Below are 57,671 nucleotides of genomic sequence, written 5' to 3'. Positions count from 1 at the left end.
CGGTGCTCTTGATGCTAATTATCACGACACTGCAATAGTATTTGGTGATAAGGATTATATGTTATTAATCTATACGAATAATCTAAGTAATTCTGGACAAAGTATAAAGAATATCGCTAAGAAAATTGATGAGATTACTAATAAAAATATGTAATAAAAGAAAATAGGTGGGAGTGACTCAACAAAATTGTAATTTTGGAAATAGATTTTGGTGAGTTACTCCTATAACTATAAATTATATACGCGTATTTCTTTATTATTTTCAATTTTCATGCTATAATTAACAGGTTATATAAATAAGACAGTATATAAAATTGATATTAAGGAGAAATAAATGACAACATTTGAAGAATTAGGGGTTAGTCAAGAAACTGTTCAATCACTAACCAATATGAATTTCATATCTCCAACTGGTATTCAAGTAGAGACGATTCCGTATGTATTATCTGGAATTGATGTTTTGGCTCAAGCACAAACAGGATCAGGAAAAACAGGTGCTTTTGGAATACCGTTAGTAGATACAGTAAGGCGAAATGACCAATTACAATCACTAATCCTTGCTCCAACAAGAGAGTTAGCTCAACAAGTAGGTGAACAACTTCGCCTAATGTCAAGAGCAAAAGGATTAAAGGTTAGTATTGTATTTGGTGGGACGAGCATAGAAAGACAAATTCAAGACTTAAAAAAACGTCCACAAATAATAGTAGGAACACCTGGGCGTGTAATTGACCATATTAACAGAAGAACAATTAAATTAGAAACTTTGACTCATTTAGTATTAGATGAAGCGGACGAAATGTTAAATATGGGATTCATAGAAGATGTAAGATTTATTTTATCAAAAATAACTACAAAACATCAGACATTGTTATTCTCAGCTACAATGCCAAAAACAATAATGGAATTATCTAAAGACTTCATGAAAGATTATAAACTAATAAAAACGATTAGTGATGAAGATCTTAAACCGGATATTACAGAATATGCAACAATTGCTAGAGAAAATGAAAAATTAGAAACATTAATAGGATTTTTAGATGTTCAAAATCCAAACTTAGCAATTGTATTTGGAAGAACTAAGCGTCGTGTTGATGAGTTATCGAGTGCATTAATAGCGAAAGGTTATTTAGCAGAAGGTCTTCATGGTGATATAACTCAGTCAAAACGTTTAGAAATTTTACGTAAGTTTAAAAATAACTCACTACAAATTCTTGTAGCAACTGATGTTGCTGCTCGCGGAATTGATATTAGTGATGTTACACATGTTTATAATTTTGATATACCTCAAGATGTAGAAAGTTATACACATAGAATAGGAAGAACTGGACGTGCAGGGAAATCAGGAGTTGCGATAACATTTTTAAATCCTGTAGAAATGCCGTATTTAAAAGATATCGAAAATTCTCGTGGTGAGAGAATGAGGATGTTACGCCCATACTCACAAGATGAAGTGAAAAAATCTCGTCACAATAGATTATTTGAAGAAGTTATTTCTGAAGTAGATAATAATCATGTTGAATTCAATAGTTTAGCTAATAAACTTATGTCTGAAGCTAATGCTGAAAAAATTATCACTATATTATTAAGTAAATTGATTAATGATAAAAAAGAAGTAGATGTAGAATTATCATTTGAAAAACCACTACCTCGTAAACAAGAAAAAAGTAGACGTTCTAATAGAGGGAATGATCGACGACGTCGTTCTGAAAGCCGTGATAAAAAAGGTCGCAATGAACGTCGTGGAACAGATAAAAAATTCTTCGACAAAAAAGGTCGTAGAATGCAAAACAAATAAAATATAATTGTTTTATAAATTAAACAGAAGTTTAATTGAAAATATAAAGACGTGCTAATTATTTAGAATTTGAAAAATTATTATAAGGCGGTTTAAAATTTCGTTTCTATAAAGAATCGAGATTTTAAACCGTTTATTATTTCTTGAAATAAATAATATTATTGTTGTTTTGTTAAAAATGTTCTGGAGTAATTCCTTATTTTAATGTATAATTATAATGAAACGTTTTAATAATTAAGATAGGGTTGACTTGGTAAAATCGATTTTTCCGAATTAATGATTTTTGAGTCACTCTTATTTTCATCTTATTAAAACTATTAGAAACTATGCACTAAATTATGAAGGGAATGAAGATAATGAAGAAATTTGGTATTTTTCTAGGGCTTTTATGTATAGCGATTTGTTCTTTTTTATTATTTTATGGAGATACTGCTTATCAGAAGTGGCAGGAATATAACTTTCAATCGCAGGTAAAAAAAACTGTTGAGGCGGCTGATAAGTTAGATTTAGCAAAAGATAGTAAGGCTAAAAGTGGTTGGATTGGAGATAAATATGTTAAAGTTTATTATCCAAATGCGAATACACCGGAGGCAAACGAAGTAAAATCTCGTTTAGATGAAGAAACTAAAGGCTTAGTTGAAGGAGAATTAAATTTCGGTAAAAATATTAAGGAAATAATATTCTATGGTAGTAAAGAGGAAGAGGCGAAATTTGCCAATGTGACTGAACTTAGTATTGAAAAAGTTTCTCACAATGTGACTGCCAATGAAGTAAATGCTGGTGTTGATAAAATTCTTTCTAGTATTTATCTAGAAAAAGATGGCAAAACCTTCACTTTATCAAGTCTTTTCAAATCTCCTGACGACGCTAAAAATAAATTCTTATTTAAGATTAAGCAACAGTTAGCGGTAAAGGGATTATCAGAAAATGACATTAAAACGGTAATAAATAAATTGAGAGATCAAGATATGGCAACTTGGAAGTTTGCATTTAATGATTCTAAGTTTAACATTATTACAGAACCAAAAGTTGGAGATGTTAATTCAGTAGAAGTTTCTATTAATGATTTTTATAAATATATAAATGAGGGTTATTTAAAAGGCGAAGATCTAGAAAAATATCAGACTTATATTAAAAAGAAAAATAGAAAAGCTGTGGCCTTAACATTCGATGATGGTCCTAATCCAAAAACAACTCCTGTTGCATTAGAACTGCTTAAAAAATATAATGCAAAAGGTACGTTCTTTATGGTTGGACATGCTGTTGAAGGTAACGAGGAGATAGTTAAACGAGTTGTGGCTGAAGGGCATCAAATAGGGAATCACTCTTGGGATCATCCAGTACTAACAAAAATAAGTTTAGAAAAAGCTAAAAGTCAGATTAATGATACAACAGCAGCGTTGAAAAAAGCGAGTGGATTAGATGTTCATATTATGAGACCACCATATGGAGCAATAAATGGTGCTATTCAGGCAGCGGTTGATCAATCATTTATTCTTTGGGATATAGACACATTAGACTGGAAAAATCGTAATACTGCTTCTATAATGAAAGAAATAAGAAAAGCGCAACCAGGGTCAGTTATCCTTATGCATGATATTCATCAGACAACTATTGATGCATTACCATCAATTTTACAGTATTTAACAGAACAAGGTTTTGAGATGGTTACTATTGAAGAGCTTATGGGGGATCAATTAGAACTACATCAAGCTTATACGAATAGAGAATAATATTTTAATAGAGTAAAATTCTATGAGAATTATAAATCTTGAGAATTTTACTCTATTTTTTTAGTATAATTTATGATGGGTGTTGTTTTAAGTATGCTTTATTTATTTTTTTGTAGATTTGATGTAGAATATAGTTAAAGTATAATAACTATTTTTGTGAGGTGTTTATTATGAAAGTTGAATTAGTTTCTGTGGGAACAGAGTTATTATTAGGAGATATTGTAAATACGAATACTGCCTATTTATCGAAAGAACTAGCTGCATTAGGGATAGGTGTATATAGGCAGACAACAGTAGGAGATAATAGGGAAAGATTACTTAAAACACTAGAAACAGTATTTTTAGAAAATGATACTGTTATTATTACAGGTGGATTAGGACCAACCGATGATGATATAACTAAGGAATGCGCAGCTGAATTTTTTGGTAGAGATTTTTATTTTCATGAATATTCTTGGGTGAAAATACTAGAGAGATTGACAAGAGCAGGAAGAACTGTTATTACAGAAAATAATAAAAAACAGGCTTTAATTCCGGATGGTGCAATAGTATTAGAGAATTTCTGTGGAACTGCTCCCGGAATAATTATCGAGGAAAATAACAAACGCATCATACTATTACCAGGACCCCCACGTGAAATGAGAGATATGTTTGAGAAAAGTGTAAAACCATATTTAGAGAAATTTAGTAACAAGAGATTTATTTCTAAATATGTAAGATTTTACGGAATAGGCGAATCGTTATTAGAAACGAAAATAAAAGACATAATGGATAGTCAAACTAATCCAACATTGGCATTATATGCAAAGACAGGAGAGGTATTATTACGTATAACTGCAAGCTCGGATGAAGAGAGCGAATGTGAAAAATTAATATTAGAACAACTAGACGTGATAGAAAGTAGAGTTGGTGAATATATTTATCTAGTAGGTGATGAGAATGTCTCTAGCTCCCAAACTGAAATGAATAGTGTAGTAGCAAACTTATTAGTTGAGAATAACTTTACTATTTCTATAGCTGAATCATTAACTGGTGGTAAAATAACTTCGATGTTAGTAGAAAAAAGTGGGATTTCAAATTCATTGCTTGAAGGAATAGTATGTTATTCAAATGAATCTAAAGTGAGAAGCTTAGGTGTTAAGGAAGAATTTTTAGAAAAATATGGTGCGGTTAGTGAAAAAGTGGCAGAAGAGATGGTACTAGGGGTTGCTAATAGGTTAGGAAGTGACTTTGCTATTGCAACAACTGGAATAGCAGGACCCAATAGTGATGAGAGTGGTAAACCTGTTGGATTAGTGTATATAGGAATTTATGCTTTTGGTGAAGTGAATGTAATAAAATGTATTTTCACAGGAGATAGGGAGCTAATCCGCTATAGATCAAGTATTGAAGCACTTAATGAAGTAAGAAAAATTATTTTGAAAAACTTATAGTTTTTACTTGTAAAATGTTATACTATTTTGTATAATGTATATTAATAAAAAAAGATATTAAGGAGATTTTTATGTATACAATGAACTTATCTAGTTTGGAGTCACCGGATCCCAGGTACGGGCAAGATGATGAATATTCCCAGGACTTCAATACTGAAATAGACTATGAAGATGAAATTTTATCAGATTATGCTGATGAAAGTTATAACGAAGTAGAGTTTTTAACTCCAGAGGAGGAGTTTTTAGATTACTCTAATGAGATGTTCCTATATAAGGAGTATTCGTACGATTTTGCAGATGATTACGAGTATGATGAAGTTAGTATATCTAATGATCAGATAATGTTAGAGAATATAAGTGAAGCTTAAAATAACATTTTAAAAAGAAAGATTGACCTATAAGTGAAGTAAAACACTTATAGGTCAATTTTATGATGTTTAGTCATTTAAAATATCAATTATATAATTCTTTACATTTTTAGTAGAATTATGTAAATTCAAATTGTAGTTTTTCAGATAATAATTGCATTATTTAATTTTATTTTAACAACATTTTGTATAACTGTTGTTATGAAATGTGGTATAATATAAAAAAGAAAGTGATAAGAAAGGAGGAGAAATATTGAAATATTGTAAGTTTATAACTTCAGGTTTATTGTGTTGCAGTTTTTTCTCAGCGATAGATTTAGAGGTTAAGGCAGATTATTTTACTGATTATAATACTACTGTAATGGATACGATTCTTAGAGATAATATTTTTAGTTTTGATATCTTTTCTAGTACTACTAGTTATTCTCTTCCTGTTATCAAAAATAACGTTATACATGCTAATATGGACGAGTTAGAGTATAATGCTGAATTACTTAGTTATAAAAAGAACGCCTATAATTATTTGATTTTTTATTCTCTTGATAGTCAAAATGTTCCTAATGAAATGTTTAGAATTCAGTTGAAAAAGAGTGGAACAGGTAAAATTGTCGATAGAACATTATTAAAACTCTTTACAGCAAATAGTAGAATAATCATGAATGTAATGAGTTATGACATAGACAAAAGTGGTAATATTGAAAATCTCCAGTATTCAAAATCTAGTAAAGTATATTTTACTAAAAAAAATATTAATTTAGTAGTTACTGAGGGGAAAAAAGAGGTAGTAAATAGAACTATCGAATTAAGAAATGTTCCCCAAGATGAGCGAGTTTCTATTCTTCCTTATGAAGTAGAGCAGTATTATCGCCCAGATAAATATTATAGTTATAATAAAGCGGCTATTCTAATAGATGGTAAAGAAATTAAATCTGAAAATATTGAGGTTCCATATTTAGCTAAAAAAATTGAGGTAAAACTGTCACAAGATAAAGATTACTGGAATAAAGTAACTTTAGAGTATCCATCGAAGTTTAAGGAAAATACAAAGGAGTATTTAATAAAACAAGGGGTAACATTTACAAATTTTATTAAAGATAATGAAATTAAAGAAGTTGTTTCTAAAAACTCTGATTATGAATTTTCTGGTTATTATCTTGATGAGAAAGAAGTGACGAATTCACAAGTTTTAGGAAATAATATAAAAATAAAAGCTAAATATAATACAAAAGTGATATTGGATAATGGAACAGCTAAGAAAGAGGTAACTTTACTAACAGATCAAAAATTAAGTGAGATAGATACTAAATTTTTTGATAAAGAAAAATATCATGTAGATTCATATACTATACTGAATGCAAGTGACAATACAAAAATTAAAGATATTAAAGATTTATCAGAAGTTAAAGTAGATGAAAGCATTATAGTTAAGGCGAATTATAAAGAAAATGCAAACACTATAAAAATTCGTCAAGATGATTATAATAAGCGCTTTGGTAAAGTAGATGATAGTATTAAGGATAAGGATTTAGAATGGCCTGAAACGAAGAAAATAGGAGAACTACTAGCTGAGTTACGTAAAAAGATTAAACCTAGTTCCGGCTACGAAGTATTGTTCAGATCTAATAAAAAGGTAGTAAATGATGATGAGTATATTACAACTGAAACTGTTTTAGAAATTTACTTTAAAAAAGTAGAAAGCGAATGGGTTAATGTTAAATTTGTAGGGAGAGGAATAGATAAATTCTTATCTGATGGTCAAGACGTATTAGTTGGTTCAAGAATAGATAGTATGATTAATTTACCAACTGCTACGGGAGTTACTGAACAAGAATTTTTAGGTTGGCAAGCTAATGGAGATTATTTAATCGCAGGAGAAAATTCAGAAAATACAAGAGTATCTAAGAACAGGTTGTTACAAACGAATGAGCTAGGTGCTGTTGTAACCGAAAAAGGGAAGAATATTGAATTTAGTGCAGTATATAGAAAATTATTTAATGTAGAATTTGAATATACATTTGCAGGGAATATTAATCTTTCAAAAAATGCATCGAATATTTTAAAAGTTGATGAATTTAATAGTATTAGGGATGCAACTAAAAATAATAAGATAATTGTTGAACCAAGAGCAGGGTATGCAATATCATATTTTTTAGCGAATAAAAATGTGAAAGTTAATCTTGAAAAAGGAACTAAAGAAATATTTATTGGACAAAAAATTGAGGAAAATGATTTATATAATATTGTTCCAACATCAGATTTAAAAATTACACCTATATTTAAATTGAGTATTGTTCCTTCATCATTAAAAGAGATGATAGAGAATAATAAGATAAGAACTGTAGATGATGCTCTGAATTTGGAGTTTGAATCAACAGAAAATATTAGGAAAATTTTAGGACCATTGTATTATTTAAGGTAAATAAAAAAGGGTTGTCACAAAATTCTAAATCTTAACAAAGTTTGTAAGTAAACTCATAAACGCAGTGATTTATTGATATCTAAATTCGCTTTCTAAAAATTTTTTAGATATCTAATAAACTTTGTGGGAGTGATTCAAAAATCTTAATTTCTTAAGAAATCGATTTTTGAATCACTCCCGTTTTTTGTACTATTAGATTTTCTCTAAAAATTGTTCTACTTCTTTTTGTGTTTTAGCAAGTCTTGAAACAAAACGACTAACTTCAACATTGTTTTTGTAACCTATAAAAGAAGGAATACCAAAAATATCAAGTGCTTGAGATATTTCTGGATAGTCATCACGATTAACGTAGATGAATTTAATTTCTGGAAACTTGTTCATTGTTTCTTCTAAATATCGATCAAGCATGATACAATCAGGGCACCACGTTGCAGAAAATACAAAAACAATTTTTTCATTTTCTTCTTTTAATATTTTAAATTGTTCTATAGAGTTTAATTTTTCTATATAGTTAAACATATTATCACCTCATTCATAGTTAAAATTATATCATAAATAAAAATTCTTGGCATTAACAATGCCTAATTGAAAAATATTCATAATTATTTTCAATTTCCGATTACAAATGTAAGCATATCTATTGAATTAAATTATTAAATGTAGCATAATATGAAATATAGAGATTAGTTTATTTCGAAAAAAATCTAGGTAAAATACTAATCTTTAGCTTATAAAAGCTATAAAATATTATAGAGGTGAAAACATGGCAAAACATTATGATTATATTGCGATTGGTGGAGGAAGCGGAGGAATAGCTTCAATTAACCGAGCTGCAATGTACGGTGTAAAAGGATTGTTAATCGAAGGTAATGAATTAGGAGGAACATGTGTAAATGTTGGATGTGTTCCTAAAAAAGTTATGTGGCATGCGTCACAAATATCAGAAAGTTTAAAATTATATGCTAATGATTATGGATTTAATTTTGGAGATGTAGAATTTGATTTTTCAAAATTAGTAGGTAATCGTTCAGCATACATTGATAGAATTCATGGTTCTTATGAACGTGGATTAAACAATAATAAAGTAGATTTAGTAAGAGGATACGCTAAATTTGTAAATAAAAATACAGTTGAAGTTAATGGTGAACAGTATACAGCTGATCACATTTTAATAGCAACTGGAGGGCAACCAACTATTCCTAATGTCGAAGGGGCTGAGTTTGGTGTTACTTCTAATGAAGTATTTGCACTGAAACAATTACCAAAACGTATCGCTGTAGTAGGTGCGGGATATATCGCTGTTGAACTTGCTGGTGTATTCAATGGATTAGGTGTTGATACTCACTTATTTGTACGTCGTGATCGTCCGCTAAGAACTTTTGACAAAGATATAGTAGACACTTTAGTGAAAGTAATTAATGAAGAAGGTCCAACTCTTCATACAAATGCTATTCCTAAAAAGGTTGTAAAAAATGATGATGATAGTGTTACTTTAGTACTTGAAGATGGACGTGAAACTACAGTTGACTTATTAATCTGGGCAATCGGTAGAAAACCATTATCTGAAAATCTTAACTTAGAAGCAGTAGGTGTGGAAGTAGATGAACGTGGATTTATTCCAACAGACAAATACCAAAACACTAATGTAGAAGGAATTTATGCAGTAGGTGATGTAACAGGTCGTCTTGCTCTGACTCCGGTTGCTGTTGCGGCAGGACGTAGATTATCAGAAAGATTATTTAATAATAAACCTGAAGAGCACTTAGATTACACTAATGTTGCTACAGTAGTATTCTCACACCCAGCGATTGGTTCTATTGGATACACAGAAGAACAGGCTATTAAAGAGTTCGGTGAAGAAAATATTAAAGTTTATAAATCATCATTTACTCCGATGTATTCTGCAATAACTAGTCATAGACAACCATGTTTTATGAAACTAGTAACTCTTGGTGAAGACGAGAAAGTTATTGGATTACATGGAATTGGATATGGTGTTGATGAAATGATTCAAGGTTTTGCTGTTGCAATTAAAATGGGAGCAACAAAACGTGATTTTGATAACACAGTAGCAATTCACCCAACAGGTTCTGAAGAATTTGTAACAATGAGATAATTATATAAAAATAGAAGCAGGAAAATCGTAAAAGGTTTGATTTCATGGGAATTAATCTTTTAGGGATATCCTGCTTATTTTATTTGACATTAATATTTAATAGGAGTATGCTGAACATAGGAGGGTATTACTATGAAAAAATTATTAAAAACAGTAATTGTTGGAATATTTATTGTATCAATAGCTACAGGTTGTGTAAGATATAGTAAAGAGGATACAGAAACAAAAGTTACAAAAGATTCTTCAAATAAAGTATTTAAAGAATGGATTGGAGAAAAAGGGATAGATAGTATTAAAATTAATACGATGAAAAATAATGTTAAAGTATATTATCACGATAATGAAACAATTTTAATAAAAGGGAATTTTAAGGGGAATTATAAGTATAATACTAATAATAACCTGCTAGATATTACTTCATTTGCAGAGGAATCAGATGATAATAGTTTAACAATATATCTTCCCAAAAAAGAATATAGAAATATTAGTATAGAAAATAAAGGTGCAACTTCGAAAATATTTGATGTGAATGTTAAGAATTTAGTTGTTAATAGTAATGATGAGATAGTTGTTGATGGGGCTGAAGTTGAAAATCTTAAATTATCTACTGATAATAAAAAGGTACAAATTACTAAGGATACTATTAAAAATGCAGTAATTGAAACCAAAAATAATGCAAAAATAATAGTAAATCAAGCAAAAGTAGACTCTATGGATTTGATTACAGAAGCTGGGGATATATTTGCTAAGATAATAGGGAATAAAGAAGATTATCAAATTAATTACAGCAAGAATACAACGATTTCTAAGAAAAGACAAATAACTGCAATCTCAAATAAAGGAAAAGTTGAAATTAGTTTTATGTAGCCTTAGCAAGATAATAAAAAAAGAAGAGATGGATTTTAATATGTCCATCTCTTATTTTATATTTAAAATTTCCCGTTTTTTATGAAATTTTCTAGTTTTCTTCTATCATTTTCACTCATTCGAATGTGCCTATTTTTTAATTCTCGAGAATTATGTTTTTTAGTTATTTTAGAAACATTTTGTTTCCTATCTTTTAACTCTTTGATAAACATATGGCAGTCACGCAAGATAGCTCCGTATCCTAGTGTAGTATCACGTTCGTCATGATCATCACTAACTACAATGATATCAATAAAGTGATCAATTCTCAGTTCACGAGTTTTTCTTTCAATCCATTGATCAGCACGTTCGCCAGTTTTCGTATAAACAATACTGATAGGTGGTTCTTCTTTTATATATTCTTTTGCACGAGTTAGATAGGCATCAAATACACAGTAGACGATGTAATTGTTTCCGCCTGCATATTCACGTAAAATATCAATTAAAACATCACGTTCAGTAGGGAAGGTAGAGCTTTTTATTAAGTTATATTCTTTCATACGAAAAAGTAAATTATAACCATCAATAAATAAATATTGTTTTTTCATAAAAAGTTCTCCTTTAATAATTTAATTAATTTTTTTTCCGCATATCTACATGCTCAATACCCGCATCTAAATATATTTTATCATTAACTCGGTTGTAACCTAATGATTCATAGAATTTTTCAGCTTGTATTTGAGCACTTAATTCTATAGTTACTTCTCTTTTTAAAATTTCTTTGGCAGTAGTTTCACAGCCGATAATAAGATCACGACCGATACCTTTACCACGATATTCTTTATCGATAGCGACACGTCCGATGTGAATAATGTCTTTATCCATATCGATAAGACGAGCGACTCCGATAAGATTATCATCACTAAAATATCCAATATGAACAGTGTTCTTACTGTGATCTTTTTCATCTAATTCTAGTTCCATTGGAACATTTTGTTCTTTAACGAATACTTCAATACGAAGAGCAAAACCAAGGTTAAGCGCTTCTTTAGATTCTAATATTTTAATCATTAGATTTTATTCTTTCATACATAATGATTCCAGCTGCAACAGAGGCATTTAAGCTTTGGATTTTTCCTAGCATTGGTAGGTGATATAAGAAGTCACATTCATTAGTAACAACTTTACTCATTCCTTCACCTTCGTTACCAATTACAATAGCTAAAGGTACATCTTTTGCAATTTTTGTGTAATCTTCAGAGCGCTCAGCCAATGTTGTTCCAGCAATCCAGAATCCTTTTTCTTTTAGTTTTTTAATAGCATCAGTTAAATTTGATACGCGAATAACAGGCATATGTTCAATTGCCCCAGCAGAAGCTTTAACCGCAGTTTGACTAACTACAGCAGCACGACGTTTAGGGATAATTATAGCTTTAACACCACTTGCTTCAGCAGTTCTAATAATCGCTCCAAGGTTATGTGGATCTTCAATATGATCTAAAATTAGAAGAGTAGTATCTTTATTAATTTCTAAGTTATTTACTACTTCGTCAAGTTCAAAGTAAGAATACGGTGCTACATAGGCGATAACACCTTGGTGACGTTCAGTAGTTGAGTTATCTAATTTACGTTTTGGAACTTCTTGACAAATGATTTTTTTCTCATTTGCGATGGCGAAAATAGATTTTAATCTTCCTTTTTCAATGCCTTCTTGGAATAAAATTTTATTAATTTCACGTCCTGATTTAATAGCTTCAAGTATAGCATTACGACCAGCAATTACTTCTTTGTCTAAATCAATTTCAGAAGATTGAACTTGTGATTTTTGTTCTTTATTTTTTAGTCTTAGTTCTTTATAGTGTTTATTGTTTTTCTTCATATAGTTTAATTATGTAGTTAAACATTTCCTCCAATCTTTCAAAGTTTTTTTCTAAATATAAATAGCCGAATACTGCCTCTAAACCTGTAGCAAGTTTGTACTCCATAATACTTGCATTCTTTGCTTTAGAGTTATTTTTTTGATTTTTTGCACGGTTATAAATTTTTTCTTCTTGTTCTGTTAATATACTATTATTTAGTATATTTTCCATAAAACTCGCTTGAGCTCTCGCTGATACGATAGTAGATACTGTTTTGTGAAGATCATTTATTTTTCCTAAGTGATTTTTCATAACGTATTCTCTACTCATAATATCATAGATGCTGTCTCCAATATAAGCAAGGGTTAAAGCTTGCATTTGATTAGGATTAGCGAAGTTTTTTTCAGTAAATTTAAAAGTTATATTTTTTTCCATCGTACACCTTGTTTTGTATCTTCTAGAATAATACCTTGTTCTTTTAAGTCATCACGGATTTTATCAGCTAAGGCGAAATCACGATTTTTACGAGCTTCCTCACGTTCAGCTATCAGACTTTCAATGTGTTCACTATCAAGTGTATTTTCTTCTTTTACATTTATTCCAAGAATCGAACTATAAGTTTCAAATGCAGCGTTTATTAGTTCTAAAGTTTCTTTATTAACAGCTTCTTTTGCTGTGTATGAATTAGAAATTCTTACGATTTCGTACCAAGAAGAAAGAGCATTTGCTGTATTGAAATCATCTTGCATATATTCTTCAAATTTATTTAGTTCTTCTGTAACTAATGCTACAATTTCTGCATCTAGTTTTTCTTCAATCATTTCATTATTCAATCTGAATTGTAGATTTTGATATGAAGTTTTAATTTTTTCGAAGTTTGTTTTTGCAAGTTCAATATTTTCTAATGTATAGTTAATCGGAGTTCTATAGTGAACTGTTAGCATGAATAGTCGAAGTACCATAGGATCTATTTCGGCGATAATATCTTTTACTAAGCGGAAATTACCTAAACTTTTACTCATTTTAACATTATCAATATTTATGAAAGCATTGTGCATCCAATAATTACTAAATGGTGCATGGTTGTGACACTCAGATTGTGCAATTTCATTTTCATGGTGAGGGAATGTTAAGTCTTGTCCACCAGCATGGATGTCGATTGTATCTCCTAGAGTTTCTTTTGCCATTACAGAACATTCGATATGCCAACCAGGGCGACCTTCTCCAAATGGGCTATCCCATTTAACTTCGCCAGGTTTAGCTTTTTTCCATAATGCGAAATCTAGTGGATCTTCCTTGTGTTCACCAACTTCAATACGAGCTCCACTTATTAAGTCATCGATTGATTGTTTACTTAATTTTCCGTAGTCTTCTTTTTTTCTTGTTCTAAAGTACACATCACCATCAGCTTCGTAGGCGAATCCTTCTTCAACAAGTTTGACTATAAAGTTGATTATTTCTTGTATATATTCAGTAACTCTAGGGTTTTTTGTTGCTCTTTTACATCCTAGGGCATCATAATCTTTAAAGAAGGCAGAAATGTACTTGTCAGTAAGTTCACTCGTAGAAATCCCTTCTTCGTTACTAGCTTTAATAATCTTATCATCTACATCGGTAAAGTTAGAAATGAAATCTACTTCGTAACCACTGTGTTCTAAATATTTGCGTACTACATCAAAGACAATAATAGGACGAGCATTTCCAATATGGATATAATTGTACACAGTAGGTCCACAAACATACATTCTTACTTTATTTTCTTCAATTGTTTTCAGTATTTCTTTTTGTTTTGTTAAAGTATTATAGAGTTTAATCATAAATAGCTCCTTTTATACGGGAGAATAAATTAAGAAATTAAAGTTCTTTACTTCTTAGGTTAATAGCTCCCAAAATTGTTCAATATCATAATAACTAAAAAAGTCTATTACTTAAATTTTAACACAAAACGCTAATAAAATGAATTATTTATTAAAGTTTTATAAAAGTTAGTTAACTTTTAATTGTTTTAAATATTGATTTGTATTAAAATATATAGAGGAAAATAAATAAAGGATAAAGTTATAATGAAATTATCAGATACAATTTATGCTACTGAAAAACATAAACAGGCTAAAGATGTTGTTCTTATTATAATTGGAACGATATTATTCTCTATTTATGCTGGTTTATTAATCCCTGTAAATAATATTGGTGCAGGTGGTGCATTAGGGTTAAGTTTAGTTGCAAATAAATTAACGGGAATAAAAATAGGAACAGTACAATTCTTATTAAATGTTCCATTATTTTATATAGGTTATAGATATATTGGTAGAAAGTTTGTAATACTTACAGGAGTTGTAATAAGCATATCGTCATTTTTAATTAATAATTTACCAAGGATAATACCCCCTGTACACTTAGGAGATTCACTTGTTGCAGCAATTTTTTGTGGAATTATATCTGGACTTGCGATGTGTTGTTTATTAGTTGCAGGAGCTTCAACTGGAGGAACCGATATTACAGGTAAATTCATCTCAAAAAAAATGGATTTTAATTTACCTACAGTATTTCTTATACAAGATATTACTATCTATACAATAGTTTGGATATTTTTTGATATAAAGTATGTAATGTATGCACTGGTTATGAGTTTTGTAAGAAATCAGACTATGAGAGGTGTTCAAAAATTCTTCTCTGCTTATATTCAATGTACAATTATTTGTAGAAATCCTGAAGTCATGGTAGAACTTATAAATAACACACTACATAGAGGATCAACTATAATGGATGTAGAAGGTGGATACTCTCATGAGAAAAAACGAATGATTATAGTAGTAATTCAACAAAATGAGATGTATCAATTACGTAAATTAGTAGCTAAAAATTGTCCTGACGCATTTATAACAGTAAGTGCAGTGAATACAATAGTAGGTAACTTTAAAGAACACTCATATAGATTATAGAATTTGTATTAGGGAGTGACTCAAAAATCACGATTTCGAAGAAACAAGATTTTAGGGTCACTCCCTAATAGTCTATTAGATATCTAAAATGCTTTTATAAAGCGAATTTAGATATCAATAAACCATTGTATCGATGAGTTTCAATATGAATTTTGTTAAATATTAGGGCTTTTGGGTCAGCATCATTTTTATTGAATTTATTATCGATTTTTATCTAAAAATCAGGATAATTTTATTACAAATAGAAAAATGTAGAAAGGGAAAAAAGTTGCTAATTGACCATTTTTGATATATAATATCTAGTGAAAAGAAAATTAGGAGGTAAGAAAATGAATTTAATTCCTACAGTAATTGAGCAAACTTCTCAAGGAGAAAGAGCTTACGATATTTATTCAAGATTATTAAAAGATAGAATCATTATTTTAGGTTCAGATGTAAATGATCAAGTAGCAAATTCTATAACAAGTCAGCTTTTATTTTTAGAAGCACAAGATAGTGAAAAAGATATCTATTTCTATATTAATTCACCAGGTGGTAGTGTGACTGCTGGATTTGCTATTTATGATACTATGCAACACATTAAATGTGATGTTGTAACTATTTGTATGGGTATGGCAGCTAGTATGGGGGCATTCTTACTGGCAGCTGGAACTATTGGTAAACGTTATGCACTTCCAAATGCGGAAGTGATGATTCACCAACCACTAGGTGGAGCGCAAGGTCAAGCAACTGAAATTGAAATTGCTGCAAAACACATACTAAGAACACGTGAAAAACTAAATAGGATTTTAGCTGATAGAACAGGACAAACTATTAAAGCTATTGAGCGTGACACAGAGCGTGATAACTATCTAACAGCAGAAGAGGCATGTGAATATGGATTAGTAGATAAAGTTATGTATCCAGAAAATAATAAACCTCAAAAAAAAGAAAAAACAAAAAAAACTACGAAAAAAGTTGCTAAAAAAGAAGATTAAATAAGAAAAAAGGAGTTGAGCGGGAGCTCAATTCCTTTTTATATTTTCCAAATTTTTCCGATAGCATTTCTGATTTCATAGTTATCCATAAAGTACTCAATATTTCCGTTGAAGTTGCGTTTAAACTGAAGAACTCCGTAATCTGATGCTTGTTCTGATTCAAAATCTTTTGAAGTACCGAAGAAATTGAAATATTTAAAGTTATTGTTGATTGCATATTTCATCATATGGAATAAGATTGCATATGGTCCTTCATAACGATGGAATTTTCTCATAGCTCCACTAGTGAAGTAAATTAAGTCTTGACCTGATTCAATAAAACTTGCACAAGATAAATTGATAATATTACCATTTTTAGATTTTAATTCTTTTATCTTATCAATTTTTTTATACCAAATTGCAATATTTTCATCAAATTCTTTTAGACGATTTGTCGCTTTTTTGGCGTTGACTTTTCCTTGTTCTAATTTTTCTTTTAAGTCATCACGTTCTTTTTCAAGATTTGCGATCGTGTTAGTTGTAGTTTCAATAAATTGATCGCAGTCAATATAGGAAATTAGATAGTGAGCTTTTTCCTTTATACTATTTTTTAATGTTTTGAAATAAGTGTTGTCACGAATTTCAAAGTTTATTCTATTTTCTGTATCACGGTTTATTTCATCGAAAATCTTAGCATCTTCTTCATTAAAGATATCTATTTCTCGAACTTGAACCCCTTCTTTCATAGTTCGGTTAATAGTATATCGAGCTATTTGAGAAACGTTTTTTAATAAGTTTGCTTCTGTGATATTTTCATCTAATGTTTTAGAGAAAATACAGCGTGAAGGAAGAGTTGGGTTTGTGAATAAATCTTCATTCATAGCACAATAGTTTAAATCGTTTAAAATTCTATTAACTTTGTTAGCCTCGTTATTTTCAGTTATATATTCAATATCATTGAAGTATTTTTCATTTATAAATGGATTTACTCTTACACAAAGAACTTTAAGATTTTTTGAATAGTAGTTTTTTAATTGTTCAAAGTAGAACGTAACTAATTCAGTATTAGAGTAGTCCATTATTGGTCCATATTGAGCGGTTACTTTGTAGAAGTATTTTTTATACTGAAAATATATAAATGTTCCATAAGCTAAGATCTCATTATTTTCTTTAACAGCTAAAATTTTAGTTTTTAAGTTATTATTATTATTATGTGTCATGACATTATATTCAGCTGATTGCGGAAAATAATAACGATGATTATTCTCTTTTTGAAACTTTAGTAGCTCTTCACTACTAATTTCAGTAAATATCATTTTGAAATCTCCTTTTTAGTTTGTTTATTTTCAAAATCACTTATAAAATTATATAACAAATTTTAGAAAAAAAAAAGTAATATACTAGGAGTTAATGATATAATTAAGTAAAGAAACTATTTTTAGGGGGAATAATTGTGCAAGAGTATACAATAAGAAATACTAACTATAAAATAAGGTATAATGATTTCTGTGGTGAAGGATTACCAATAGTATTTATTCATGGATTGGGTTGTGCTAGTTCGTTTGATTATGTAGAAATAGCCACTAGAAAAGAATTTTCTAATCACAGAAGGATTTTAATTGACTTGTTGGGAGCAGGATATAGTGACAAACCACTTGATTTCATTTATGAAGTGAAAAATCACGCTAAATATTTATCGGAATTTTTAGAAGATTTGGAGCTTGAACAAGTTATACTTTTCGGACATAGTTTAGGAGGAGCTATAGCTATAGAATTGTGTTCGTTATGTGAGGAAAGAATTGAAAGATTGATATTAACTGAACCTAACCTTGATCCTGCGACTAAAGGGCGTACTAGCTGGGCTGTAGCTCAATACACTGAAGAAAACTATAAAAAAAGTATAACAAGATTAATACAATACTGCGAAAGCGGGAAAAACACTATGTGGGCAGCAACATTAAAAAATTGGTTACCAGAGGCAGCTTATCAGATTTCTCGCGATGCGGTAGTAGTAAGAGAAAATTCTTGGCGTAGTTTATTGTATAGTTATAATGTACCTAGATACTTTATTTTCGGAGAAAAGACACTACCTAGCATGGATTTTGAAGAATTACCAAAACATAACATAACTGTAAAAGTAGTAAAAAATGCTGGACACTCGATGGCTTGGGAGAATCCAGAGGAACTAGTAGAGGTAATTAGTAGTTGTTTATAATAGTTTTAGCTAGTAGTGGATTTAAAGTAAGAGTAGTATAAATAAGATAAAAAGGCTGTATATTAGTAAATATATATCGGATTTCTGATATATATATTACAATATACAACCTTTTTTTATATTTTTTTTATTTTTAAGTTACTTATCATTAAATAAGAACTTAGTACTAATAAAATTAGCATTGCGATACTTGGTAGTTTAAATAGAGATAAAAAAGCAAGAACTGTTCCACAAGTAGTTATTGGAACACCTTGATAGTATCCATTTTTCATTTTTGTAACGTTAAATCTTGCTAAACGATAAGCTCCACAACATACATAGACTCCGCAAAGTATGGCCACTACTATCATTAAGAAAGTAGAAGGTTTATCATTAGTAATAAATATTTCAAAAATAAGTGTTGCTGGTGCAACTCCGAAACTAACTACGTCACATAATGAGTCTAAATCATGACCAATTTCAGAAACTACACCAAGTTTTCTTGCTACGATACCATCGTATCTATCTGCAAGCATAGCTAATATAATAAAGACAGTACCCCAAACGAAATATCCGTGAGCTGTAGTTAGAATCGACATAAACCCACAAAAAATATTACACAGGGTAAGATAATTTGGTATGAAGTTTTTATTCATTTTAAATTAACCTCCAATAGTGATATTATAATTATAGTACAAATTTCAAATAAAGTCTAAGAAAATATAAAATTTCTAGTAATTTAGGGTGAAAAATTATGAATTATTGGTGTTGTTAATCATGTTATAAACTGTTATAATTAGGATACGATTATTCTTAGGAGGTGTATTATGGGAAATAATATTAAAAATTTAAATTTTAGAAAAATACTAAAAGAATTGTTAATTATTTCATTAGGTTGTGCTATTTACTCATTTTCTATTATGCATTTTAACGTACCTAATAAACTTGCAGAAGGTGGAGGGACTGGTATAGCACTATTACTTTTATATGCTGTTGGATTACCTGTTTCTATCGGGACAATGTTAGTTAATATTCCTCTTTTAATAATTGGGTACAAGATGTTAGATAAAAAAACTATGATGTATACAATATATGGTATCTTTATGCTGACATTTTGGATTGGAATATTCGAGAAGTATAATATATCTATTGACTTAGGTGGAGATAGGTTATTAGCTGCTGTGTTTGGTGGGATAATAGCTGGAATAGGTCTAGGAATAGTATTTCTTGCTGGTGGTACTACAGGTGGTGTTGATATTGTTGCTAAAATTGTACAACTATATACTGGAAGTTCTATTGGTAGAATTATACAAATTCTAGATGGGGTAATTATTGCCTTAACATTTGTAGTAGTAAAAAGTTATCCTGCGATATTATATACTCTAATTTATATATTTATTTGTACAAAAATGATAGATTATGTTGTTGAAGGTGGAGTACCAGGTAAAGGAGTAATGATTGTTTCATCAGAAATTGAGACTATTACTAAAAGAATTCAAGAAGATATGAATCGTGGTCTTACTTATATTAAAGGACAGGGTAGCTATTCAAAAAAAGATTTGAATATAGGATATTGTGTTGTCTCTAGAAATGAGATTGGTAAAGTAAAATCAATAGTATATAAAATTGACCCACGTGCTTTTGTGACAATTACCGAAGTTCATGATATTATTGGTGAAGGATTTAGTTTTGATCAACCGAAGAAAACGAGATTATCTTTTAAGAAAAAATTATAAATAAGTTTGTAAGGGAGCGATTTTATAAAGTTGATTTTGTGAATCATAAAATTAAGTCGCTCCGTTGTTATTTTATACAAGGAGAAAATCAAAAATAATATGTTGAAAAATTATTATATAAGGCTTATAGGTTTAATTTTATTAATAGCAATTTGCTGTTCAGTATTTGGGCAGGTATTATTAAAACTTATAGAGTTAACTAGTGATTATTATAAATTCTTGATAATATTAACACCATTTATATTAGTTTTTACAAGATATAGTAACAAATATTTAAAAACAAATAAAATTGGAATGAAATATTTTATAGAAGCGGCAACTACGAAGAAAGAAAGAGTAACATGGACTTTTCCATTTATATTAACGTTGAATACTTTGTTGGCACATGGATTTGGAATAAGTGTTGGTCGTGAGGGTGTTGCTGTTCAATTAGGAGGAGCTATTGGCGGAAACATGGCAGCAGATGATTTTAGCAAAGAAAAGAAACAGTTTTTTGTTAAATTAGGGATGATCTGTGGTTTTGCTGGTTTATTTCAAACACCTTTAGCAGCGGTAGTATTTATTTTAGAAGTTGTTAGTGAGGAATTTAGATTTTCGCTTAGAAAATTTTATGAATATGTAACGTATGTAGTTGGAGCTTACATTAGTGCATTTGTATCTCATAAATTGGGATTAGAGAAGTTTTTTGTTGATGTAGATATAAGTAAAGTGAATATAGATGTAGTATTCATATTAAAATTAATTTTAATAGGAGTAATTTTTGTATTTGTAGGAATTTTATTTGTATTGCTTCAAAGAAAAATCAAAGAACTAGTTGCTTTTAGTAGTAAAATTAGTTGGATTCTTTTAGGTATTTTTATTATTGTTAGTATTATTTTTGAGTATAGATATGTCTCATTAGGAACGAATTTAATTGGTCTTTCTTTTACGCACTTTGAACAGATTAAAATTTATGATTTTATATTAAAAATAATCTTAACTGCTGTTTGTACGGGAATTGGTTATAGTGGAGGAGAGGTTACTCCGTTGTTCGCTATTGGGGCGACTTGTGGTGTAATATTAGGTACTTGGCTAGGACTTCCTATATTTGTAACCGCAGCTTTAGGATATTGTTTAGTATTTTCTGCGGCAACTAAAACGTATATCGCACCGATATTTTTAACTTTAGAAGTATTTGGCTATAAGTTGATGTTATTTGTGGTTATTCCTGCAATATTAATCTACTTGATTAATAAAAGATATAGTATTTATAAATAATTAAGATAATACACCCTAGTGTGATCAAATCGCACTAGGGTGTATTGTTATAATCCAAGTATTTTTAATATCTCTTTTTTATATTTTAATTTTTGTTCGTCTTGATCTTGTTTGTCAAAATTAATTCTTATTTCAGATACTATTTCACCAGGTTTATTTTTTATGATATAAATTCTGTCACTTAAATCGATAGCTTCATCGATATCATGAGTAATAAGTAAGGTTGTTAAATCTAGCTTATTCTTAATTTCTAGATACCATGAATGTAGTGAAATTTTCGTAATAGCATCAAGAGCACTAAATGGTTCATCTAGTAAGAATAGTTCTTCTTTGAACATGTATGTTCTAAGAAGTGCAACTCTTTGGCGCATACCTCCGCTTAGTTCACTTGGGTATTTATCTTTATAGTCATAAAGGTTAAATAGCTTTAGATTTTTTATCGCTTCTTCTTCAGCTTCTTTTTTGTTAACTTTTCTTATTAAAAGAGGGAGTATAATATTTTGAATAATAGTTTTATGTTCTAATAATAAATCTTTTTGAAGCATGTAGCTTACGCGACCTTTATAGTCAGTATTTCCTTTTATAGATATTTCACCAGTTTGCAGTGGATTTATACCTGCGATAATATTGAAGAGTGTAGTTTTACCGACACCACTACCTCCAAGTATAGAAACTACTTCACCTTTGTCGACATGAATGTTTATATCATGTAGTATTTTGTTGTTTGGATAATTGAAAGATAAGTTTTTTATTGATAATACGTTCATTATTTTATAAAGTCATTGCTGAATCCTGTGTTTTCTGCAAGAGGTTTTTCAGTGATTTTGTTTTCGTTAATCCAACGGTAGAATGCGTTCCATCTGTTAGCGTCAAATTCACCCCAGTGGTCTTTGTTTGTTGCGTATTGTTTAGATAGATATTTTTGAGATTCAACGATGAAATCTTTTTTATCTTTTAATTCTGGAGCGTTTTTAATTAAAATCTCTGCAGCTTCTTCAGGATGTTCCATAGCATAGACATATCCTTTCTTAATAGCTTTAAGAACTTTTTTAGCTTCTTCTTTATTCTCTTTTAAGTAATCGTTATTGGCAATAATTACTGGAGAGTAGTAGTCTAAGTCTTTATTGAAGTCTTTTAAGTAGAAGTAGTTAATATCTAATTTCATGTGTTCAGCTAATTTACCATCCCATGCATAGTAAATCCAAGCTGCATCAAAAAGTCCGTTCTCTAATGGTGTTACAGAGTTAGTATCTGTGTTTGGAGCTAAGTTTAATTTATTAGCATCCCCACCTTGTTTTTGAATTAGTGATTTAACCATTGCTAATTCTACTGGATCATTCCAAGTTCCGTATTTTTTACCTTCTAAATCTTTAGGCTCTTTAATGTTGTTTTTCTTAAGTGAGATGATACCAGATGTGTTGTGTTCAATAATCGCAGCAACAGCAGTGATTCCTGCTCCTTTAGAAAGTTTGTTAGCCATAGTGTCTTGATAGTAAATACCAAAAGGTGCTTTATTATTAATAATTAAGTCAGAAGTACTATCTTCAGGTGCTGGTTTAATATCAAGATCAATACCTTCTTCAGCGAAGTAACCTTTTTCTTTTGCTACATATAGACCAGTGTGGTTTGTATTAATCGCCCAGTCAAGAACGAAATCTACTTTTTTAAGTTCTTTTTTCTCTGCATTTTTATTTACAGTTCCACATGCAGTTAGTGATATAGCTAAAATAAAAGTAAAAATGCTAGTTAATATCTTTTTCATGATTTTCTCCTATATATTTCCATTTAATAAATTTTTTCTCACTTAGTTTAACAAGTTCAATACTTAATAAACTAATAACTGATACTAGTATTATAATTGCGAACATAGTATCGTATTCAAATAGTTTTTTTGCTTTAATCATATAAACTCCTAGTCCTTCAAAACCTCCAAGCCATTCAGCTACTACAGCGGCGATAAAGGCATAAGAAACACTAACTCTAAGCCCAGCATAGAAATAACTTAAACTCGTAGGAATTTTAACATGCCAAAGTATTTGTAATTTACTGGCATTCATTAGCTGCAATAATGTAATCATGTCTTTATCGCAGTTTCTAAATCCATCGAGAATACTCACTACTATTGGGAAAGTTGTCGTTAAGACGATTAGTACAATCTTTGGAGTAAGTCCATATCCCAACCATAATACAAGTATAGGGGCTATTGCAATTGTTGGAATAGTTTGAGTTAGGACAAGAAGTGGATAGATAGACTTGTTAAATATAGGTATACTATCCATAATTAAAGCAAGAAGCCAAGCTATTACAATTCCTAAAAATAGACCGATAATAGCTTCAAGTAGGGTGATTTTGCTGTGAAAAATTAATAGATCGTAGTTTTTTATAAATGCTCTTATTATTTCAATAGGTGTAGGAATAATGTATTTAGGTAATAAAGCTAAAAATCCAGCTCCTTGCCAAATAATAACTAAGCACAACATAGATATAAGAGCAGCATATTTATTAATTAAATTTTTTAATCTTCTCATCTGTTGTTAAAATATCTCCGTAGTTAATTTTCACATTAGCAAATATATTATTACTGTCCTCACCCGCTAGGACAAAACATTCTTTTAGACTATCCATTAAGTCGTTAAATTCACCTTCAATGACTGTTTCGAATGGAGTAACCTTTACATTAGAATGTTTACTTTGTAGAAAATAGATAACTTTATCTATAATTTCTAGTCTTCCATCATGATTATCAAGTGGAAGAATTTGTAATGCAATACTGCAATTTATCAAAATAAAAAACCTCCTTACAACTTTAAGGGGTCCAGGTTTTGTCTTTAAGTTAAGTGTACCTACGCTGGCATTACCCAGATCAGGTTCGGTCGAAATTTTATTATTTCCTCTCAGACTGTTCACAGACTCCCGTATAAATAATTATAGCATATCGACAAAAAAATACAATAAAAGTGCTTACAAGTTGTATAGGCATGCAGATATATTGAATTATATTTGTTTGTGTAATGTATTAAATAAAAAAAACTAAGCTTATATTGTTAATACTTAATTTATCAAAGAAAGAATATTTTTGATTTTTCTATTAATATATGATAGAATTATTAATCATAAATAAAATAAAAGAGGGATATACCAGTGAAAATTTTTAGAGAAATAATGGAGTGGGTAGTAGTTGTTGTTGTATCTATAGCTATCTATCTTCTTATAAGCACATATGTTATTGCACCTTTCACAGTAAAAGGTCATTCAATGGATTATACATTTGCTGATAACGATAAAGTATTCGTTAATAAGTTTAATAAAAATTATGAGCGTGGAGATGAGGTAGTTTTCCATGCGAATGAGACTGATGATTATATTAAACGTATAATCGGGATTCCTGGAGATACAATAGAATACAGAAATGATGTATTATATGTTAACGGTGAAAAAGTAGAAGAACCTTATTTAGCTCAAAAAATAAAAGAAGCTAAAGCTTCTGGAACTGCACCATTTACTCCAGATTTTAATATTGAATATTTAAGTAGTACAAAATCTAAAACTGTACCAGAAGGTACATACTTTGTATTAGGAGATAACAGACAACACAGTACTGATAGTCGTGTGTTCGGATTTGTTAAGAAAGAAGCTATGATTGGAAAAGTAAGCTTAAGATACTATCCATTCTCAGAAATTAAATTCTTTTAATAGCTAACAGAAGAAAATTTATTAGTTCGAATTATTTTAGTTGCTAAAAATAGTTCATTATGCTAGAATAATATACGGGCACTCTTAAAGAGTGATTTAAGAAACCATCCCCCTGCGATATTTTCGTAGGGGGTTTATTATTTTTAATAGAAGGAGAACACAATGACAAAGTATATTTTTGTAACAGGTGGAGTAGTATCATCATTAGGAAAAGGGATTGTAGCGGCATCAGTAGGTCGTGTACTAAAAAATAGAGGATTAAAAGTAACATTACAAAAATTTGATCCGTATTTAAACGTTGACCCAGGAACAATGAGTCCGTATCAACACGGGGAAGTTTTCGTTACAGAAGATGGTGCGGAAACAGACTTAGACTTAGGACACTATGAAAGATTTATCGATGTTAATTTAGGACAATATTCTAATGTAACAGCAGGACGTGTTTATTCTTCAATTATTGAAAAAGAACGTCGTGGAGATTATTTAGGGGGAACTGTTCAAGTTATTCCTCACGTAACAAACGAAATTAAATCACGTGTATTATTAGCGGGTGAATCTAGTGATGCTGATGTAGTTATTACAGAAATTGGTGGAACGACAGGAGATATCGAATCATTACCATTTTTAGAAGCAATTCGTCAAATTCGTAGTGATTTAGGTCGTGAAAATGTATGCTTTATTCATTGTACGTTATTACCATATATCAAAGCTGCTGGAGAAATGAAAACTAAACCTACACAACAATCTGTTAAAGAATTACGTGGTTTAGGTATTCAACCAGATATTATCGTAGTTAGAAATGAACTTGCTCTAAATGATGAATTACGAGCTAAAATTTCATTATTCTGTGATATCCCGAAACAAAATGTTATTGAAAGTCGTGATGTAAGTAATTTATACCAATTACCAGTAAATCTTAAAGCTCAAAAAATTGACGATATCGTTTTAAAACACTTTGGTTTAACAGCACCAGAAGCGGATATGACGGAATGGTTATCGTTAGTTGATAGAGTAGATAACTTAAAAGAAGATGTAAGAATCGCATTAGTAGGTAAATATGTAGAGCTTCACGATGCTTACATTTCAGTAGTAGAATCTCTAAAACATGCAGGGTATAAACATAATGCTAAAGTGAAAATTGATTGGATTCAATCTGAAGATATTACAGAAGAAAATGTTCACGAGTATCTTAAAGATGCGGATGGAATCCTTGTACCAGGTGGATTTGGTGATCGTGGAGTTGAAGGTAAAATTACTACAATCAAATATGCACGTGAAAACAAAGTTCCGTTCTTCGGTATTTGTTTAGGTATGCAACTTGCTGCTGTTGAGTTTGCACGTAATGTTTGTGGTTTAACTGGAGCACATTCATCAGAATTAGATCCAAATACGCCATATCCAATTATTAACTTACTACCTGACCAAGAAAATGTAGTAGAAATGGGAGGAACGCTACGTTTAGGAAGCTACCCATGTACATTAACTGAAGGATCAGTTGCTCATAAAGAATACGGTGAACTAAATATTACAGAACGTCATCGTCACAGATATGAATTTAATAACTTCTATCGTGATCGTATAACTAACAAAGGAATGGTATTATCAGGTGTTAGTCCAGATGGTAAGTTAGTTGAAATCGTAGAAATTCCTGAACACCCATGGTTTGTAGCTGGTCAATTCCACCCAGAATTCAAATCTCGTCCAGAAAAAGCACATCCATTATTCGCAGGATTCATTAAAGCAAGTTTAGAAAATAAGAGATAGAAACAAAAAATAATATGAATCTAAGCAAATTAATTTCAGACCTTGAAAAAAATCGTAATGAACTTCTTGCAGTATCAATGGAGAGATATATGCAAGATAAGTTTAGATTTTTAGGTGTGCGTGGTGCAACTAGAACAGAAATATATAAGAAATATTTTCCAGATGCTAGAAAGACTAAAACCATTGATTGGAATTTTGTTGAGAGTTGTTGGAACAAAGAGGAAAGAGAATTTCAATATGTAGTTGTCTATTATTTAAAAACAATGCAAAAGTTTTTAAAAAGAGATGATATTTCTAGGTTAAAATTTTTGATCGTAACTAAATCATGGTGGGATACTATTGATTTACTTGCTAAAGTAGTTGGGAGTCTAGTTATCCGTTTTGAAGGATTGGATCAATTAATGTTAGAATGGAGTAAGGATAGTAATATTTGGCTAAGAAGAGTTGCTATGTTACACCAACTTTCATTTAAAGAAAAAGTAGACAAAGAATTATTAGAAAAAATTCTTTTAGCCAATCTCGATGATAATGAGTTTTTTATCAATAAAGCAGTAGGTTGGGCACTTCGAGATTATTCAAAATTTAATCCAGAGTGGGTAACGAAATTCATAGAAAAGAATAGAGAGAATATGGCTAATCTTAGCTTAAGAGAGGCTAGTAAATATTTATAGAATTAGTTAGGGAAAATCACTTACATTAAAATGTGTGATTTTCTCTTTTTCTATTATTAATATAATGTTATACTATTAGTAAAAACAATTTAACATAAATTTTATACTATAATATAGTTTTAAAAATATAATATTATATAATTAGGTGGATATTTTAAAATAGTTTTTAGTGTAATAAAAAGTTTTATAATAATTGGGGGAAAGAAAAATGAAGAGAATAGTTACTAGTTTTTTTGTAGTAATTCTTTCTGTTGTATTATTAATAATACTTCCGTTTATTTTAAAAGATAAACAAGATGAATACATAGATTTCTCAAATGTTACAGAATCGATGGATAATAGTGTTAAAGATGATGAAACTTTAAGGATTGGTTTAATTTCTGTTGCAGGTGATAATAAGAGTTATATTTTAGAGAAAGAATTGGCCAATTATATTGGTGAAAAGCTGAATAAAAAAGTGAAGTTAATTCAGAAAAAAAGTTATAAAGACATAAATATTTTGCTGAAAAATAATAAAGTGGACATTGCATTTTTATCGACAGGAGCATATTCATTATATGAAGATAAGGCTTCATTGGAACTTTTAGCTAGACCAAATAGAGGGAAGGCGTATTATCACCCTATAGTTATAACGAAAAAAGATTCTAATATTAAAGAAATAGAAGATCTAAAAAATAAAAATTTTGCTTTTGTTGATACTTACAGTTATTCTGGCTATTTGGCATTAAATGATTATCTTAAAAAGAATGGGAAGACAGTTAATAAATTTTTTAGTAGCAATTATTTTACGCATAGCCATGAAGAATCGATAAATCAAGTTGCAAGTGGAACAGCGTCGGCAGCTATAATTGATGACTGGGCTCTACAATATATACAAAATAATTTTCCAGGAGTAGCTAACAATGTTAAAGTAATAAAGACATTTCCAGAGGTAGCGACTGGTCCAGTAGTTAGTCATAAAAATTATGAAGATAAAGAAAAAATTAAGAATATATTACTTTCTATAAACAAGGATAATTCAATAAAGAATACATTATCTCAACTTCAGATTGAAAAATATGTAGAAACAAAAGCAAGTGATTATCCAAATCTAATAAGCGAGGATTAGAAAATGGATAAGTTGAAGATAAAAAATAAAATTATAATATTTTTTGTGGTAATTTATACAGTATATTTGAGTGTTGTTCTAGTATATACGTATGCTAATAATAAAAATATACTTGAAAGTGCATTGAAAGATAGAATAACTCAAACTTACTACCAATTATCAGGAAATATTTCAGAGAACATAAAAACAGAAAATACTTATGAAATATATCAAAAAATTCATAGTGCATCTGTAAATAAAGAGGTAGCATATATAATTATTTATGATAACGAGAAAAATATATTGGGGAAAACTTTAAAAGGCGTTCCAGAGAAGCTTTTAACATTTAATACAGATCAATTAAATAGTTTTAAAAGATATGAGAGCTCAAGAGGAGAATTATTAGAATATATTTCGCCTATAGATGATGTAAATATCGGATATATAAGAATAGGATTTTACACAAAAGATATTTATATTAAAACGTACACGCAGTTTTCAAGAATATTATTTCTAAATATGATGGTATTTCTTATGCTGTTAATAATTGCTTACTATATTTCAAAAATGATTGAGCGCCCTGTTCAAGATTTAACTTTAGTTACAGATGAAATTATAAGAGAAGGAGACTATAGAAAAAAAATAGAAAAAGATAATTATAGCCGTGATTTCCATGTTCTTGTTAGCTCTATTAATGAAATGGTTGAGTCAAATAGAAAAAACAAGAAATTGAATAACTATTTATTAAACAAAATATTCAGAATTCAAGAAGAAGAAAGGAAAATGCTTTCTAGGGAATTGCATGACGAGGTAAGTCAATCTTTAGCAAGTTTGTTGTTTTTATTGAGTAATCTTGTAGAAAAAGAAAGTGATGAAAGAAAAAAAGATAGATTACTATTAATACAAACAGAGATAGAAAATAGTTTAACAAACATAAGAAATATTGCAGTAAATTTAAGACCACCAAGTTCAGAATTAAGTTTAGAAGAAGTTCTTATAAAATATATAGATGATTATAAAAAATTATATAATATCGAAGTGGATTTTTATACAAATTATAATGGTGGGAAGAATAATAATTTTGATATAACGCTCTATCGTATAATTCAAGAATCGTTGTCTAATATAAAACGCCATTCAGGTGCAACAGAAGTACAGATTAAACTTTATGGGAATGCAGATTACATTATCTTGAGTATTGCCGATAATGGTATTGGATTAGCTAAAGAACGTGTAGAGAAGGCTAAAAAAGAAGGACGATTAGGGATTTATGGAATGCAAGAAAGGATCTTAGATTTTTCAGGGGAGTTTAAGATTTTACATAATAAAAAATATTCTACAATACTAACTTGTAAATTTAATACTGAAGTGATAGAGGAGAAAGTTGATGAAGATATTATTGATTGATGACCATAAATTAATAAAAATTGGTATAAAAGTGCTTTTAGAAGATGATGAAAAAATTAGTGTTATTGATGATTGTGCAAGTAAAACTGAATTTTTAGAAAAAATTAAAGACAATATATATAATTTATTTATCTGTGATATTTCATTGCCTGATGGTAGTGGGTACGATATATTAGAAATTATAAAAGAGAAAAAACTCGATGCTAAAGTAATCATATTAAGTATGCATGAAGATAAATCATATATAAAAAAAGCTTTTAGATTGGGAGCTTCGGGATATGTAACAAAAAGCACTGCTCATGAAGAGATCTTGCAAGCAATTGAGAAAGTTATAGTAAAAGACGAAATATACTTAAATGATAAGTATGCTAAAATCTTCTATGAACTATTTAAAGAAGATAAAGAAATAGAACTTAGTGAACGAGAAAAAGAAGTAGGGAGATATATAGTAGAAGGGTATACTCTGACAGATATTGGAGAGAAATTGTTCCTAAGTGTTAAAACCGTGGATACATACAAAAAACGTCTTATGGAAAAAACAAATACTAAAAAAAGAAGTGAATTAGTGGAATATTTAAAAAATAACCTTATCTTATAACCAAAAGAAAAATATCTCTATCAGAATAAGGAGGATTAAAAATCTTGTCTGACAGAGATATTTATTTATTAATTTTCTAACTGTTTAGATGTTTTTTTGAATAGTGTTAGTGAGATGAATACAAATGCTAATACGCAAGAAACGATTAATGCGTAGAAACCACCATTCCATCCAAAGACATCAACAAGTTTACCCATAACGTAACCAGCACTTGCTGATCCAAGTAGGTAACCGAATAAACCAGTAAGACCAGTTGCAGTACCCGTAGCAACACGTGGAACTAAGTCTGCTGCTTGAAGACCAATCATCATAACAGGTCCATAGATTAAGAATCCGATAGCTACAAGACAGATATTATCTACTAATGGGTTTCCTGGAGGGTTTTTCCAGTAAATGAACACAGCTACAAGAACTCCAGTTAAGAATAATAACATTGGAGGAGCACGGTGTCCTTTAAATACTTTATCACTTAAGTATCCACTAGTTAGCATACCGAAGATACCTGCATATTCATATAAGAAATAAGCCCAGCTTTGTTTGTCAACAGAGAAGTGTTTTACTTCTTTTAAGTAAGTAGGTGCCCAGTCAATAATTCCGTAACGTACGAAGTATACGAATACGTTAGCTACTGCGATAGCCCATAGGTATTTATTATTAATAATGTATTTAAAGAAGATATCTTTTGCTGATAATGTGTGAGCAGATTCAACTTTTTCTACAATTTTTTCACCTTTCCATTCATCTACTGGAGGTAAACCTTCAGACTCTGGAGTATCTTTCATTAGGTAGAACATGATAATTGCTAAGATAATAGCAATAGTCGCTGGTAAGTAGAATAATGATTGCCAAGCACCAAAAACTGAAAGTCCTAAAAGAGCAAGAGGGCCGATTAATCCACCACCAAGGTTGTGAGAAACATTCCACCAACTCCACCAGGCACCACGCTCAGAAGCAGAGAACCAGTTAGTCATTGTTTTAGCACCAGGTGGGTATCCCATACCTTGGAACCATCCGTTAAGTGCTGATAAGAAAATCATTAATGTTAATGAAGAAAGCACTGCAGGAACAAGACCGAAAATTAAGCTGACAGCAGCAGAAGCAACTAAACCAATAGTAATAAAGTACTTAGGATTACTTCTATCTGAAACGTTACCCATGATGAATTTACTGAAACCATAAGCCAATGATAGAGCAAGAGAAACTTTCCCTAAGTCAGCTTTAGAGTAACCGTATTGATCAATTAAATAAGGGATAGCAAGTGAGAAGTTTTTTCTAATTAGATAGTATGCTGCATATCCAATAAACACTCCTGAGAATACTTGCCATCGAAGTTTTTTATATTCAGCATCAGTGCGAGAACTGTCGATTCTCGGTTTTGGCGCTGAAGCTTTTAAAAATGAGAACATAAAAATTCCTCCTTTACTTCAATAATGTATTAAATTAAATTTTACTTCTTTTATTAGAAGTTTTGACGTCAATCTTTTAATAAATAGTTTACTTTTGAAAAAAGTTAACTTATAAAAATATTATATATAAGCAAGAAACCTTTGTAAATGCCTTTTTATAAAGTTTTTTTCTTTTAGAAAATACCTTACAATTCATGTCAGGAAATATCTTACAAACTAAATCGTTGATAAATCAATTGTTAATATGTATCATTAATTATATGATGATTGACTGATCAATGAAAGAGGTGAGTATGCAAATGGATGTAAAAGAATATGTGAATTTACTACATGATTTGAAAGTATTAGAGAGAAAGATTGCTTACATTTTTGAGGAAAGATTAGGAATAAGCCTAACAAGATTTCAAATTATTAAATACTTATATGAAGTTGATGTAGCTACACCAAAACAGCTATCTAAGATTTTAGAGATAGATGCAGCGGCAATAACAAGGCATATAAATAAATTAGAAAAAGAGGGATATGTGGAAAAAAGTCGCAATGAAGCAAATAATAGAGAAGTATATGTAAGAATTACAGAAACATCAAAAAATAAAATAGACCAATGTACTGAAGAAACTGATATTAGCCAGATACTTGGGAATAAATTTACTGATGAAGATCTAAAACAGTTGATAGTACTACTTAAAAAGTTTAACAATAATTTAATTTAAAAAGAGGTATTAGGATGAGTATAATTACAATAATTTTAACAGTATTAGTAGCGGGGTTATTTTTCTATATCATGTATTTAGAGACATTTGCTACAGATTCAGATAGTACAAGTAGAGTGTTTAATATTACAAAGGAAGAATTACAAAGACCTAGTTTGAATACATTATTTAAAAATCAAGGTATATATAATGGGTTAATAGGAGCTGGACTTCTATATGGAACATTTTTCTCGAAAAATCCTAAAGAGATTGTAGGACTGTTATTGGTTTACATTATTCTTGTTGCAATATACGGCGGACTAACAAGTGATAAAAAAATAGTATTAAAGCAAGGTGGATTACCAATCTTAGCTTTAATTTCATTATTATTTTAGAGAGGTATAAGAATGAAAAAAACAGCGATAATTATTGGTGCTACTGGAGCGGTAGGAAAAGAGATATTAAAGAATATATTAGCAGATGGTTTTTATACAAAGGTTTATGTTCTAGGAAGAAAATCAATAAAAAAACTTCCTGATGATAATAAACTAACTAAAATAATTATAGATTTTGAAAAGATAGATTTTAATACTAGTATATTAGTTAAGTCCGATGTTTTTGCTAGTCTTGGAACAACGATAAAAATAGCAGGTTCAAAGGAAAATCAAAGAAAGATTGATGTTGATTATACTGTGAACTTCGCTAAACTTTGTGAAGGAAAAGTGAGAAGTTTTAATGTTGTTTCTGCTATAGGAGCGAATAGTAATTCAAAAAATTTTTATAATTCGTTAAAGGGTGAGTTAGAGGATAAATTAAAGGAAATGAATCTTGGTGTTTTAAGAATTTTTCAACCATCACTCCTTATAAGCAAGCGCGATGATAAAAGGTTTTTAGAAGAAATATTTATGAAGGTAGCACCAATTTTTCAATTTGTATTAAAAGGAAAGTCTAAAAAATATAGTCCTATAGAAGTTGATGTATTAGGTAAAGAAATTGTTCGCTTTGCGGTAGAAAATAAGGAGCAAGGAACATATACATATAATCATTTTTAAAAGGAATTAAACTAAATTATCTAGAAATAATCGATAGTAATTATCATTTATTTCTAGATTTTCTATTTATCTTATTGTACAATATAAGTATAACATATATTAAGGAGTGATATTATGAAAAAGGAAATGGGACACAAATTTTTAAAAAATTTAGGTAAAACTAGATTAAGACCTGGCGGAATTAAAGGTACCAATTTTTTATTAGCCCATATAGAGTTTAAAAAAGGTGATAGAATATTAGAGGTTGCTTGTAATAAAGGAGTGAATCTGATTGCTTTAGCTAAACAATATCCAAAAACTAATTTTATAGGAATAGACGTGGATAAAGTAGCAATATTAGAAGCACAACTAGAGGCGGCGAAAAATAATCTTAGGAATATTGAATTTATTAGAGCTGATGCCTTTCATTTAGAATTTTCGGATAATAGTTTTGATTATATTATTAATGAAGCGATGTTAACTATGTTTAGTAATAAGAGTAAGGCAAAAGCATTAAATGAGTATTATAGGGTATTGAAGCCAGGAGGATTACTCTTGACTCATGATATCTTATTATTGAACAATTATGAGGAAACTACAAATCAATTATCTGATGCGATTAATGTAAATGTATCGCCATTATCTAAAGAGGATTGGCTATCACTATTTGAAGATGTAGGATTTAAAACGGTCAATAATATGCATGATAAACTAACGCTACTTACAGTATCAGGACTACTGGCAGATGAAGGAGTGCTAAATTCATTAAGAATAATTAAAAACGGTTTTAAAAAAGATAATAGAAAGCAATTTGTTAAAATGGGAAAAACCTTCAAAAAATTAGAAAAAGACATGAATTTTATTTGTTTTGTTAACAAAAAAGTTTTATAATAAGAGTAAGAAAACGTTTATATAGGAAATATTTATAGATATAAAATTAAAATAAGGAGAATTAGTATGAGTGTAGGAGTAATTTTTGAAGAAGCGGGATTGTTAAAGAAAAATGACAGATTTAAATTAGTAAAAAAAATTGGGAAAAAAGGTGATACAATTCCAAAACATAACCATCCAGAAGCATTAGTAATATTTACTTGTGTTAAAGGGGAGGTTAAGGTGTACTTAAATGATGAAGAAGTCCATGTTGTAAAACCAGGTAAAGTGCTTCATTTTGATGGGGATAATTACATTAATGCTGAGTTTTTACAAGATGGAGAAGTATTTGTAACATTAATTCATAAATAATAAAAAAATAGTCTTCCAAGTGTTTTTATAGCAATCTAAATTATTATTTTTAAGGGAGGATATATAATGCTAAATCAAGTAATATTAATAGGAAGACTAGTAAAAAAACCAGAATTAAAAGAAAGTGATAAGAAAGTAAATTATATTAAAGCAACGTTAGCGGTGCAGTCTGATTTTAAAAATAAAGACGGTAATTATGATACAGAATTTTTTGAATTTACAACTTTTGGGAAAACTGCAGAAAATACTGTAAAATACTGTGATAAAGGAAGCTTACTGAATATAGTTGGAAGTTTGAATAATAATGTCTATACAGATAAAAATGGGGTAACACATTATCAAATGGCTATTATCGCTAATAAAGTTTCTTTTTTAAGCAAAGGAACAAAAAAAGAAGAAAAAGAGTCAGAAGACGTATTTGTCTTGGGTCAATAAAATTAAATACTAATTTAGATTGCATAAATCTCTAACATAGGTTAAACTGTGTTAGAGATTTGTTTTTATGTTTACATTTTTTTATTTTTTTCATATAATAATATATAAAAAAATAAAATTTATTAATAGAAAGGAAGTGGCTTTATGGAAGAAATCAAAGTAAAATATTTTAAAGATGAGAGATTGACAACAATTCCAAAAAAAGAAAAGAATAAAATACCTGTACTTCAAATAGTTTTGGAGATGTTAAAGGAAAAATCATTAGAGTTTACTGAGAAAGAGTTAAATGAAGCAATTAAGGAGATTTATCCGGATTATTCACTTATTAGAAGATATTTAGTTGATTATAAGTTCTTAGAAAGAGATAATTATGGAAGAATGTATAGAATTGTAGGGGAAGAAGATGAATAATACAAAATTTTATTATTTATATAGTATTTTATTTATAATCGGACAATCTTTCTTTAATCCTATTTTATATATTTACTTGCTATCGAAAGATTTTTCTTTTGCCGAAGTCGGGTTATATCTATCAATTTTTTGGTTAGCGTCTTTTATGACTGAGCTTCCGTGTGGTGCAATCACCGATAATATAGGGGCAAAAAACAGTATATTATTTAGTATGATTTTTAAAGTATTAGGTTTAGCCCTACTGCTTAGCAATAGTTTAATATTATTATATATATCTGCGATATTATCTGCAATTTCTGAATCGTTTCACTCAGGGACATTAACAAGTTGGTTGGTCAATGTGAACAATAAAAATAATGAAGAAATAGATATAGATAAAGTTCTTTCTAGAAATTCACTTTATTCACTATTTTTCTCTGCGGTAATAGGATTTATTAGTACTAAGTACGCGTATGTTTACTATAAAAGTTTGTCGATAATTTTAAGTATGGTAGTTTTTATTATTTCGTTTTTATTTACATACATTTTTATGAAAAAATTAGAACAGACATAAAAAATATCTTTTGAGAAGTTAAAAGATTCACTTGTTACGGTGAAAAATTCGTTAAAAGAGACGCTATATATAAAAAGTAGTGTATTTCTTATGTTACTGTTTGTTATTCCTTCTATCTTAGATCTTGGTCCATCAAACCAGTGGCAAGCTGTATTTGAAAAGATAGACACTGATATTATCGGATATATTTGGGTTGGTATATCGGTTAGTGGAATGTTAGGAAGTGTTATATACGAAAAACTATCAGATAAATTATCGAAGCTAAGAATTTTATATTTATTTGTAGTAGTAAATATTGGAATGCTATTAATGTTTATTTTTATTCAAAATGTATATGCTAAGTTTGCATTATTTATGATGTACATTGTATTTTTCACTTTAATGAGCATACAGATTAATGTATTTATGCATAAATATTTGGTGAAAAGTGATGAAAATAGAACGACTACAGTTTCTATATTTTATACTTTTGAATCTATCATTGTAGCAGTATTATTATCTGTAAATGGAGTACTGACTGATAAGGTTGGAATAGAAAATACTTGGTTAGTCTTTATAGGAATGGTAGGTTTAGTTATTATATCATTTATTATCGTTGAATTGAGGAGAAAGTTGACTGATAAATAAGGCTAAACATAGTTCTTATTGGTATTTTAAGAGGGAAATATATACTCTCTATTGAATTAATATGAAAAGTTGACAAAGAAAGAAGTTTATACTAAAATTAGTTTAGAGATGAAGAGGACATTTTAAGTCATATTTAACAATCTCGACCCATTAATGGTAATCTATAGCGATATAGAAGTGTAATAGAAGCACATTGCACTGCTTGGCAGAGCTTAAGAACTGTTCCCTTGAGACAAGCCTAAGAAGCACAACAGTAGGGAGTTAGTCAGGAAGACCTAAGACTAATCGTGAGACCCGATTAGAGTCTATTTCTAATCCGTGCTTAATTTTTCATTATTAATGGAGAAAAAATGGATAATGTTACTTTAAGAAGATTGTATGAAGATTATAAAGGAAAATTTCATGGTAATATTTGTAAAGTTGAAACAAATTACAAGAAATTGAATTATTTTATAGTTAAATTCAATGTTTTAGATTTACATCATTTATTTGGAATCCATAAAATAACTAGTTATAAGGCAAATGAAACCATAGAAAAATTAGAAAATAACAGATTTGATTTATTTAAATATAAAAAACATAGAGAATTTAGAGAAGTATTAGCTAGAATTAACCACTATGATTTTATAGGTGAGATCTTTATTGATAATAAATATAATTATTGTATTTTAGATAAAGATTTAAGAAAAAATACGATGAAATTATCAGTTGTTTTTTATAAAGAAGATGAAGATAAGTATATAGTCTTTGGATTAAGAAAAATATATAATAATATTTTTGTTCCAACTACATTACACGAAGGTAGAGGGAAGGCAACATATAAAACCTTTAAGCAAACAAAAATTTTAAACGTTAAATGGTTAAGGGTAGCACAAGAGTCCTAAATTTTAAAAAAATTTATATGAAAATAATAGATGTAGTGGTTTATTGATATCTAAATTTGATTTATAAAAGCTTTTTAGATATCTAATAAACTTTGCAAGGGGTGACTCGACAAAATCGTTTTCTTCAAAATTACGATTTTATCGAGTAACTCTATTTTTTTTAAAAAAGGTGCACAATTGATATTGCTTATTAACTAAATTAATAGTAAAATAATTAGCATAAACTTATATACAAGGAGTTCATATTGTGAAAAAATACAAATTATCAATATTATTAGCAAGTGCAGTATTAGGAGGAGCAGGTGCGACTTACTTATCTGCAGAAGTAAATGAAGTTTCTGCGGCAGAAGTAAAGACAGAAGTAGTTGCTCCAGCTACAACAGATAAAAATGAAGTTACACCGGCAGGAGCAACTGCGCCAGCAGCTCAAGTAACTGCTCCAAAAGAAGTGAAGAACGTAGGTGAAGTACAAGGAGAAAGTCATGAAAGTCCTTTAGCTGGAAAAGAAGTAATTATTAACAATGTTGTTGTTACAAAAACTGATAAAACAGGTTTCTATGTTCAAGATAAAGTTTCTGATAATAATCCACGAACATCTGATGCAGTCTATGTTGCTTCAAAAGATAAAGTAGAATCAGGTGACCTATTAAAAGTTCAAGGTACTGTTAAAGAAGGTTATATGGAAGAATACTCTGTAAAACCAGGACAGACTTTTAAAAAACCAGCGGGTAGTTTAACAGTTACTCAAATCATTAACGCAACTATAACAAAATTAGGAAAAGCAGACTTACCGAAAGCATTAAATATTTCTGAAAAAATGCCTAAAGATATAGTGGATAATACTCCAACAAAATATAGTCCAGAGACAGAAGCATTAGATTACTGGGAAAGTCTAGAGGGAATGCTTGTAGAAGTGACTAAACCTAAAGTTACAGGTCCACAATATAAAGGTGATATTTATGTATTACCAGGAGATTACAAAGGGCAAAAACTTAATAATATTGGCGGAGTGAATCTTCGTCCAGGAGTTCAAAATACAGAAGTACTACCAATAACTGTAGGAAATTCATTTGTAGCAAAAGCAAAAGACTACTTTAATGAAAATATTTCAGGAGTAGTTACATATAAAAATAAAACGTATAAAATTGATCCAAGTAGTGTACCGACAATACAAGATGGTGGATTAAAACGTGAAGTTTCAAAAATTTATCCAGCTGAAGATAAATTGACTATCGCTTCATATAACATTGAAAACTTCTCAGCAAATAACAATGGTCACGATGAAACTCCAGAGGAAAAAGTTGATAAAATTGCTAATTCATTTATCAAGGAAGTTCATAGTCCTGATATTATTACTCTAATTGAAGTTCAAGATAACAATGGTGGAGTTAATGACGGAACTGTTGATGGAGTTAAGAGTGGGGAGAAATTAGCTCAAAGAATTAAGAGTCTTGGTGGACCAGATTATAAATACACTGAAATCGCTCCAGTTGATGGAAAAGACGGTGGTAAACCAGGCGCTAACATTAGGGTAGCTTATTTATATAATCCTAATAGAGTAACACTAATCGGTAAAGAAAAAGGTGGAAGTGAAGAAGCAGCACGTTTTGTAAATGGTCACCTTGAGAAAAACCCAGCGAGAATTGATCCAACAAGTGTTCATTTTGAGAAAGTTAGAAAATCATTAGCTGCTGAATTTGAATTTAAAGGTGAAAGAATAGTAGTAATTGCAAACCACTTAAAATCAAAATTAGGTGATGATGCAATCTATGGTTCTAACCAACCATCAGTAGAAAATACAAAAGCAAAACGTATTGAAGAGGCTAAAATTCTAAATGCCTTCATTAAAGAAGGATTACGTCAAAATCCTAACTTGAAATTTGTTCTTACTGGAGACTTCAATGATTTCGAATTCTCAGATAGTGTGAAAACAATCGTAGGAGATGAACTTGTTAACTTAATGGCTGAACATGAACAAGGAGATAGATACTCATACTTCTACCGTGGAAGTAACCAAAGTTTAGATAATATTTTAATTTCTAAAAATATCAAGGATAAAGTAGTATTCTCTCCTGTACATATCAATGCTTCATTTATGGAAGAGCATGGGCGTGCTTCTGACCACGATCCTGTAGTTGTTCAAATCGACTTTAGTAAACCAACAGCTCCAGTATTACCTGGATTAAATCCAACAACTCCAGTTCAACCAGGAACATCAGTAAATACAGTTAACCCTGAAAGTCCAAAAGATTCTACTAATATAGCTACTTCTGAAAAAATAGGAGAAGATTATGTACGCACTGTTAGATTAGCTGATGGAGTAACAGTCTCAGTTAAATATGATGAATCGAAAATCAACAATGTTGGTAAATTTGTTGCTCAAGATATTACAGGAGAAAGAGCTAAAAAAATAAAAGAATTAGTTAAAGGACTTAATTCAGAATTAAATGTAGTAAGAACTTTAGAACTTCACTTTGAAGATAAAGATGGTAAAGAACTAAAAGCTACAGGTGAAAATCGTGTTGTTACTTTAGCAGTGGCTAAAGATGAAAATCAACAATTGAAAGTGTATCACGTTAAAGATAGTGTATTAGAAGAAATAAAAGAAACTTCATATACAGATGGAAAACTTACTTTCAATACAAATCACTTCAGCACATTTGTTATTGCAGCTCAATCATCAGTTCCATCAGTTCATGTAAATAATAATAGTGCACGAACAGTTGCTACAAATAAAATATCACAAGAAACTTCTAAAGTTCAGGATGATAAAAAAGATAGAATATTACCAAATACTGGTATAAATTCTTCAAGTACAGAAGTGGCAGGATTAGGATTAATTGCTTTAGTTGGACTTGCAGTCAGACGTAAACTTTCTAAATAACTATTAAGATTAAGATATAAAAAATTTAATATAAATAAAGAATATATGTATTATTTATAATATTGAGATTTAAATACTCTATTTACTATCTAATAATGCATGTTAAAAAGACTTGAGAATAAGATTTTATAAAATTATTATTTTCAAGTCTTTTTTATGAAAATCTATTTTAAGCGAGTATAATTATTAGAGAAATAACTAGAAATATGTTAAAATTTTATAGTTAAGCAAAATAATGATTGAGGGGTATTGATCATGAAAACAAAGTTATTTATAAATAATCTAGAAATATTTGCTAATCATGGATTATTTGAAGAAGAGAACAAACTTGGGCAGAAGTTTATTTTTGATATTGAATGTGAGCTTAATTATCAAAAAGCTTTATTTAGTGATGAAATGACGGATAGTATTAGCTATGCTGATATTGCAGATGTGGTAGTAAATACAGCCACTATTAACACTTTTAATTTATTAGAACGTTTGGCAGGAGAGATTCTTAAGAATATCTTTAATGAATTTCCTCAGATTGAAAAGATTAGGTTAAAAGTTAATAAACCAGCTGCACCTATAAGTTATCATTTTGAACAATGTGGTGTGAAAGTGGAAATATTACGTGAGGAGTTCTATAAATTATAATGATTATTTTAGCATTAGGAACAAACATAGAACCAAGAGAACAGTATTTAAAAGAAGCACTAAAAAAAATAGAAGCTAATAATTTGAAAATTAAACTGCAAAGTAGTGTTTATGAAACACCTGCTTGGGGTGGGGTGGCTAATCAAGACTTTTTAAATATGTGTATAGAGGTAAAAACTTCATTAGGTGCATATGAATTGTTAGATACCATTCAGAAAATAGAACTAGAACTAGGTCGTGTTCGTAAAGAACATTGGGGAAATAGAACTATAGATATAGACATAATTGCTTTTAATAATTTAATTTTTAATGATGATAGACTTGTTGTTCCACATAAGTATATTCATGAAAGAAACTTTGTTTTAGCTCCTTTAGCAGAAATGTACGGTAATATTAAGATAGCCGGAAAAAATATTAAAGAATCATTAGAAAAAATAACAGAACCTATAAGTGTATATAAAGAAAAATTGTAAAAAGAAAGGATAAAGAATGTTTAAAATTAGAGAAATTGAAATACCTAATAGAGTAGTATTAGCCCCTATGGCAGGTGTTTGTAATGCTGCCTTCCGTTTAACAGCTAAAGAGTTTGGAGCGGGATTAGTGTGTGCAGAAATGGTTAGTGATAAAGCTATTTTATTCAACAATAAAAAAACTATGAATATGCTATATATCGATCCAAGAGAACGTCCATTGAGTTTACAGATTTTTGGAGGAGAAATCGAAACTTTGGTAGAAGCTGCTAAGTATGTTGATAAAAATACAGAAGCTGATATTATTGACTTAAATATGGGGTGTCCAGTACCGAAAATTACTAAAGTTGATGCGGGTAGTAAGCTACTTCTTGATCCAGATAAGGTATATGAAGTAATAGCGAGATTAGTTGATTCTGTTTCTAAGCCAGTAACAGTAAAAATGCGTATGGGATGGGATGATGAGCATATCTTCATTATGGATAATGCTAGAAACGCTGAAAGAGCTGGTGCTAGTGCTATAGCTATCCATGGTAGAACAAAAGTTCAAATGTACAGTGGTAAAGCAAACTGGGATGTTATTCGTGATGTAAAGAAAGAATTGAAAATACCAGTAATAGGAAATGGTGATGTTACGTCTCCTGAACTAGCTAAAAAAATGTTAGATGATACTAATTGTGATGCGGTAATGATTGGGCGTGCTGCATTAGGGAATCCGTGGATGTTATATCGTACAGTTAAGTACTTAGAAACAGGAGAATTAACTGACGAACCAACGCCAAGAGAAAAAATAGACGTATGTTTACTTCACTTGAGAAGACTTATGGAAATTAAACCTGAAAAAGTAGCTGTTCATGAAATGAGAAAACATGCTGCATATTACATGAAAGGTATTAAAGGTGGAGCTAAGGTGAAAAAAGAGTTAAATACTTTAAATACATATGCAGAAATGGAACATTTATTCGGTGAATTTCTAGATTTTCTTGAATCAGGTATAGTAACTTCGAAAAAAGAAATTATTATTTAATGTGTTGAATTTTAATTAAAGCTATATAGAAAAATAAAATAAAAGAGATTATGCAAAGAAATGCATAATTTCTTTTTTTTAAAAACAAATTTTAAGAATGTTACAGGAATAATTTATATAATTAGTATTCAAATATTGTAAAATAAGGACTTAGCATATGTCATAGGATAACTTTAGAAAATACTTAATATATTATTCAATTTTTAAAATATAAGATTGATTGCAATTTCACATAAATAACTTTAAAAAATTATCTAGAAAATCAGTATTTAATGTGTTATAATAGAACATAAAGAAAACGTTTAAATGCGAGGTAGGTATATTATGAATAGAAAGGCAAAAGTAATAGCAACTTTAGGAAATAGTACAGAAGGACTACTAGAAGAAATAGTAGCAAAAGGTGCGGATGCAGTTCTTATTGATACATATTATGGCAGCACAGAAGAATGTGTAGATAGAATTAATAAAATTAAAGAACTAAGAGAAAAATTAAACAAAAATACTGCGATTATTTATGACTTAGATCATATTTATGCAGAAAGTAAATATAAATTAATTAAAATTGAAGAAGAAAGTGTTCAGTTTGCATGCGAAAACGATGTGGATTTTGTTGCCTGCCCATTCGTTAGTAATTTAGACGAAATTAGAAAAGTTAAAGATATTTTACATGCTAATGGGAAAAAAGATATTGGATTAATCGTTAAAATTGACTGTAAAGAGGCGTATGAGAATATTGATGAAATCATTCAATTTGCGGATTCAATTATGATAAATAGGGATGAATTAGGTATGGAATTGCCATATCAAGATCTTCCTGGCATTCAAAAAGAAATAATCAAAAAAGCAAATGCTTCAATAAAAGAAGTTATTTTAACAACTCAAATGTTGCATTCAATGATTTATAATCCTAGACCGACTCGTGCCGAAGTGTCTGATGTAGCGAATGCGGTTATCGATGGAGTTGATGCTATTATGTTAATTGAAGAAACTGCTATAGGAAGTTATCCAAAAGAAGCGTTAGAAACAGTTGATAGAATAATTACTTATATTGAAACTCAAGATAAAGTTCTTAATAATAATTCAAAAGAATATAGAAGCCTTCAAATGGATATTGCACATGCGATCTCTCTATCAACTAAATATCTTTTAGATTCTGTCGATGTTAATAATATAGTTACATATACAAAATCAGGAAGTACGGCGAAATTTATAGCTCGTTATAGACCAAATGTAGAAATTTTGGCGGTAGTTCCATCAAAACAAAAAGCTAGAAAATTGGCATTAACACGTGGAGTAACTACATTTATAGAGGAAAATACTTTAACAATGGAAGAAATGTTAAGTTTAGCACCGAAATTTGCTAAAGAATCAGAGTTGGCAAAAGAGGGTGACCTTATCCTAATTACAGCTGGTCAACCTGACTTAGGAAAAGAGAATGTTCCACCTACTGATTTTGTAAATATTAGACAAGTGTAAGAAAACTTATTTGTAGAAAATCGGACCTATTAGGTTCGATTTTCTACATTATAGTGGCTGGGTAAATATTTATGGATTAAATTTTAAAGTGATATTAAAAAAATGAAGTTAAGTTAATTTTTGAAGAAATTTTATAAAAAATATGATATAATCTAGTTTGGAGTTTTATATGAAGAAATAATATGTTAGAAAGGAATATTTTTATGAAGAACAAATCATTATTAAGTAACATTATTAAATATGTTTTATTACTTGTGATTTTAGTAGGTGGTGGATTTGGATTATATTCGTATATGAATGAGAATTCTAAAGAACCACAAGTTCAAGTAGAACATAAAGTAGAGTCTAATAAAGAATCGAAAAAAGATGATAAGTATGTAGTAGATCAAGCTGAAAAAGATTACTTATCAAATAAATTTAAAGACTTGAAGGCAATAAATAATGAGGTTATTGCATACATGTATGTTCCAGGAGATGGAGGAGATTCTCTGAAGGAACCAATCTTACAGACAACGAATAACTCTAAGTATTTAGAATTTGGGATTGATAATAAGCCAGCTCCATATATCGGAGCAGTGTTTATGGATTTCGATAATAAACCAGGATTAGAGCAAAGTGATGTTAAATGGATTTTTGGTCATGCTCGTGCAGGAATTGAAGAGAAGAAGATTACCTTAGATACTAGGGTATTTAATAATATGAACTGGTTTGCTAAGAAAGATTATTTCGATAGTCATAGAGTGGTCGTTATAGAAACACCAGAGAGAAAGTATTATTATGAAGTGACTGGAGTTAAAGTAGTTCATGAAGATACGAAATTATATCAAATTCCAAGTGCTAGTGATAAAAAGGAAAACTTCATAAGTATGTTTAAAGAAGGTTCTAGAAACTGGTTAGAAAACAGTAAGATTTCTGGTGAAGATAATATGACAGTATTTGCTACATGTCGACTTGATGATGTTTCATTGAGAACTTTAGTACTAGCTAGACAAGTACCAGATAGTGAATTAAAAGAATTTTTAGAGAAAAACAAAGAATTATTAAATAGCTAATAATAAAAGGCACAATGTAGAAAATCTATGTTGTGCCTTTTTTTGTTTATATTATTTTTTATTTCTTAAAACTGAGTAGCTAACTAATGTAGAAATAAACATTAGAGTTGTAGTTATGAAAAATGGAGTTGTATATTTTTCAAGATGTAATGCTTCGGGAATTTTTGTAAGAACTACTGGAGTTAGAATTACACCGATATTACCACCTACTAAAATTACACTTGTCGCAAAGTTTATAAATTTATTTTCTAGCTTATTAGAAATATAGAAGAAGTTAAATGACATTGTTCCAACAAAGCTGATTCCTATAAAGATAGCTGCGATATAGAATATAACAATGTTATTTGTAAGAGCGAATAATATACTTCCGATTGTCATAAAACTTAGCATAATTGGTAAAGTTAGATTTTTAAATCTTTTAACAAGAATACCGAAGACAACTCCTGAAAGAATACCACTTAAAGCAAGAATCGTTAATAGATTTCTAGCTACATCTGGTTGGTAGTGATATTTTTCTGCTAGTAGAGTAGGAATTTTGATAGTAGCTCCCATGTAAGAAATTCCTACTAAAAATGTTAAAAGAGTTAGAATGATAGTTTCTTTATGGAATTTAATACTAACTTTTTTATTATTTACATTTTCGGTGTTAGGCACGAATAATAGGAAAATAATAAATATAGGAAGGGCTAGAGCATAAACTAAAAAAGTATATTGAATACCGTAAATTAGTAGATATCCAGAGATAAACGTAGTTAATGCTTTACCTATATTTAAGAATGCAGTTCTAAGTCCAATCATTGTACCACGGTGTTCTTCATCAAAGAAATCACTTATCATACTGATTGAAAGTGAGTTGAATAAACCTATACCAGCGCCAAGGAAAAGTCTACTAATTAAAACAACTTTAAAGTTAGTTGTAAAGGCAGGTACAATACCAAAGATAAAAATTAGCAGTAGTCCAAGTAGAACTGTATTTTTTTTACCAATAAACTTAATAACTCCGTTGCTAAGAAGAACAAAAATCGTAATCATCATAGCAGGAATTGTCGCTAAGCTTTCTACAGAAGCCAGACCAATATTAGGATTGTTTCCATGATAAAAATTATAAAGATTTGGAATTATTGGAGAGATAGCAAGGTGTGACATTAATAATATTGAAATACTAAGTAGTGAAAACTTAGCGAATGAATTTAATTTCATTTTTGAATCTCCTTTTTTCTTAGAAAATTAATGGGGCTGTCTCAAAAGTCCTAAAATTCAACAAGGTTCATATGAGAATTTATAGACGTAGTAGTTTATTGATATCTAAAAAGCTTTATAAAAGCTTTTTAGATATCTAATAAACTGTGCAGGGGTGACTATAAAAAATCGATTTTTCCAAAGTCACGATTTTTGAGTCACTCCCAAAAAACTAAATTTTTATGAAAATCATATTATACAAGTATAAAAAAAATATTAAATAAGGTCAAGTGAAGAGGGATTATATAAGTAAAGTAAAAAAACTACTAACCAAGACTTGTTAATAACATAATAATAGGATAAAATAAAGATAACAATAATTATGGAAAGGTTTTGAGAAAATGGCAAAAGCAGAAATTAGAAGAATAGTAATGGATATGGTAGATGAAAACTGCTATATAGTTTATAAAGATGGACGCGGGGTTATTGTAGATCCAGGTGAAGGTTTTGATAGAATACAAAAAGCTGTAGACGAATTAAATGTAAAGATTGAAGCGATATTATTGACTCATGCTCACTTCGATCATATTATGTCATTAGATGAGTGTAGAAAACACTATGGAGTGCCTGTATATATTTCAGGACATGAACGTGATTGGTTACAAAATCCGGATTTTAACGGTTCAACTTTATTCCGTTTAAGAAGACCGCCTATGACTGATCCTGCAGAATTTGAATTTGAAGAAAACAAAAAATACGAAATTGCTGGTTTAAGTTTTACAGTTCTACCAACGCCAGGGCATTCTCCAGGCGGAGTATCATTTGATTTTGGTAAATTTATAGTAGTTGGAGATGCATTATTTAGAAGCGGTTTTGGTCGTTATGATTTATACGGCTCAGATTATGATGCTTTAAAAAATTCCTTAGGAAATGTATTATTCAAACTAGATGGAGCTAAAATAGTTTATCCAGGTCATGGAGATGAGACTACGATTGAACGTGAACGAGGTCTAAATCTTATCGGTTGTTAATAAAAAAAGGAGGGGTTTTATGAGGAAATATATAGGAAGATTGTATGTTGATTATATATTCTTTAATATTTGGGCGATAAGTTTAACGTGTGTTGCTGTGGCTTTTGCAATTTTTAAATTTACTGGTTTTGAAGAAGTTTTTGGTATAGACGTGTATATTATCTTATGGATAATATTAGGATTAGTATTTTTAAATCATGTTATAGTTGTAATGCTTAGGGATAAGTATGAGTACAATACATTTTTTGAAATTACAGATGAACATTTTAAACTAGCTTCAACATTAATATATACATTCTTTAAGTTTGAGGAAGTAGCACCACTTAGGAATATACTAGATTACACAATTAAACAAAATATATTGTCTAAAAAATTCAATATTTACAAGATTAGTATAAACACTGGTTCAGAAAAATTAAGCTTTTATGTTTCTAGAAAAGATGTAGAACAGTTAGAAAACCTATTGTTAACTATACTAGAAAATAATCTTAATTATAGGAGGTATAAAGATGAAGAATATTAAAAAAAGTCGAGTGCACCCTATGGTTATTATGGATTCTGTAATTACTGGATTTAGATTATTTGGTATTTTTATGGTGATAGCATTAAAAGAGCAAAATTGGAAATATTATTTACTAGTTTTGGCAGGATTTCTTCTACTAATAGTAATAGGTATATTTGATTATTTCTTAAAAAGTTATGAAGTACGTGATGGGGCTCTAATTTACACAAAAGGAATAATAAATAAAGAAGCAAAAAATATAAACCTTGAAAATATTCAGTCAATCGACATGAGTTCTAACGTATTGTATCAAGCATTTAATCTGCTTTCGGTGGATATTAATCTTGTTGGAGGTAAAATTAGGATAAAACCTCTGAAGAAGGAAGTCGCATTAAACTTAATTGATATACTAAGAGAATTAAAACAAGATGCATCTGAGGATATAGCTATAGATCAAGAAGAAAAAGTACAGGAGTCTCAAAAAGAAATACTAAGGTTATCTGTTAAAGATCTTGCATTTTATGGACTGCTTAGGGTTAGGTTCTTTGCAGCTTTAGGGTTGATATTAGCATTAAATGGTAAGATTCGAGATGTATTCAAATATCTCTTCGACAATGAAGCTTATTTTGACGAACTTCTTCAAAAAAATGCTAAGTCAGTCGCGGGAAATATAACAGCCATATTTATAATAATTGGGATATTTATGATTTTAGTAGTAATCGCATCAATTATTCATACAATTGTAAAATATTATAACTTTATCCTTACGACTAAAGAACATAATTTACTATGCAAATATGGATTGTTAAATAAAAAATCACTAGTTATTGATATTGATAGAATTCAAAGTGTAAAATTGATATATCCTTTGCGTTATCGTTTCTTCGGACTTACGAAATTATCTGTTGAAACATTGACTAATAACGTATCGGAAGATTTAAGTGAACAAAAGTCTACGATAGATGTCTTACCACTAGTAAAAAATAATTTTGCACAAAATTTTGTGAAAAATAGTCTAGGTATTGATTTAGAGTACTATGATAGTTTAGAAAGTGAGAAAATACAACGAAAAGCAAGGATAGCCTTGTATCGTTGGAGTTTGTTTAATTGCAGTCTGCTACCGATAATAGCATTTGCGATATTGTACTTTGCTGATATTAATTTTAAGTTAGAGTATAAAGTTTTGAGTTCGATTGCTCTTTATCTTATCTTAGTTTCGTATAGTATTTTAGTTAAAAACTATATGTTGAAATATAACGAACTTTATTATGATAGACATTACTTTAAGAATACGTTTATGAGACAATTGACAATAATAACAGAATTCATTAAGGTGAAAAAAGTAGGAACAATTAATAGTAGGACGAATTATTTTATGAGTAAAAGAAATCTTGCTCATATATCAATAAATTCTATTGGAGTAAACTCCGATATTAAGTTGAAATATTATGATAAAGGGTATAAAGAAAAATTAGAAAGAGATTTTATAGTTTCGGAGGTAGGTTATGAGTAGAATATTTGAAAAAAAATCATGTAATTTACCACAGAGGTCTGTACAATATATAAGAATACATTTTGGGATATATGCTCTAGTTCTCTTATCACCAGTTATTGGTAAAAGTGTATATGACTATTTTAAAACTGAAATAAATTATAAATTTCTAGGTTTAGGTATATTAGTGATATTAACAATATATGCAATAGTGTCTTTAGTTATTCCGCCTTTAGTAATTAGAAATTATTCTTATGAAATAGACGAAATGGGGGTATCAGAAGTTGAAGGAGTATTTTTCAAGAGTAAAAAAACTTTACCATTTAATACCATTCAAGATGTTACGATACATACAGGACCAATTTTAAATAAGTTTAAATTGGCTAATATACAAATAACAGGAATATATAGCATATTATGGATTGATTATCTGCCCATTGAAGAAGCGGAGAAGTTAAAAGAAAAAATTCTACAAGAAAGAAGTAAATACAATATTGAATATTGATTTTACTATATCATTTCAAGAATTTTATTTGACAATTAGCTGATATTAGTTTAGAATATAGGTATAAAGAGTAAGTAAAAACATAAAAGTAAAACACTAGCACCCGTTACAATGCTAGTGTTTTTATTATGATGAATATAATAAGGCTTATCGTTGTATATTAGAGTGCTTTTCATCAAGCCATTTGGGAGTGACTCAAAAATCGTGATTTCGGAGAAATTGATTTTGTTGAGTCACCCCCGTACAGTTTATTAGGTATCTAAAGAGCTTTTATAAAGCGAATTTAGATATCAATAAACCACTGCGTCTATGAGTTTTCATATAAATTATTTTTAAAATCTAGTACTTTTGGATCAGCACCCATAATGTTAAGCACTGTTTGAGTAAGTATTTCCATAAAAGTATTTTATCACCTCCTACTATCGCAGGATTTGATTTGTTATCAACGACAAGTTAATTATATCATAGAAGAAGGGTAATGGAACAATAATATTAATATCTCTTCTGTGTGTTAAGTATGAAAAGGAAAAAAATTAAATCGATAAGACGAGTTCTAACAATCCTCATTGAAGAAGCGGAGAAGTTAAAAGAAAAAATTCTACAAGAAAGAAGTAAATATAATATTGAATATTGATTTTACTATATCATTTTTACTTTATCGTTTGACAAATTAGGAAAAGTATATTAAAATCAAATATGCTGATAAAAGAAATATAAATACTTATCAAGAGTGAGTGAGGGATAAGGCCCGTTGAACTCCAGCAACCTAATCAATTGATTAAGGTGCTTTCCTTAGCAAAGTTTACTTTGAACGATGAGGTATACATAAAGACCTTGTCTATGAGATAAGGTCTTTTAATTTTTATTTTAAAGATATTAAGGACTTAGAAAGATTTGTATTAATATCAGACAAAAAATATTTTAGGAGAAAAAAATGAGCAAAACATATTTATTTACATCAGAATCAGTTACAGAAGGGCACCCAGATAAAATTGCTGACCAAGTGTCAGATGCTATCTTAGATGCGATTTTAGAGCAAGACCCATACGGACGTGTAGCTTGTGAGACTTGTGTAAACACAGGATTAGCAGTGCTTATAGGAGAAGTTTCTACAACAGCAAATGTTGACTTCCAACAAATCGTACGTGATACAATTAATGAAATAGGATATAATGATCCTAATAAAGGATATTCAGGAGATCATATTTCAGTACTTGTTGGATTAGACAAACAATCTCCAGACATTGCTCTTGGAGTTGATAATTCATTAGAAACAAAACAACAAAAAGAAGAGAACGAAGTAGGTGCAGGGGACCAAGGGCTTATGTTTGGTTTTGCAACTAATGAAACACCAACATATATGCCACTACCAATTTACCTAAGTCAAAAACTTTCAAAACAATTAGCAGAAGTTAGAAAAAATGGAACTCTTACATACTTAGGTCCAGATGGAAAAGTTCAAGTTACAATCGAATACGACGTGAACCATAAAGTTAATAGAATTGATACAATCGTAGTTTCTACACAACACGATGCAGATGTAAGTCAAGAACAAATCCATGCTGATATTAAAAAATACGTAATCGAGCCATGTCTAGATAAAGACTTACTAGATGAAAATACTAAGTATTTTATCAACCCAACAGGAAGATTCGTAATTGGTGGACCAGTTGGAGATGCTGGGCTTACAGGACGTAAAATTATCGTTGATACATATGGTGGATTCTCACGTCACGGTGGTGGAGCATTTAGTGGTAAAGATGCGACTAAAGTAGATAGATCTGGAGCTTATATGGCTAGATATATTGCTAAAAACATCGTAGCTAGTGGTATCTGTGATAAAGCAGAAGTTCAGCTAGCTTATGCAATTGGAGTAGCACACCCAGTATCGATTTTTGTAGAAACATTCGGAACATCAAAAGTAGATGAAGGGGATATCGTTAAAACTATTAAAGAAGAATTCCGTTTAACACCAAATGGAATCATCGAAACTTTAGATTTAAGAAAACCAATCTTCAAGAAAACAGCAGCTTATGGACACTTTGGACGTGAAGATGTAGAATTCACTTGGGAAAAAACTGACAAAGTAGGAGCATTTAAAAAACTATTAAAATAATAAAGTTAAAGCGTAGAATAGGTATATCCTATTTTACGCTTTAATTGTCTAGTGAGAATTTTTAAGAAATTTTGGTTTATTTTAATTGCAAAAATATTTGTAATATAGTTTAATATAAATAAGGACGAAAAGTGAAAAAAATATGTACAAATTATGGAGGTTTATGATGAATTTATATGACCAAATAGGAGAAGAAAAAATTGATCAATTAGTTATGTATATGTATGATGATATAATACCTAATGATGATAGAATCAATCTTTTATTTGTTGAAGGATTTGATAAAATTAAAATAGAACAAAAAAGATTTTTTAGATTATTTCTAGGAGAACCAGGTCATTCTGTATTCGCAACACCTGATTTGAGAAGAAAACATATGAAATTACCAATATCAATAAAAGAAGCAAAATATTGGTTAGAAGATTTTGAGTTAGCGTTGAATAGATTAGAATTAGATCCAGCTATAAAGAAATTCTTTAGTCAAAAAATAAACTCGTTAACAATGCAAATGATAAATACAATATAATGGAAAAATGTAAAAGATGGTTATATTTAAAATGTAACACTTTTACATTTTTTATTTAGAAATATGATTCTGTTGTTTAAATATAAAATCTATGATATCAATAGAAAAAATAATTTTTTTTTAGTATAATAAAGTTAGAAATAGGGTAGAAATTAAAATTAAAAAATATTATTAAGTAATGAAAATAGGGGGATAAAAATATGAAACAATTACGACATAAAGACGCACGACCAATGATGGATTTAGTAGCGAAGAAAGTATTTAGTAATACTGAGGTAACGGCACAATTCATAAGAGATTTATTAGACTTACCAGTAGCTTCTGTAAAACTTTTAGATGGTGCACAAATCCATGCTAAGCCTTATAAAGATTTGCTACCATTTGTCACGCACGTAGATGTACTAGCAGAATTAGATGATGGCACTCAGGTTATTATAGAAATTCAAGTAGCTATGCAGGTTGATTTTATAAAAAGATTGTGGTTATACATCTGTGAACAGGTATCGCAAAACTTAGATAAGTATAAAAAAGAAGGGGTAGATACACATTACTTATCTCAAGAATTAATACCGGTTTATGCTATAGCGATAACAGAGAAACCATATTTTGATGATAATCGAGCGATTCATATGTTCAGTATGCGAGATGATGAAAACCGCGAAGAATTAAAAGTTAAATTTAAAGGAATAGAAGAAAAAAGAAATTTAATAAGAATGGTATTTTTGGAAATAGAAAAATACAGAGAAAATACAATGGAAAATTACCAAAAAATACGTTGGATAGAATTTTTTGGAAACAAACCATATACACATGAACCAGAAAAAATAATGGAACAAGCAGATAGTATAATAAATCCAAGAAAATGGAGTGAGGAGGAAAAGAGTATGTTTGATGAGAGAAGAAGAGACTTTGATGGATATTATGCTCACCTAGCTTATGTTAAAGAAGAAAAGGAACAGGCGATAGTGGAAGGACTTCAACAAGGACTTCAACAAGGAATAGAACAAGGACTTCAACAAGGAAGAGAAGAAGGAATCGAGCAGGGAATCGCACAAGAGAGAGTAAAAACAATAAATATGATTGTAGACTTAGTAAAAGAAGGGAATCTAACCAAAGAAATAGGAGCTCGCAAATTAAATCTAAGTGAACAAGAATTTGAGAAATATTTATAGTTGAAGTAGTAAATAACGTTTAAACCAAGTTGTAAAAGTAACGTGAATTCGAAAAAAACTATTGAGAGTTTATTCAAAATATAACATAAGAACAAAGGACAGGAAGTAAAATTATTACTCTCTGTTCTTTTTTGATTATTAAATTAAAAACTAGCTATATATTGTAATTTTTTCAGTTTTATTTTCATGAATATATGTGTTTCTAGTAGAAAATAATCTTTTTGAAAAGTAAAACAAAACACTATACATGAAAAATAAAGAAAGGAGAAATATCTAAAAAGCTCTATTTTAATAGCATAAAACTATTAATAGGATATTAAATAAAAATTTAGGTGTAATAGCAATGAAATAGGTCTCAATAGTTATTATATATTGATTGGATTGATAAACTATAAAATAAAAATACGAAATTTAACAAAATAAGTAGATGTCTACATAGAGTGGATAAAATCCTAAATATTTAATAGAAACTGTTCACAAACTCCCTTAATATGTTTGTGTAGTCTGTATGCACTAGCAAGTGATATACCTAAAGAAATAGCTGTCTTTTTAACATTTAATGTCTTTGTATATTCCTCGAAAAATTCCCATTCAGAAAGATTTAATGTATCTTTGAGATAATTTATAAGTTCGATATATAAGAAATCATAATCATTGCAAATAACATCAGAATTATTTTCGAATATATCTAAAGGAATACTCTCATGTCTGTTTCTTCTACGAATTTCATCGATGAGCTTTCTCTTAATAGTTACAAAAGCAAATCTATCAAAATCGGAAGGGTCTATCCCACCATCTTGTAAGATAAGAAAACTAACAAGAAGCCCCTCCATTCCATAACCATAAAACTCATCATGTAATTTCTGTGGAATATTTACTTTATATAGTGCCCTTTTAATAAGAAATTTTTTAACCTCTAATAATTCGTAAAATCTTTGAGTGTCATCTTCGTTTAATTCTATAAAACTTTTCATTATAATTGTCCTCCTGTAGCTCCTCTCTATGTAGAACATCTCCTAATAAGGACGAATCATGTAATTATAAATGTGAAAACTAAAAAAATATAGTAAATGAAAATATGAAAAAAATAGGTGATTTAGTAGACTCCCACTCTTACAAAAGATTAAAAACCCCCTCACTATTATAAGTGAAAAAAATAGCCTTTTGTCACAAAAACTAGAAAATTATCTAGTTATATTATCGAAAAAATCCTCTTCATATTCTTTTAACAAAATAGCTAATTTTTTCAGTAACATTTCTTGATGACGCTTAACTTTTGTAGGATGATTAAGATTATTATGCATAGCTCCTCGTAAAGATGAATTGTTTACATATAGCTTATACAGAAGTAATTGATCATCTATAGAAAGAGTAGCTAAAGCATCATAAAGAGCATTATACAGATGTTCTTTGATAACTGTTTCTGTAGACAATGCAGAATAATCCTTAATTCGACTCTCCCCAGTGTTGTTTTCAGAAGAGTAGGTCTCATAATAAATTAAGCCGCTTTCTTTAAGCTTTTTAGCAGTATAATTAGTGCGGTTTTGAATTGAATTTATCTGAGAATATATCTCCTTACTAACAGGAACTTTTATATTATTTTTTATTTTAAAGTAATACATATGTTTACTCCTCTCATTTTTATCTGTAAGAGAGGGAGAGAGGGGAATATTGATTATACATAGTTTAAGAAAATCTGTAAAGCGGTAAAATGAATAAGAGAAAAATTATTTAAAATATAAAATTGTTATGAAAAATTCTAAATAGTTATAGTGTATAACAATGTATAGTTAATAAAACAAATAATTTTTTATTTAGATGGTATATTTTAATTGTAAGAAATAGCTATAAAAAAGTTGAAACAAAAAAAAAAAAACTTGTAGGGGCGCGATATTCATATGAATTATATATAAATGTTAATTATTTTCATATCACAATTATTTTATAAATTATTATTACATTTAATCGTGAAAATAAGTTGTGTTTAAAGTTGATTTAAGCTAAATGTTATATTATAATTATAGTGTTTACAAGTATTTATTTACTAGATTGTTAACAACAAAAATATAAATTATATTAAATATTAAGAGAAATTATGAAAAAGGAGTAATGATATTTATGAGATATCAGTATAAAAATGGTGAAAAACTAACGCGTTTTTCAATAAGAAAATATCATTTCGGTGCTGCCAGTGTAGCTGTAGCATCACTTATTTTCTTCGGTGGAGGAATGTCAGCTAAGGCAGAAAATATCCCTACATCAGAAAATGCACAAGTTAGCGGTAAATCAGCAGATAGTTCATCTAGTGGTGACAAAAATCCAAAACTAGATGATAAGTCTACATCAGCACAAGATAAGTCGACTATTGTTGAAAAAACATCTGATGTTGTTGCTACTGTGAAAGTGGACAAAGCAGAATTAAAAAAATTATCAATTAGCTTAGATACACTTTTTAGAAGTACAGAAAAAGGTAAAATAGCTAGTATTTATGATGAAGTAAGTCAAAGTATATCTGAAGCAAAATTAGTATTAGATAAAGACACTGCTAGTGCGGAAGAAGTTAATGCTCAAGTAGAAAAATTAACAGAAGTTACAAAAAAACTTAAAGAAACTGTTGTAAAAGCAGACAAGACTACTGAAAAGGCTCAGGAAGAAAGTCGACAAGTAGGCGAGAAAAAAACAGTAGATAATAAAGTAAATACTTCAGAAAAAATAGATAAACAAGCAGAAGCTAGTACTTTAGAAAAGAAAGATTCTGAGAATAAAAAGTCAACAGCTCCTGATAAAGGGAAGCTTGAAACTCTTGCGAAAAGTTTAGATGTATATCTAAAATCTGCTAATGAAATTACTAGACCTGAAACAAAAGAACTGTTAAAAGGAGTGGAAGAGACTGTTCTTTCTGTCAAAAAAGGATTAGAAAATCCACAATTAACTGCTTCAGAAATAGAAGAATTGGTAAAACAAGGAAAAGAAGCGGAGAAAAAACTTGCATTAGCAGTTACTCGTGAAAACTCAGGTAGACGTGATTCTCGAAATGGTATAAATATACGACCGGAATCATATTTTAGAGCAAGCTACTATAGAGCTGCTGATGGCAAAGTTTATGACAGCCATGGTGATGAGAACTTAACTGAAGCAACTGTTGGATATATTACAAAAGTAAATGATGGTTCAGGATATCTTCCTGGTACATTTTTATATATTTCACATAATGATAATGCTTCTGCTAATGGTAGAAATAATGCGGATTTAGGACCGCAACCTGTAAAAAGATTAAAAAATAAAGTTTTTGCGGAAGTTACTAAACAATCAAATGGGTATCATTGGAGAATTACTTTTAATAATGCTCGTGAGTCTAGACAAAATCCAATTTATTACTTTACTGTACCAACGGGTCAATCTATTCAAAATATGAAATTATTTGAAAATGGTGCTGTGGTAAAACAAG

General features: G+C 29.4%; 59 protein-coding genes and 2 riboswitches (1 of these 61 running past the window's edge). Of the genes, 43 read left to right on the top strand and 16 right to left on the bottom strand.

Annotation, left to right across the window (positions count from 1 at the left end; all coding sequences use genetic code 11):
* The 6 genes from RWQ73_RS00690 to RWQ73_RS00665 all read left to right on the top strand — a co-directional run.
* A protein-coding gene (locus RWQ73_RS00690; RefSeq protein ID WP_314406208.1) for a serine hydrolase crosses the window boundary here: on the top strand, positions 1-154 show its end. Its footprint begins 785 nt before the window's first position; the window shows 154 of its 939 coding nt (coding positions 786-939); the start codon falls outside the window, past its left edge; the stop codon is at positions 152-154.
* 180 nt (positions 155-334) lie between these two features.
* Complete coding sequence (locus RWQ73_RS00685) at positions 335-1,795, top strand: DEAD/DEAH box helicase (protein ID WP_314406206.1); 1,461 nt, start codon at positions 335-337, stop codon at positions 1,793-1,795.
* A 356-nt stretch (positions 1,796-2,151) separates the two neighbouring features.
* Complete coding sequence (locus tag RWQ73_RS00680; protein WP_314406204.1) at positions 2,152-3,528, top strand: polysaccharide deacetylase family protein; 1,377 nt, start codon at positions 2,152-2,154, stop codon at positions 3,526-3,528.
* A gap of 170 nt (positions 3,529-3,698) precedes the next feature.
* Positions 3,699-4,961, top strand: a complete 1,263-nt coding sequence (locus RWQ73_RS00675; RefSeq protein ID WP_314406202.1) for a competence/damage-inducible protein A — start codon at positions 3,699-3,701, stop codon at positions 4,959-4,961.
* Positions 4,962-5,032: 71 nt separating this feature from the next.
* The gene (locus RWQ73_RS00670; RefSeq protein ID WP_314084767.1) at positions 5,033-5,329 is read left to right on the top strand and encodes a DNA topoisomerase IV; all 297 of its coding nucleotides are present in this window, start codon (positions 5,033-5,035) and stop codon (positions 5,327-5,329) included.
* Between the two features lie 253 nt (positions 5,330-5,582).
* Positions 5,583-7,748: a hypothetical protein gene (locus RWQ73_RS00665; RefSeq protein WP_314406199.1), complete on the top strand. Its 2,166-nt coding sequence runs from the start codon at positions 5,583-5,585 to the stop codon at positions 7,746-7,748.
* Positions 7,749-7,940: 192 nt separating this feature from the next.
* On the opposite strand, the gene RWQ73_RS00660 is transcribed toward RWQ73_RS00665, so the two are convergent.
* Positions 7,941-8,267 (bottom strand): thioredoxin family protein, encoded by a 327-nt coding sequence (locus RWQ73_RS00660; RefSeq protein ID WP_314406197.1) that lies wholly within the window; start codon positions 8,265-8,267, stop codon positions 7,941-7,943.
* Positions 8,268-8,511: 244 nt separating this feature from the next.
* On the opposite strand from RWQ73_RS00660, the gene gorA reads away from it, so the two are divergent.
* Both gorA and RWQ73_RS00650 read left to right on the top strand, forming a co-directional pair.
* Complete coding sequence (gorA, locus tag RWQ73_RS00655) at positions 8,512-9,864, top strand: glutathione-disulfide reductase (RefSeq protein ID WP_314406195.1); 1,353 nt, start codon at positions 8,512-8,514, stop codon at positions 9,862-9,864.
* A gap of 132 nt (positions 9,865-9,996) precedes the next feature.
* A complete protein-coding gene (locus RWQ73_RS00650; RefSeq protein ID WP_314406194.1) occupies positions 9,997-10,731 on the top strand; it encodes a DUF4097 family beta strand repeat-containing protein in 735 nt (244 codons plus the stop codon).
* Between the two features lie 62 nt (positions 10,732-10,793).
* Here the strand turns inward: RWQ73_RS00650 and RWQ73_RS00645 are convergent, their stop codons facing one another.
* Genes RWQ73_RS00645 through cysS form a run of 5 tightly spaced genes read right to left on the bottom strand, consistent with a single transcriptional unit; the run spans position 10,794 to position 14,386 of the window.
* The gene (locus RWQ73_RS00645) at positions 10,794-11,318 is read right to left on the bottom strand and encodes an NYN domain-containing protein (RefSeq protein ID WP_314406192.1); all 525 of its coding nucleotides are present in this window, start codon (positions 11,316-11,318) and stop codon (positions 10,794-10,796) included.
* Positions 11,319-11,343: 25 nt separating this feature from the next.
* Positions 11,344-11,781: a GNAT family N-acetyltransferase gene (locus tag RWQ73_RS00640; protein ID WP_314406190.1), complete on the bottom strand. Its 438-nt coding sequence runs from the start codon at positions 11,779-11,781 to the stop codon at positions 11,344-11,346.
* On the bottom strand, positions 11,774-12,589 hold the full coding sequence (gene rlmB / locus RWQ73_RS00635; protein WP_314406188.1) for a 23S rRNA (guanosine(2251)-2'-O)-methyltransferase RlmB: 816 nt from the start codon (positions 12,587-12,589) through the stop codon (positions 11,774-11,776). Before rlmB ends, RWQ73_RS00640 begins: the two co-directional genes overlap by 8 nt.
* On the bottom strand, positions 12,573-13,004 hold the full coding sequence (locus RWQ73_RS00630; protein WP_048803296.1) for a Mini-ribonuclease 3: 432 nt from the start codon (positions 13,002-13,004) through the stop codon (positions 12,573-12,575). Before RWQ73_RS00630 ends, rlmB begins: the two co-directional genes overlap by 17 nt.
* Positions 12,989-14,386, bottom strand: a complete 1,398-nt coding sequence (gene cysS, locus RWQ73_RS00625; protein ID WP_314406186.1) for a cysteine--tRNA ligase — start codon at positions 14,384-14,386, stop codon at positions 12,989-12,991. Before cysS ends, RWQ73_RS00630 begins: the two co-directional genes overlap by 16 nt.
* A gap of 246 nt (positions 14,387-14,632) precedes the next feature.
* On the opposite strand from cysS, the gene RWQ73_RS00620 reads away from it, so the two are divergent.
* Together RWQ73_RS00620 and clpP are read left to right on the top strand one after the other, a co-directional pair.
* Positions 14,633-15,511 (top strand): YitT family protein, encoded by an 879-nt coding sequence (locus RWQ73_RS00620; RefSeq protein ID WP_314406184.1) that lies wholly within the window; start codon positions 14,633-14,635, stop codon positions 15,509-15,511.
* A 329-nt stretch (positions 15,512-15,840) separates the two neighbouring features.
* On the top strand, positions 15,841-16,488 hold the full coding sequence (gene clpP / locus RWQ73_RS00615) for an ATP-dependent Clp endopeptidase proteolytic subunit ClpP (protein ID WP_314406183.1): 648 nt from the start codon (positions 15,841-15,843) through the stop codon (positions 16,486-16,488).
* A gap of 38 nt (positions 16,489-16,526) precedes the next feature.
* Here clpP and RWQ73_RS00610 read toward each other — a convergent pair whose 3' ends face one another.
* Positions 16,527-17,783, bottom strand: coding sequence for a peptidoglycan bridge formation glycyltransferase FemA/FemB family protein (locus RWQ73_RS00610; RefSeq protein ID WP_314406182.1), 1,257 nt, complete (start codon positions 17,781-17,783; stop codon positions 16,527-16,529).
* A 137-nt stretch (positions 17,784-17,920) separates the two neighbouring features.
* Between RWQ73_RS00610 and RWQ73_RS00605 the strand changes: the two genes are divergently transcribed.
* Positions 17,921-18,682, top strand: a complete 762-nt coding sequence (locus RWQ73_RS00605) for an alpha/beta hydrolase (protein ID WP_314406181.1) — start codon at positions 17,921-17,923, stop codon at positions 18,680-18,682.
* 116 nt (positions 18,683-18,798) lie between these two features.
* Here RWQ73_RS00605 and pssA read toward each other — a convergent pair whose 3' ends face one another.
* A complete protein-coding gene (gene pssA, locus RWQ73_RS00600; RefSeq protein WP_314406180.1) occupies positions 18,799-19,317 on the bottom strand; it encodes a CDP-diacylglycerol--serine O-phosphatidyltransferase in 519 nt (172 codons plus the stop codon).
* A gap of 171 nt (positions 19,318-19,488) precedes the next feature.
* On the opposite strand from pssA, the gene RWQ73_RS00595 reads away from it, so the two are divergent.
* On the top strand, positions 19,489-20,397 hold the full coding sequence (locus RWQ73_RS00595) for a YitT family protein (protein ID WP_314406178.1): 909 nt from the start codon (positions 19,489-19,491) through the stop codon (positions 20,395-20,397).
* 99 nt (positions 20,398-20,496) lie between these two features.
* Positions 20,497-21,654: a chloride channel protein gene (locus RWQ73_RS00590; protein WP_314406177.1), complete on the top strand. Its 1,158-nt coding sequence runs from the start codon at positions 20,497-20,499 to the stop codon at positions 21,652-21,654.
* 47 nt (positions 21,655-21,701) lie between these two features.
* On the opposite strand, the gene RWQ73_RS00585 is transcribed toward RWQ73_RS00590, so the two are convergent.
* The 4 genes from RWQ73_RS00585 to RWQ73_RS00570 are packed head-to-tail and all read right to left on the bottom strand — an operon-like array spanning position 21,702 to position 24,438.
* On the bottom strand, positions 21,702-22,421 hold the full coding sequence (locus RWQ73_RS00585) for an ABC transporter ATP-binding protein (RefSeq protein WP_314406176.1): 720 nt from the start codon (positions 22,419-22,421) through the stop codon (positions 21,702-21,704).
* Positions 22,421-23,416: an ABC transporter substrate-binding protein gene (locus tag RWQ73_RS00580; protein WP_314406175.1), complete on the bottom strand. Its 996-nt coding sequence runs from the start codon at positions 23,414-23,416 to the stop codon at positions 22,421-22,423. Before RWQ73_RS00580 ends, RWQ73_RS00585 begins: the two co-directional genes overlap by 1 nt.
* The gene (locus RWQ73_RS00575) at positions 23,397-24,182 is read right to left on the bottom strand and encodes an ABC transporter permease (RefSeq protein WP_314406173.1); all 786 of its coding nucleotides are present in this window, start codon (positions 24,180-24,182) and stop codon (positions 23,397-23,399) included. Before RWQ73_RS00575 ends, RWQ73_RS00580 begins: the two co-directional genes overlap by 20 nt.
* The gene (locus tag RWQ73_RS00570; RefSeq protein WP_314084712.1) at positions 24,157-24,438 is read right to left on the bottom strand and encodes a thiamine-binding protein; all 282 of its coding nucleotides are present in this window, start codon (positions 24,436-24,438) and stop codon (positions 24,157-24,159) included. The genes RWQ73_RS00575 and RWQ73_RS00570 overlap by 26 nt, the downstream gene beginning before the upstream one ends.
* 38 nt (positions 24,439-24,476) lie before the next feature.
* Positions 24,477-24,581: riboswitch (TPP riboswitch) on the bottom strand.
* Positions 24,582-24,795: 214 nt separating this feature from the next.
* Between RWQ73_RS00570 and lepB the strand changes: the two genes are divergently transcribed.
* The 6 genes from lepB (at position 24,796) to RWQ73_RS00540 (ending at position 30,874) form a co-directional block, all read left to right on the top strand.
* Entirely contained in the window at positions 24,796-25,347 is a 552-nt protein-coding gene (gene lepB, locus RWQ73_RS00565) for a signal peptidase I (RefSeq protein WP_314406172.1), read from the top strand.
* Between the two features lie 162 nt (positions 25,348-25,509).
* Positions 25,510-27,111 (top strand): CTP synthase, encoded by a 1,602-nt coding sequence (locus tag RWQ73_RS00560; protein WP_314406171.1) that lies wholly within the window; start codon positions 25,510-25,512, stop codon positions 27,109-27,111.
* 14 nt (positions 27,112-27,125) lie between these two features.
* Positions 27,126-27,782 (top strand): DNA alkylation repair protein, encoded by a 657-nt coding sequence (locus RWQ73_RS00555; RefSeq protein WP_314406169.1) that lies wholly within the window; start codon positions 27,126-27,128, stop codon positions 27,780-27,782.
* Between the two features lie 208 nt (positions 27,783-27,990).
* A complete protein-coding gene (gene phnD / locus RWQ73_RS00550) occupies positions 27,991-28,890 on the top strand; it encodes a phosphate/phosphite/phosphonate ABC transporter substrate-binding protein (RefSeq protein WP_314406168.1) in 900 nt (299 codons plus the stop codon).
* Positions 28,891-28,893: 3 nt separating this feature from the next.
* Positions 28,894-30,276: a histidine kinase gene (locus tag RWQ73_RS00545; protein WP_314406166.1), complete on the top strand. Its 1,383-nt coding sequence runs from the start codon at positions 28,894-28,896 to the stop codon at positions 30,274-30,276.
* Positions 30,257-30,874 carry a response regulator transcription factor gene (locus RWQ73_RS00540; protein ID WP_314406165.1) on the top strand — a complete coding sequence of 206 codons (618 nt, stop codon included), beginning with the start codon at positions 30,257-30,259 and terminating at the stop codon, positions 30,872-30,874. Before RWQ73_RS00545 ends, RWQ73_RS00540 begins: the two co-directional genes overlap by 20 nt.
* Before the next feature lie 68 nt (positions 30,875-30,942).
* On the opposite strand, the gene pgtP is transcribed toward RWQ73_RS00540, so the two are convergent.
* Positions 30,943-32,280, bottom strand: a complete 1,338-nt coding sequence (pgtP, locus tag RWQ73_RS00535) for a phosphoglycerate transporter protein PgtP (RefSeq protein WP_314406163.1) — start codon at positions 32,278-32,280, stop codon at positions 30,943-30,945.
* Positions 32,281-32,573: 293 nt separating this feature from the next.
* Here pgtP and RWQ73_RS00530 point away from each other — a divergent pair, with 293 nt between their 5' ends.
* From RWQ73_RS00530 to srtB, 16 genes are all read left to right on the top strand, one after another.
* Complete coding sequence (locus RWQ73_RS00530; protein ID WP_314406162.1) at positions 32,574-32,993, top strand: MarR family transcriptional regulator; 420 nt, start codon at positions 32,574-32,576, stop codon at positions 32,991-32,993.
* 14 nt (positions 32,994-33,007) lie between these two features.
* Positions 33,008-33,367: a DUF1304 domain-containing protein gene (locus tag RWQ73_RS00525; RefSeq protein WP_314406161.1), complete on the top strand. Its 360-nt coding sequence runs from the start codon at positions 33,008-33,010 to the stop codon at positions 33,365-33,367.
* 12 nt (positions 33,368-33,379) lie between these two features.
* Positions 33,380-34,024 carry an NAD(P)H-binding protein gene (locus RWQ73_RS00520; protein WP_314406159.1) on the top strand — a complete coding sequence of 215 codons (645 nt, stop codon included), beginning with the start codon at positions 33,380-33,382 and terminating at the stop codon, positions 34,022-34,024.
* 114 nt (positions 34,025-34,138) lie between these two features.
* The gene (locus RWQ73_RS00515; protein ID WP_314406158.1) at positions 34,139-34,894 is read left to right on the top strand and encodes a class I SAM-dependent methyltransferase; all 756 of its coding nucleotides are present in this window, start codon (positions 34,139-34,141) and stop codon (positions 34,892-34,894) included.
* 66 nt (positions 34,895-34,960) lie between these two features.
* On the top strand, positions 34,961-35,245 hold the full coding sequence (locus RWQ73_RS00510) for a cupin domain-containing protein (RefSeq protein WP_314406157.1): 285 nt from the start codon (positions 34,961-34,963) through the stop codon (positions 35,243-35,245).
* A gap of 66 nt (positions 35,246-35,311) precedes the next feature.
* A complete protein-coding gene (locus RWQ73_RS00505) occupies positions 35,312-35,680 on the top strand; it encodes a single-stranded DNA-binding protein (RefSeq protein WP_314406156.1) in 369 nt (122 codons plus the stop codon).
* Positions 35,681-35,824: 144 nt separating this feature from the next.
* Entirely contained in the window at positions 35,825-36,091 is a 267-nt protein-coding gene (locus RWQ73_RS00500) for a DUF2087 domain-containing protein (protein ID WP_314406155.1), read from the top strand.
* Entirely contained in the window at positions 36,084-36,644 is a 561-nt protein-coding gene (locus RWQ73_RS00495) for an MFS transporter (RefSeq protein ID WP_314406154.1), read from the top strand. Before RWQ73_RS00500 ends, RWQ73_RS00495 begins: the two co-directional genes overlap by 8 nt.
* Before the next feature lie 90 nt (positions 36,645-36,734).
* Positions 36,735-37,271 (top strand): hypothetical protein, encoded by a 537-nt coding sequence (locus RWQ73_RS00490; protein ID WP_314406153.1) that lies wholly within the window; start codon positions 36,735-36,737, stop codon positions 37,269-37,271.
* 350 nt (positions 37,272-37,621) lie between these two features.
* The gene (locus tag RWQ73_RS00485; protein WP_314406152.1) at positions 37,622-38,155 is read left to right on the top strand and encodes a PBECR4 domain-containing protein; all 534 of its coding nucleotides are present in this window, start codon (positions 37,622-37,624) and stop codon (positions 38,153-38,155) included.
* A 247-nt stretch (positions 38,156-38,402) separates the two neighbouring features.
* Positions 38,403-41,039: an endonuclease/exonuclease/phosphatase family protein gene (locus tag RWQ73_RS00480; RefSeq protein ID WP_314406151.1), complete on the top strand. Its 2,637-nt coding sequence runs from the start codon at positions 38,403-38,405 to the stop codon at positions 41,037-41,039.
* A gap of 255 nt (positions 41,040-41,294) precedes the next feature.
* A complete protein-coding gene (gene folB / locus RWQ73_RS00475) occupies positions 41,295-41,675 on the top strand; it encodes a dihydroneopterin aldolase (RefSeq protein ID WP_314406150.1) in 381 nt (126 codons plus the stop codon).
* Positions 41,675-42,148: a 2-amino-4-hydroxy-6-hydroxymethyldihydropteridine diphosphokinase gene (folK, locus tag RWQ73_RS00470; RefSeq protein WP_314406149.1), complete on the top strand. Its 474-nt coding sequence runs from the start codon at positions 41,675-41,677 to the stop codon at positions 42,146-42,148. The genes folB and folK overlap by 1 nt, the downstream gene beginning before the upstream one ends.
* 16 nt (positions 42,149-42,164) lie before the next feature.
* Positions 42,165-43,172: a tRNA dihydrouridine synthase DusB gene (gene dusB / locus RWQ73_RS00465; RefSeq protein ID WP_314406148.1), complete on the top strand. Its 1,008-nt coding sequence runs from the start codon at positions 42,165-42,167 to the stop codon at positions 43,170-43,172.
* Positions 43,173-43,496: 324 nt separating this feature from the next.
* Positions 43,497-44,648 carry a pyruvate kinase gene (locus tag RWQ73_RS00460; protein WP_314406147.1) on the top strand — a complete coding sequence of 384 codons (1,152 nt, stop codon included), beginning with the start codon at positions 43,497-43,499 and terminating at the stop codon, positions 44,646-44,648.
* Positions 44,649-44,851: 203 nt separating this feature from the next.
* Positions 44,852-45,700 (top strand): class B sortase, LPKTxAVK-specific, encoded by an 849-nt coding sequence (gene srtB / locus RWQ73_RS00455; protein ID WP_314406146.1) that lies wholly within the window; start codon positions 44,852-44,854, stop codon positions 45,698-45,700.
* A 51-nt stretch (positions 45,701-45,751) separates the two neighbouring features.
* Here the strand turns inward: srtB and RWQ73_RS00450 are convergent, their stop codons facing one another.
* Positions 45,752-46,900 carry an MFS transporter gene (locus RWQ73_RS00450; RefSeq protein WP_314406145.1) on the bottom strand — a complete coding sequence of 383 codons (1,149 nt, stop codon included), beginning with the start codon at positions 46,898-46,900 and terminating at the stop codon, positions 45,752-45,754.
* Between the two features lie 380 nt (positions 46,901-47,280).
* Here RWQ73_RS00450 and RWQ73_RS00445 point away from each other — a divergent pair, with 380 nt between their 5' ends.
* The 7 genes from RWQ73_RS00445 (at position 47,281) to RWQ73_RS00415 (ending at position 54,223) form a co-directional block, all read left to right on the top strand.
* Complete coding sequence (locus tag RWQ73_RS00445) at positions 47,281-47,910, top strand: MBL fold metallo-hydrolase (protein WP_314406144.1); 630 nt, start codon at positions 47,281-47,283, stop codon at positions 47,908-47,910.
* Positions 47,911-47,929: 19 nt separating this feature from the next.
* On the top strand, positions 47,930-48,433 hold the full coding sequence (locus tag RWQ73_RS00440) for a hypothetical protein (RefSeq protein ID WP_314406142.1): 504 nt from the start codon (positions 47,930-47,932) through the stop codon (positions 48,431-48,433).
* On the top strand, positions 48,420-49,925 hold the full coding sequence (locus RWQ73_RS00435; protein ID WP_314406141.1) for a PH domain-containing protein: 1,506 nt from the start codon (positions 48,420-48,422) through the stop codon (positions 49,923-49,925). The genes RWQ73_RS00440 and RWQ73_RS00435 overlap by 14 nt, the downstream gene beginning before the upstream one ends.
* Positions 49,918-50,409, top strand: coding sequence for a PH domain-containing protein (locus RWQ73_RS00430; RefSeq protein WP_314406140.1), 492 nt, complete (start codon positions 49,918-49,920; stop codon positions 50,407-50,409). The genes RWQ73_RS00435 and RWQ73_RS00430 overlap by 8 nt, the downstream gene beginning before the upstream one ends.
* 718 nt (positions 50,410-51,127) lie before the next feature.
* Positions 51,128-51,230: riboswitch (SAM riboswitch) on the top strand.
* 113 nt (positions 51,231-51,343) lie between these two features.
* Positions 51,344-52,525, top strand: a complete 1,182-nt coding sequence (gene metK, locus RWQ73_RS00425; RefSeq protein WP_314406139.1) for a methionine adenosyltransferase — start codon at positions 51,344-51,346, stop codon at positions 52,523-52,525.
* Positions 52,526-52,691: 166 nt separating this feature from the next.
* Positions 52,692-53,051, top strand: coding sequence for a protozoan/cyanobacterial protein, globin family (locus tag RWQ73_RS00420; RefSeq protein ID WP_314406138.1), 360 nt, complete (start codon positions 52,692-52,694; stop codon positions 53,049-53,051).
* A gap of 200 nt (positions 53,052-53,251) precedes the next feature.
* Complete coding sequence (locus RWQ73_RS00415; protein ID WP_314406136.1) at positions 53,252-54,223, top strand: PD-(D/E)XK nuclease family transposase; 972 nt, start codon at positions 53,252-53,254, stop codon at positions 54,221-54,223.
* A 452-nt stretch (positions 54,224-54,675) separates the two neighbouring features.
* On the opposite strand, the gene RWQ73_RS00410 is transcribed toward RWQ73_RS00415, so the two are convergent.
* Together RWQ73_RS00410 and RWQ73_RS00405 are read right to left on the bottom strand one after the other, a co-directional pair.
* Positions 54,676-55,197: a sigma-70 family RNA polymerase sigma factor gene (locus RWQ73_RS00410; RefSeq protein ID WP_314406135.1), complete on the bottom strand. Its 522-nt coding sequence runs from the start codon at positions 55,195-55,197 to the stop codon at positions 54,676-54,678.
* Between the two features lie 210 nt (positions 55,198-55,407).
* Positions 55,408-55,845 carry a hypothetical protein gene (locus RWQ73_RS00405; protein ID WP_314406134.1) on the bottom strand — a complete coding sequence of 146 codons (438 nt, stop codon included), beginning with the start codon at positions 55,843-55,845 and terminating at the stop codon, positions 55,408-55,410.
* Between the two features lie 496 nt (positions 55,846-56,341).
* On the opposite strand from RWQ73_RS00405, the gene RWQ73_RS00400 reads away from it, so the two are divergent.
* A partial coding sequence (locus tag RWQ73_RS00400; protein ID WP_314406133.1) for a YSIRK-type signal peptide-containing protein occupies positions 56,342-57,671 on the top strand: 1,330 nt, incomplete at its 3' end.

The organism is uncultured Gemella sp. (genome assembly GCF_963525875.1).
In the GTDB taxonomy this organism is placed as follows: domain Bacteria; phylum Bacillota; class Bacilli; order Staphylococcales; family Gemellaceae; genus Gemella.
Note: the sequence above shows the minus strand (reverse complement) of the source record. Positions and strands in the feature narration are given on the sequence as shown.

Coding starts and splice junctions, on each gene's coding strand:
- RWQ73_RS00670 (WP_314084767.1), top strand. CDS start 5,033: ATGTATACAATGAACTTATCTAGTTTGGAGTCACCGGATCCCAGGTAC.
- RWQ73_RS00460 (WP_314406147.1), top strand. CDS start 43,497: ATGAATAGAAAGGCAAAAGTAATAGCAACTTTAGGAAATAGTACAGAA.
- RWQ73_RS00630 (WP_048803296.1), bottom strand. CDS start 13,004: ATGGAAAAAAATATAACTTTTAAATTTACTGAAAAAAACTTCGCTAAT.
- RWQ73_RS00555 (WP_314406169.1), top strand. CDS start 27,126: ATGAATCTAAGCAAATTAATTTCAGACCTTGAAAAAAATCGTAATGAA.
- phnD (WP_314406168.1), top strand. CDS start 27,991: ATGAAGAGAATAGTTACTAGTTTTTTTGTAGTAATTCTTTCTGTTGTA.
- RWQ73_RS00430 (WP_314406140.1), top strand. CDS start 49,918: ATGAGTAGAATATTTGAAAAAAAATCATGTAATTTACCACAGAGGTCT.
- RWQ73_RS00590 (WP_314406177.1), top strand. CDS start 20,497: ATGTTGAAAAATTATTATATAAGGCTTATAGGTTTAATTTTATTAATA.
- RWQ73_RS00450 (WP_314406145.1), bottom strand. CDS start 46,900: ATGAAATTAAATTCATTCGCTAAGTTTTCACTACTTAGTATTTCAATA.
- RWQ73_RS00490 (WP_314406153.1), top strand. CDS start 36,735: ATGTTACTGTTTGTTATTCCTTCTATCTTAGATCTTGGTCCATCAAAC.
- RWQ73_RS00415 (WP_314406136.1), top strand. CDS start 53,252: ATGAAACAATTACGACATAAAGACGCACGACCAATGATGGATTTAGTA.
- RWQ73_RS00410 (WP_314406135.1), bottom strand. CDS start 55,197: ATGAAAAGTTTTATAGAATTAAACGAAGATGACACTCAAAGATTTTAC.
- RWQ73_RS00680 (WP_314406204.1), top strand. CDS start 2,152: ATGAAGAAATTTGGTATTTTTCTAGGGCTTTTATGTATAGCGATTTGT.
- RWQ73_RS00645 (WP_314406192.1), bottom strand. CDS start 11,318: ATGAAAAAACAATATTTATTTATTGATGGTTATAATTTACTTTTTCGT.
- RWQ73_RS00515 (WP_314406158.1), top strand. CDS start 34,139: ATGAAAAAGGAAATGGGACACAAATTTTTAAAAAATTTAGGTAAAACT.
- RWQ73_RS00510 (WP_314406157.1), top strand. CDS start 34,961: ATGAGTGTAGGAGTAATTTTTGAAGAAGCGGGATTGTTAAAGAAAAAT.
- RWQ73_RS00575 (WP_314406173.1), bottom strand. CDS start 24,182: ATGAGAAGATTAAAAAATTTAATTAATAAATATGCTGCTCTTATATCT.
- dusB (WP_314406148.1), top strand. CDS start 42,165: ATGTTTAAAATTAGAGAAATTGAAATACCTAATAGAGTAGTATTAGCC.
- RWQ73_RS00580 (WP_314406175.1), bottom strand. CDS start 23,416: ATGAAAAAGATATTAACTAGCATTTTTACTTTTATTTTAGCTATATCA.
- RWQ73_RS00505 (WP_314406156.1), top strand. CDS start 35,312: ATGCTAAATCAAGTAATATTAATAGGAAGACTAGTAAAAAAACCAGAA.
- RWQ73_RS00495 (WP_314406154.1), top strand. CDS start 36,084: ATGAATAATACAAAATTTTATTATTTATATAGTATTTTATTTATAATC.
- RWQ73_RS00525 (WP_314406161.1), top strand. CDS start 33,008: ATGAGTATAATTACAATAATTTTAACAGTATTAGTAGCGGGGTTATTT.
- RWQ73_RS00520 (WP_314406159.1), top strand. CDS start 33,380: ATGAAAAAAACAGCGATAATTATTGGTGCTACTGGAGCGGTAGGAAAA.
- metK (WP_314406139.1), top strand. CDS start 51,344: ATGAGCAAAACATATTTATTTACATCAGAATCAGTTACAGAAGGGCAC.
- RWQ73_RS00585 (WP_314406176.1), bottom strand. CDS start 22,421: ATGAACGTATTATCAATAAAAAACTTATCTTTCAATTATCCAAACAAC.
- RWQ73_RS00560 (WP_314406171.1), top strand. CDS start 25,510: ATGACAAAGTATATTTTTGTAACAGGTGGAGTAGTATCATCATTAGGA.
- pgtP (WP_314406163.1), bottom strand. CDS start 32,280: ATGTTCTCATTTTTAAAAGCTTCAGCGCCAAAACCGAGAATCGACAGT.
- RWQ73_RS00405 (WP_314406134.1), bottom strand. CDS start 55,845: ATGTATTACTTTAAAATAAAAAATAATATAAAAGTTCCTGTTAGTAAG.
- RWQ73_RS00620 (WP_314406184.1), top strand. CDS start 14,633: ATGAAATTATCAGATACAATTTATGCTACTGAAAAACATAAACAGGCT.
- RWQ73_RS00640 (WP_314406190.1), bottom strand. CDS start 11,781: ATGATTAAAATATTAGAATCTAAAGAAGCGCTTAACCTTGGTTTTGCT.
- RWQ73_RS00660 (WP_314406197.1), bottom strand. CDS start 8,267: ATGTTTAACTATATAGAAAAATTAAACTCTATAGAACAATTTAAAATA.
- RWQ73_RS00435 (WP_314406141.1), top strand. CDS start 48,420: ATGAAGAATATTAAAAAAAGTCGAGTGCACCCTATGGTTATTATGGAT.
- RWQ73_RS00675 (WP_314406202.1), top strand. CDS start 3,699: ATGAAAGTTGAATTAGTTTCTGTGGGAACAGAGTTATTATTAGGAGAT.
- RWQ73_RS00650 (WP_314406194.1), top strand. CDS start 9,997: ATGAAAAAATTATTAAAAACAGTAATTGTTGGAATATTTATTGTATCA.
- folK (WP_314406149.1), top strand. CDS start 41,675: ATGATTATTTTAGCATTAGGAACAAACATAGAACCAAGAGAACAGTAT.
- cysS (WP_314406186.1), bottom strand. CDS start 14,386: ATGATTAAACTCTATAATACTTTAACAAAACAAAAAGAAATACTGAAA.
- RWQ73_RS00500 (WP_314406155.1), top strand. CDS start 35,825: ATGGAAGAAATCAAAGTAAAATATTTTAAAGATGAGAGATTGACAACA.
- RWQ73_RS00595 (WP_314406178.1), top strand. CDS start 19,489: ATGGGAAATAATATTAAAAATTTAAATTTTAGAAAAATACTAAAAGAA.
- clpP (WP_314406183.1), top strand. CDS start 15,841: ATGAATTTAATTCCTACAGTAATTGAGCAAACTTCTCAAGGAGAAAGA.
- gorA (WP_314406195.1), top strand. CDS start 8,512: ATGGCAAAACATTATGATTATATTGCGATTGGTGGAGGAAGCGGAGGA.
- pssA (WP_314406180.1), bottom strand. CDS start 19,317: ATGAATAAAAACTTCATACCAAATTATCTTACCCTGTGTAATATTTTT.
- RWQ73_RS00685 (WP_314406206.1), top strand. CDS start 335: ATGACAACATTTGAAGAATTAGGGGTTAGTCAAGAAACTGTTCAATCA.
- RWQ73_RS00445 (WP_314406144.1), top strand. CDS start 47,281: ATGGCAAAAGCAGAAATTAGAAGAATAGTAATGGATATGGTAGATGAA.
- RWQ73_RS00540 (WP_314406165.1), top strand. CDS start 30,257: ATGAAGATATTATTGATTGATGACCATAAATTAATAAAAATTGGTATA.
- RWQ73_RS00610 (WP_314406182.1), bottom strand. CDS start 17,783: ATGATATTTACTGAAATTAGTAGTGAAGAGCTACTAAAGTTTCAAAAA.
- folB (WP_314406150.1), top strand. CDS start 41,295: ATGAAAACAAAGTTATTTATAAATAATCTAGAAATATTTGCTAATCAT.
- RWQ73_RS00485 (WP_314406152.1), top strand. CDS start 37,622: ATGGATAATGTTACTTTAAGAAGATTGTATGAAGATTATAAAGGAAAA.
- RWQ73_RS00440 (WP_314406142.1), top strand. CDS start 47,930: ATGAGGAAATATATAGGAAGATTGTATGTTGATTATATATTCTTTAAT.
- RWQ73_RS00545 (WP_314406166.1), top strand. CDS start 28,894: ATGGATAAGTTGAAGATAAAAAATAAAATTATAATATTTTTTGTGGTA.
- srtB (WP_314406146.1), top strand. CDS start 44,852: ATGAAGAACAAATCATTATTAAGTAACATTATTAAATATGTTTTATTA.
- RWQ73_RS00530 (WP_314406162.1), top strand. CDS start 32,574: ATGCAAATGGATGTAAAAGAATATGTGAATTTACTACATGATTTGAAA.
- rlmB (WP_314406188.1), bottom strand. CDS start 12,589: ATGAAGAAAAACAATAAACACTATAAAGAACTAAGACTAAAAAATAAA.
- RWQ73_RS00420 (WP_314406138.1), top strand. CDS start 52,692: ATGAATTTATATGACCAAATAGGAGAAGAAAAAATTGATCAATTAGTT.